The 57671-nt window shown below is 50.0% G+C and carries 50 protein-coding genes and 1 tRNA gene (1 of these 51 cut by a window edge); 24 read left to right on the top strand and 27 right to left on the bottom strand.

The window, feature by feature from the left end; all coding sequences use genetic code 11:
- The first annotated feature begins 554 nt into the window (after positions 1–554).
- The 4 genes from CSR04_RS14835 (at position 555) to CSR04_RS14820 (ending at position 8398) form a co-directional block, all read left to right on the top strand.
- On the top strand, positions 555–3383 hold the full coding sequence (locus tag CSR04_RS14835; protein WP_102797076.1) for a TonB-dependent receptor: 2829 nt from the start codon (positions 555–557) through the stop codon (positions 3381–3383).
- Positions 3384–3678: 295 nt separating this feature from the next.
- Positions 3679–5076 (top strand): MFS transporter, encoded by a 1398-nt coding sequence (locus tag CSR04_RS14830; RefSeq protein WP_102797075.1) that lies wholly within the window; start codon positions 3679–3681, stop codon positions 5074–5076.
- 5 nt (positions 5077–5081) lie between these two features.
- Positions 5082–6026, top strand: coding sequence for a glycoside hydrolase family 43 protein (locus tag CSR04_RS14825; RefSeq protein ID WP_102797074.1), 945 nt, complete (start codon positions 5082–5084; stop codon positions 6024–6026).
- Entirely contained in the window at positions 6023–8398 is a 2376-nt protein-coding gene (locus CSR04_RS14820; protein WP_216362571.1) for a glycoside hydrolase family 127 protein, read from the top strand. The genes CSR04_RS14825 and CSR04_RS14820 overlap by 4 nt, the downstream gene beginning before the upstream one ends.
- A 65-nt stretch (positions 8399–8463) precedes the next feature.
- On the opposite strand, the gene CSR04_RS14815 is transcribed toward CSR04_RS14820, so the two are convergent.
- Complete coding sequence (locus tag CSR04_RS14815; protein ID WP_102797073.1) at positions 8464–9486, bottom strand: arabinan endo-1,5-alpha-L-arabinosidase; 1023 nt, start codon at positions 9484–9486, stop codon at positions 8464–8466.
- Between the two features lie 108 nt (positions 9487–9594).
- On the opposite strand from CSR04_RS14815, the gene CSR04_RS14810 reads away from it, so the two are divergent.
- The gene (locus CSR04_RS14810; protein ID WP_102797072.1) at positions 9595–10617 is read left to right on the top strand and encodes a glycoside hydrolase family 43 protein; all 1023 of its coding nucleotides are present in this window, start codon (positions 9595–9597) and stop codon (positions 10615–10617) included.
- Between the two features lie 216 nt (positions 10618–10833).
- Here CSR04_RS14810 and CSR04_RS14805 read toward each other — a convergent pair whose 3' ends face one another.
- The gene (locus CSR04_RS14805) at positions 10834–12462 is read right to left on the bottom strand and encodes a sodium:solute symporter (protein WP_102797071.1); all 1629 of its coding nucleotides are present in this window, start codon (positions 12460–12462) and stop codon (positions 10834–10836) included.
- A 286-nt stretch (positions 12463–12748) separates the two neighbouring features.
- Here CSR04_RS14805 and CSR04_RS14800 point away from each other — a divergent pair, with 286 nt between their 5' ends.
- The 5 genes from CSR04_RS14800 to CSR04_RS14780 all read left to right on the top strand — a co-directional run bounded on the left by CSR04_RS14800 (position 12749) and on the right by CSR04_RS14780 (position 16260).
- A complete protein-coding gene (locus tag CSR04_RS14800) occupies positions 12749–13462 on the top strand; it encodes a FadR/GntR family transcriptional regulator (RefSeq protein ID WP_102797070.1) in 714 nt (237 codons plus the stop codon).
- 64 nt (positions 13463–13526) lie between these two features.
- Positions 13527–14306 carry an SDR family NAD(P)-dependent oxidoreductase gene (locus CSR04_RS14795; RefSeq protein WP_102797069.1) on the top strand — a complete coding sequence of 260 codons (780 nt, stop codon included), beginning with the start codon at positions 13527–13529 and terminating at the stop codon, positions 14304–14306.
- 95 nt (positions 14307–14401) lie between these two features.
- Positions 14402–15154 carry a sulfite exporter TauE/SafE family protein gene (locus CSR04_RS14790; protein ID WP_245921633.1) on the top strand — a complete coding sequence of 251 codons (753 nt, stop codon included), beginning with the start codon at positions 14402–14404 and terminating at the stop codon, positions 15152–15154.
- 79 nt (positions 15155–15233) lie between these two features.
- Entirely contained in the window at positions 15234–15812 is a 579-nt protein-coding gene (locus tag CSR04_RS14785; RefSeq protein WP_245921629.1) for a DUF3299 domain-containing protein, read from the top strand.
- Complete coding sequence (locus CSR04_RS14780; protein WP_146027179.1) at positions 15802–16260, top strand: hypothetical protein; 459 nt, start codon at positions 15802–15804, stop codon at positions 16258–16260. The genes CSR04_RS14785 and CSR04_RS14780 overlap by 11 nt, the downstream gene beginning before the upstream one ends.
- A gap of 36 nt (positions 16261–16296) precedes the next feature.
- Here the strand turns inward: CSR04_RS14780 and CSR04_RS24970 are convergent, their stop codons facing one another.
- The 9 genes from CSR04_RS24970 to CSR04_RS14735 are packed head-to-tail and all read right to left on the bottom strand — an operon-like array spanning position 16297 to position 24178.
- A complete protein-coding gene (locus tag CSR04_RS24970) occupies positions 16297–17922 on the bottom strand; it encodes an HAD family acid phosphatase (RefSeq protein ID WP_172449368.1) in 1626 nt (541 codons plus the stop codon).
- Positions 17923–17933: 11 nt separating this feature from the next.
- On the bottom strand, positions 17934–18494 hold the full coding sequence (locus CSR04_RS14770) for a DapH/DapD/GlmU-related protein (protein WP_102797066.1): 561 nt from the start codon (positions 18492–18494) through the stop codon (positions 17934–17936).
- Between the two features lie 60 nt (positions 18495–18554).
- A complete protein-coding gene (gene folE2 / locus CSR04_RS14765) occupies positions 18555–19496 on the bottom strand; it encodes a GTP cyclohydrolase FolE2 (RefSeq protein WP_342751394.1) in 942 nt (313 codons plus the stop codon).
- A gap of 16 nt (positions 19497–19512) precedes the next feature.
- Entirely contained in the window at positions 19513–20847 is a 1335-nt protein-coding gene (locus CSR04_RS14760) for a dihydroorotase (RefSeq protein WP_102797065.1), read from the bottom strand.
- A 13-nt stretch (positions 20848–20860) separates the two neighbouring features.
- A complete protein-coding gene (locus CSR04_RS14755; protein ID WP_102797064.1) occupies positions 20861–21538 on the bottom strand; it encodes a DUF1826 domain-containing protein in 678 nt (225 codons plus the stop codon).
- A complete protein-coding gene (gene zigA, locus CSR04_RS14750; protein ID WP_102797063.1) occupies positions 21535–22740 on the bottom strand; it encodes a zinc metallochaperone GTPase ZigA in 1206 nt (401 codons plus the stop codon). Before zigA ends, CSR04_RS14755 begins: the two co-directional genes overlap by 4 nt.
- On the bottom strand, positions 22733–23152 hold the full coding sequence (locus CSR04_RS14745; protein WP_102797062.1) for a MerC domain-containing protein: 420 nt from the start codon (positions 23150–23152) through the stop codon (positions 22733–22735). The genes zigA and CSR04_RS14745 overlap by 8 nt, the downstream gene beginning before the upstream one ends.
- Positions 23153–23165: 13 nt before the next feature.
- Positions 23166–23639: a Fur family transcriptional regulator gene (locus tag CSR04_RS14740; protein ID WP_245921627.1), complete on the bottom strand. Its 474-nt coding sequence runs from the start codon at positions 23637–23639 to the stop codon at positions 23166–23168.
- Complete coding sequence (locus CSR04_RS14735) at positions 23639–24178, bottom strand: ZrgA family zinc uptake protein (protein WP_172449367.1); 540 nt, start codon at positions 24176–24178, stop codon at positions 23639–23641. Before CSR04_RS14735 ends, CSR04_RS14740 begins: the two co-directional genes overlap by 1 nt.
- Before the next feature lie 311 nt (positions 24179–24489).
- Between CSR04_RS14735 and CSR04_RS14730 the strand changes: the two genes are divergently transcribed.
- The 4 genes from CSR04_RS14730 to CSR04_RS14715 are packed head-to-tail and all read left to right on the top strand — an operon-like array spanning position 24490 to position 29749.
- Entirely contained in the window at positions 24490–26706 is a 2217-nt protein-coding gene (locus CSR04_RS14730) for a TonB-dependent receptor (protein WP_102797059.1), read from the top strand.
- Entirely contained in the window at positions 26706–27908 is a 1203-nt protein-coding gene (locus CSR04_RS14725; RefSeq protein WP_102797058.1) for an ABC transporter substrate-binding protein, read from the top strand. The genes CSR04_RS14730 and CSR04_RS14725 overlap by 1 nt, the downstream gene beginning before the upstream one ends.
- The gene (locus CSR04_RS14720) at positions 27905–28966 is read left to right on the top strand and encodes a FecCD family ABC transporter permease (RefSeq protein ID WP_216362570.1); all 1062 of its coding nucleotides are present in this window, start codon (positions 27905–27907) and stop codon (positions 28964–28966) included. Before CSR04_RS14725 ends, CSR04_RS14720 begins: the two co-directional genes overlap by 4 nt.
- A complete protein-coding gene (locus CSR04_RS14715) occupies positions 28967–29749 on the top strand; it encodes an ABC transporter ATP-binding protein (protein WP_102797056.1) in 783 nt (260 codons plus the stop codon).
- A 255-nt stretch (positions 29750–30004) separates the two neighbouring features.
- On the opposite strand, the gene CSR04_RS14710 is transcribed toward CSR04_RS14715, so the two are convergent.
- A tRNA-Val gene (locus CSR04_RS14710) sits at positions 30005–30081 on the bottom strand.
- A gap of 159 nt (positions 30082–30240) precedes the next feature.
- Positions 30241–30459 (bottom strand): tellurium resistance protein TerC, encoded by a 219-nt coding sequence (locus CSR04_RS14705; protein WP_102797055.1) that lies wholly within the window; start codon positions 30457–30459, stop codon positions 30241–30243.
- Positions 30460–30590: 131 nt separating this feature from the next.
- On the opposite strand from CSR04_RS14705, the gene ydiJ reads away from it, so the two are divergent.
- Both ydiJ and CSR04_RS14695 read left to right on the top strand, forming a co-directional pair.
- Positions 30591–33617: a D-2-hydroxyglutarate dehydrogenase YdiJ gene (gene ydiJ / locus CSR04_RS14700; RefSeq protein WP_102797054.1), complete on the top strand. Its 3027-nt coding sequence runs from the start codon at positions 30591–30593 to the stop codon at positions 33615–33617.
- Positions 33618–33619: 2 nt separating this feature from the next.
- Positions 33620–34015 carry a DUF4826 family protein gene (locus CSR04_RS14695; protein ID WP_102797053.1) on the top strand — a complete coding sequence of 132 codons (396 nt, stop codon included), beginning with the start codon at positions 33620–33622 and terminating at the stop codon, positions 34013–34015.
- A 31-nt stretch (positions 34016–34046) separates the two neighbouring features.
- On the opposite strand, the gene CSR04_RS14690 is transcribed toward CSR04_RS14695, so the two are convergent.
- The 7 genes from CSR04_RS14690 to CSR04_RS14660 form a co-directional block, all read right to left on the bottom strand.
- Positions 34047–34505 (bottom strand): GNAT family N-acetyltransferase, encoded by a 459-nt coding sequence (locus tag CSR04_RS14690; protein ID WP_102797052.1) that lies wholly within the window; start codon positions 34503–34505, stop codon positions 34047–34049.
- Positions 34506–34573: 68 nt separating this feature from the next.
- On the bottom strand, positions 34574–35812 hold the full coding sequence (locus CSR04_RS14685) for an adenylate/guanylate cyclase domain-containing protein (RefSeq protein WP_102797051.1): 1239 nt from the start codon (positions 35810–35812) through the stop codon (positions 34574–34576).
- A 114-nt stretch (positions 35813–35926) separates the two neighbouring features.
- Complete coding sequence (gene purB / locus CSR04_RS14680) at positions 35927–37300, bottom strand: adenylosuccinate lyase (protein ID WP_102797050.1); 1374 nt, start codon at positions 37298–37300, stop codon at positions 35927–35929.
- 12 nt (positions 37301–37312) lie between these two features.
- The gene (gene hflD, locus CSR04_RS14675) at positions 37313–37942 is read right to left on the bottom strand and encodes a high frequency lysogenization protein HflD (RefSeq protein WP_102797049.1); all 630 of its coding nucleotides are present in this window, start codon (positions 37940–37942) and stop codon (positions 37313–37315) included.
- 2 nt (positions 37943–37944) lie between these two features.
- Positions 37945–39057 (bottom strand): tRNA 2-thiouridine(34) synthase MnmA, encoded by a 1113-nt coding sequence (mnmA, locus tag CSR04_RS14670; RefSeq protein ID WP_102797048.1) that lies wholly within the window; start codon positions 39055–39057, stop codon positions 37945–37947.
- Positions 39058–39124: 67 nt separating this feature from the next.
- Positions 39125–39598, bottom strand: coding sequence for an NUDIX hydrolase (locus CSR04_RS14665; RefSeq protein WP_102797047.1), 474 nt, complete (start codon positions 39596–39598; stop codon positions 39125–39127).
- A complete protein-coding gene (locus tag CSR04_RS14660; RefSeq protein WP_102797046.1) occupies positions 39599–40135 on the bottom strand; it encodes a pseudouridine synthase in 537 nt (178 codons plus the stop codon).
- Positions 40136–40467: 332 nt separating this feature from the next.
- Here CSR04_RS14660 and CSR04_RS14655 point away from each other — a divergent pair, with 332 nt between their 5' ends.
- Positions 40468–42693, top strand: coding sequence for an NADP-dependent isocitrate dehydrogenase (locus tag CSR04_RS14655; RefSeq protein WP_102797045.1), 2226 nt, complete (start codon positions 40468–40470; stop codon positions 42691–42693).
- 284 nt (positions 42694–42977) lie between these two features.
- On the opposite strand, the gene cspD is transcribed toward CSR04_RS14655, so the two are convergent.
- On the bottom strand, positions 42978–43196 hold the full coding sequence (gene cspD, locus CSR04_RS14650; protein ID WP_102797044.1) for a cold shock domain-containing protein CspD: 219 nt from the start codon (positions 43194–43196) through the stop codon (positions 42978–42980).
- A 205-nt stretch (positions 43197–43401) separates the two neighbouring features.
- Here cspD and clpS point away from each other — a divergent pair, with 205 nt between their 5' ends.
- Positions 43402–43716 (top strand): ATP-dependent Clp protease adapter ClpS, encoded by a 315-nt coding sequence (clpS, locus tag CSR04_RS14645; protein WP_102797043.1) that lies wholly within the window; start codon positions 43402–43404, stop codon positions 43714–43716.
- Positions 43717–43746: 30 nt separating this feature from the next.
- On the top strand, positions 43747–46011 hold the full coding sequence (clpA, locus tag CSR04_RS14640; protein ID WP_102797042.1) for an ATP-dependent Clp protease ATP-binding subunit ClpA: 2265 nt from the start codon (positions 43747–43749) through the stop codon (positions 46009–46011).
- Between the two features lie 51 nt (positions 46012–46062).
- Here clpA and infA read toward each other — a convergent pair whose 3' ends face one another.
- The 5 genes from infA to CSR04_RS14615 form a co-directional block, all read right to left on the bottom strand.
- Complete coding sequence (infA, locus tag CSR04_RS14635; protein WP_006010397.1) at positions 46063–46281, bottom strand: translation initiation factor IF-1; 219 nt, start codon at positions 46279–46281, stop codon at positions 46063–46065.
- A gap of 212 nt (positions 46282–46493) precedes the next feature.
- Positions 46494–47171: an arginyltransferase gene (locus tag CSR04_RS14630; RefSeq protein WP_102797041.1), complete on the bottom strand. Its 678-nt coding sequence runs from the start codon at positions 47169–47171 to the stop codon at positions 46494–46496.
- A 4-nt stretch (positions 47172–47175) separates the two neighbouring features.
- Positions 47176–47883 (bottom strand): leucyl/phenylalanyl-tRNA--protein transferase, encoded by a 708-nt coding sequence (gene aat / locus CSR04_RS14625; protein ID WP_102797040.1) that lies wholly within the window; start codon positions 47881–47883, stop codon positions 47176–47178.
- Between the two features lie 36 nt (positions 47884–47919).
- Positions 47920–48873: a thioredoxin-disulfide reductase gene (trxB, locus tag CSR04_RS14620; RefSeq protein WP_102797039.1), complete on the bottom strand. Its 954-nt coding sequence runs from the start codon at positions 48871–48873 to the stop codon at positions 47920–47922.
- A gap of 59 nt (positions 48874–48932) precedes the next feature.
- Positions 48933–50399, bottom strand: a complete 1467-nt coding sequence (locus tag CSR04_RS14615) for a RimK family protein (RefSeq protein ID WP_102797038.1) — start codon at positions 50397–50399, stop codon at positions 48933–48935.
- Positions 50400–50638: 239 nt separating this feature from the next.
- Between CSR04_RS14615 and rimI the strand changes: the two genes are divergently transcribed.
- Complete coding sequence (gene rimI / locus CSR04_RS14610; protein ID WP_216362569.1) at positions 50639–51739, top strand: ribosomal protein S18-alanine N-acetyltransferase; 1101 nt, start codon at positions 50639–50641, stop codon at positions 51737–51739.
- A gap of 104 nt (positions 51740–51843) precedes the next feature.
- Complete coding sequence (gene yfbV / locus CSR04_RS14605; protein ID WP_102797036.1) at positions 51844–52290, top strand: terminus macrodomain insulation protein YfbV; 447 nt, start codon at positions 51844–51846, stop codon at positions 52288–52290.
- Here the strand turns inward: yfbV and CSR04_RS14600 are convergent.
- Positions 52287–52571 (bottom strand): hypothetical protein, encoded by a 285-nt coding sequence (locus CSR04_RS14600; protein WP_102797035.1) that lies wholly within the window; start codon positions 52569–52571, stop codon positions 52287–52289. The genes yfbV and CSR04_RS14600 overlap by 4 nt on opposite strands.
- Positions 52572–52714: 143 nt before the next feature.
- On the opposite strand from CSR04_RS14600, the gene CSR04_RS14595 reads away from it, so the two are divergent.
- The 3 genes from CSR04_RS14595 to CSR04_RS14585 form a co-directional block, all read left to right on the top strand.
- Positions 52715–54757, top strand: a complete 2043-nt coding sequence (locus CSR04_RS14595; RefSeq protein WP_172449366.1) for a S9 family peptidase — start codon at positions 52715–52717, stop codon at positions 54755–54757.
- The gene (locus CSR04_RS14590; protein WP_102797034.1) at positions 54754–55803 is read left to right on the top strand and encodes a CNNM domain-containing protein; all 1050 of its coding nucleotides are present in this window, start codon (positions 54754–54756) and stop codon (positions 55801–55803) included. Before CSR04_RS14595 ends, CSR04_RS14590 begins: the two co-directional genes overlap by 4 nt.
- Before the next feature lie 87 nt (positions 55804–55890).
- On the top strand, positions 55891–57671 hold the 5' portion of the coding sequence (locus CSR04_RS14585) for a patatin-like phospholipase family protein (RefSeq protein ID WP_102797033.1). Its footprint extends 373 nt past the window's final position; 1781 of the gene's 2154 nt are visible here — the first part of the coding sequence; it begins with the start codon at positions 55891–55893; its stop codon lies off the right edge, out of view.

The following is a 57671-nucleotide window of genomic DNA, read 5'->3' as shown; positions in this document are numbered from 1 at the left end:
CCTGTGTGATCGGTGGGCTGATAATGATAGGTTCAGGCCACGCATGGTAGTCTCCTTATATTCAATTTGATTAGAGAGGGTTAACCATAATTAAATGGTATTATAATACAAATATTAGAGTATCAGCATTCAGGCTTTTGTAAATAGCTTGTTAATCGAGAATTGAGGGTAAAGATCCCATACTAGGCATAGCTTTTATGCCTGACTATTTAGCGCCATCCCTATAAATACAGGCTGTTTGCACAGCTTCTGTGGTTGTGACTTGTTATTTTTTAATCCTGACGAAGTATCTGTCTCATTAAATTTATCTTATATAATTCAATGGTTTATAATCCTTTCTGGACTTTGTGACAGAGATTGAAAATCTTTGCTGTTTTGTTATTGACAGCTAAAATGTCATACAATATGATGATAATCAGATAACATTATTTTAACAGTGCTGGGTGACATGCTGGATTTTGAGTCCTTAGGCATACACTCAGCACGAAAAGCCCTGGTAGTCTAAGCGGTGTAAAGGCTAAAAAGGGATAACTATACAGCGGAGAACTCAACCCATGTTTAACCGAACCCACCTGGCCAGCGCTATTGTACTGGCGCTTTCCAGTCCAGTTTTATCTGCACAGGAATCTGTTGATGACCAAGCCAATAGTGCGCAGGAAGTTGAAATCATTCAGGTTTCTGGTATCCGGGCCAGTCTGAATAAGGCACTAAATACCAAACGATTCAGCAAACAGGTGGTTGACGCCATAGTGGCAGAGGATATAGGTAAACTGCCAGACAACAATGTGGTGGAGTCGCTGCAGCGGGTCGCCGGTGTACAGGTTACCGACCGTGCCGATGGTGAGGTGAACACTGTGACCATTCGTGGTTTAACCGATGTCAGTACCACCCTCAATGGCAGAACCATATTTACTGCTTCCGGCCGTTCACTGGCGTTGGCGGATATTCCTTCTACACTGGTGTCGCAAATTGATGTCATTAAGAACCGTTCGGCCAGCCAGTTCGAAAATGGTATAGCCGGGCAGATTGATGTGCATATGTTCCGCCCCTTTGATTTTGACGGCCAGAAGTTCTCTGTGGCGGCTAAGGGGATCTACCTTGAAGAAGCGGAGGAAACTAATCCGGTACTCAGTGCACTGGTCAGTAATCGCTGGACTTTAGATGGCGGTGGTGAGTTTGGTGCGTTGTTCAATGTATCTTATACCGAAACCAGCTACAGAAGTCAGTCGGTGACACCCGGTGCTCAGGTGGTGTTTATGACAGAGAACCAACCTGATGGTTGGGTGCCGCTGGAGCGTGTGTTTAACGACGACGGCCGGGTAGCAGAGAGCCCTATTTGGACACCCGGGCTGGATCGTGGTTTGCCAACAGCGCCAGGCTCTACCATTGATATAAATGGTGTTCCTGCCGAGTACTATCTGTCACGTGATGCCATGTTTATGTCGGATTTTACCGGCAAGCGCAAGCGCCCGGCGGCCAATCTGTCACTTCAATATGCCCCTGATGACCGTTCAGTTTATACCTTTGAAGCCATGTATAACGGCTATCGCAATGAGAGCTTTAACTCGCTGAATTTTGCCTTTGTGGACTGGTGGGGCTCTTTGGGTGAATTGGGTAATATTGCCGACAGTTTTGAGTTGTATGAAGGTACTAATGTGATTAAAAGCCGCACCATCCGAAACCCATTTACCTTCGGTAGTGGCGATTATTCGGTGGGCGAGACCGATTCCTATATGTATGCTCTGGGCGGTGACTGGAACCTGACAGACAGCTTTAAGCTAAAATCAGAATTGGTTTATCAGAACAGTGAATTCGAATCCTCCTTTATTGCCATGCGTTCCAATGCCGGACGCTATCAATTGACAGCTGATTTCAGCAATAATCCCAGTATTATTTTTGCGGATAATCCGGATACCCCTGATGTGGATGAAAGTGATCTTACCGACCTGACTCAGGCGAGTATGGCCGAAATGTATGATAGCGGTGAGCGTAATGAAGGTTCTGCGCTGACCTTTACCCTGGATGGTGAATATTATACCGATGATGGGGTCTTCCAGAAGTTTGCCTTTGGTCTGCGTTATGATGACCGTGACACAACCGAGTATATGCGCGACCAAAATGCGGCGGCCTGTGATGTGGTTAATACCACTGGCGACCCGGCCAACTGCCTGTTTGCGACCTACCTGAATGACGGGATTGCCCATGTGAATGACAGTTTCCTGGATGGTGAAGCCACAGTGCCACGCACTTGGGCGGTAGCCAGTGGTCCTTACTTGCGCGCCAATCGGGATTACTTTTTGGGACTCTATGGTCTGAACTCATCTGACCCCTTGATGGAAGAGTTTAACATTAACGAGGTCAATGCCGCCCTGTACGCCACGGCAGATTTTGAGACAGAAATTGGCGGTAAAGTACTGGACGGGCAAATTGGTGCACGTTATGTAAGGGTTGAAACCGATACCGAGTTTGTCGACCAGGTGGACCTGACCAGAACCGCAGGCTCAACGACCACAACCGAATTAATGCCGTCGTTGTCACTGCGTTATCATCTGGGGGATGAGTGGATCCTGCGCCTTAACTATGGTGAAACCTTGCGTATGCCTAACTTTGGCGACCTCAACCCGACCATTATCTATAACGATGACATCACAGGTATCGGCTATGGCACAGCCAATGGCGGTAACGTTAATCTGAAGCCCACCACATCGCAAAACCTGGATCTGGCTCTTGAGTGGTATTTTGGTGAAGCGAGTGCAGCGTATCTGACGCTCTTCCAGCGCGACATTGAAGGGCTGGTGATCCCCTATCGCAATCAGATTCAGCGGCAAATCGACGGCTATAATACCGATACCTTTATTCTGTCTCAGCCGGATAATGCCTCGGCCGGTGAGCTAAACGGCGTAGAGCTGGGGATTAATTATTTCCCAGAGAATCTACCGGGTATGCTTGACGGGCTGGGTATTCAGGCGGCGCTTACCCTGTTGGACTCCGAGCAGACTATTCCTGAGCTGGACGGTCGTGGCGAAGTTGTGGGGACGGAGAAAACCGATATCTTTGGTGTATCCGATAAGTCATACAACCTGACCCTGGTGTACGATCGTGAGAAGTTTGATGCAAGGCTGGCCTATGTCTGGCGTTCTGATTTCCTTAATAACAATGAAGCAGCGTCATTCGCCAACCCACTTGGTGTTTACAGGGACGAGCAACAGTCATTGGATTTTCAGCTTAATTACAATATCAGCGAAAATCTGACCTTGTCTTTTGATGCCACCAATCTGACCAACGAGATGTATCAGAGCCGCTATGGTAACAGTGAGCTGCATACCTTTGGAAACTGGCTGATTAGCCGCAGCTTTGGTCTGGGTATTCGCTATTCAATGTAACGCTTGTTCCCATGAAGCTTTTGCCCCGCAAGACGGGGCTTTTTTATATTCAGGAGAAGGATGGCACACCGATGCTACATGGTGCTTTGGCCGGCAACCCCTGTTACTAGGCCTCACTTCAACTTGGCCGTGATGAAACAAGCAATTTGGCTAGAAAAACATTGTTATCAAAATAGTATGATAATATTATCTATTCTGTGGTTTTGTTAATGTCTGGTAAATAGCGATAAGCTTGATTGACCAGACGCTGAGCTTGTCGGTTTATCTGGCTCTATAGTTAAGTGGAAATATCAGTATGTCATATAAATTATCACCTTTTGAGAAGATTGGCTTTGGCGCCGGTGACATGGCCGTCAATGTCGTGATCTCCTCAATGATGTTGATCATCACCTTTTTCTACACCGATGTGTTTGGTCTTAAGCCTGCAGATATGGCATTGCTGTTTATTCTGGTCCGGGTACTGGATGCGGTGACCGACCCATTGATGGGCCTGATTACTGACAAATATACCAGTCGCTGGGGGCGCTATCGGCCTTATCTTTTGTTCCTGTCTGTGCCATTCGGCATTGCGGTGTTTCTGACCTTCAGCACCCCGGATGCCGATTACAGTGCCAAACTGCTGTGGGCCTATTCCACTTACATTTTTATTACCCTGATGTTTACGGCCGTGACCATTCCCTATATTTCCCTTATCGGCGTGCTGACCGACGATCCCAAAGAGCGTTTGTCGGCCAATGGTTATAGACTGTTCTTTGCCAAGATAGCCGCATTTCTGGTGACCATTATTGTTCCTATGTTAGCCGGCGCGGATATCTGGCAGGGCGATAAAGCCGCTGGCTATCAAGCCGCTATGGGGCTGATGGCGGTGCTGGCGGTGCTGTTTTTTTTGTTTTGCTTTTTTGCCACTACAGAGCGTCTGGAACACCAGGTGGAAAGCAAACCACTGTCTCAGCAGTTTTCCCTGCTACTAAAAAATGATCAATGGTTAGTGCTTTGTGGCGTTTGTGTACTGGGTACCGTTGGCTACGTGGTGCGGGGCTCGGTGGCGCTTTATTATGCTAAGTATTTTCTGGGCGGTGATGCCACCACGCAGTCGTTGTTTCTGTCTACCGGTGTAGGCGCGGCCATTTTGGCGATGGTGGCCTCCACCTGGATAACTAAACGCTTTTGTAAAATAAAGCTGTTCCGTTACAGCCAGATGGCGGTGGGGCTGCTAAGTCTGGTCATGTATTTGCTGGTCGAACCCGGCGACATGCTGCTGGCTTTTGCATTGTTTTTCCTGATTTCCTTTGTGGTGGATCTGCATGCACCGGTGTTCTGGTCTGCCATCGCCGAGGCAGTGGATTATGGTGAAAGTAAAACCGGTAAACGGGTCGCCGGCTTGTCCTTTGGTGGGATTTCATTTTGTCAGAAAGCAGGCATGGGCGTAGCCGGGGGCCTGGTTGGGCTGTTACTGGCCTTCTTTGATTATGTCCCTGAACAGCCACAGACCGAGTTTGCCCTGACCGGCATCGCGCTGATGCTGACTATTATTCCCGGCGTATTTCATTATCTGGTAGGGGCGCTGATGAAGCGTTATCGCATCACCGATGAGGAATATCGTCGCTTGTTATCCACGTTAGATGTGGTTCGCCATGAACCTGCTGGCCAGAACACAGATACTGTACAAATCAAAGTTGCCACCGGAGTTTAGTGACAATGCTCAATACCAATATTCCTCTTATACCACAGCGTGCTGATCCCTTTATTTATAAGCATACGGATGGGTATTATTATTTTACTGCCTCAATACCGGCCTATGACGGTATAGAATTGCGCCGGGCCACAACCCTGGCCGGGCTGGCGGATGCCAGTCGCAAAATCGTCTGGCGCAAGCCGGATAGCGGCCCTTATTCTGATTTAGTCTGGGCGCCGGAGATACATTTTAATCAGGGTGCCTGGTACGTGTATTTTGCCGCAGCCCCCAGTCGCGAGATCAAAGACGCTTTGTTTCAGCATCGCATGTATGCCATTAAAACCGAGGCGGCCAATCCCCTTGAAGGGGACTGGCAATTCTGTGGCCAGATTGAGACCGGCATTGACAGTTTCTGTCTGGACGCCACCACCTTTACCCACCATGGCAGGCTGTACTACCTGTGGGCGCAAAAGGGACCGGGGATTCGCGGCAATTCCAATCTGTATATTGCCGAGATGGACACCCCGATCCGAATCAAGGGCAAACCAGTGATGCTGACTAAGCCGGAGCTGGATTGGGAAATCCGTGGATTTTGGGTCAATGAAGGGCCAGCGGTGATCAAAGGCCATGGCCGGGTATTTATCAGCTATTCGGCCAGCGCTACCGATGAGAACTATTGTTTGGGGCTGTTGTGGGCAGATGAAAACGCCGATCTGCTCGACCCTGCTAGTTGGACCAAATCGTCACAACCTGTGTTTCAAACCCATGCAGCGCTGAAGATGTTCGGCCCAGGTCACAACAGTTTCACCCAAGGGGAGAATGGCGAGGATGTGCTGGTCTACCACGCCCGCCAGTACACCGAAATTGAAGGGGACCCATTGTGGAATCCGGATCGTCATACCTTTATCAAAACCATTAAATGGGATAAGGATGGCATGCCGGATTTCGGCCGTCCCGGCCAGCCATGATGATCCCACTCAGACGGGGACTGGTGGCGCTGACCCTGGGGCTGGTGGTGAATTCTGTCAATGCCGTTGAATTATTTGAATTACAACAGGTTCGCCTCACCGACAGTCCTTTCGCCCATGCCCAGCAGGTCAATCTGCAATACCTGCTGGCCATGGACCCTGACCGTTTGCTGGCACCTTACCTTCGTGAAGCTGGCTTGCCCACCGGGGCTGAGCCTTACGGTAACTGGGAAAGCTCTGGCCTGGATGGGCATATCGGCGGTCATTATTTGTCAGCCCTCAGTCTGGCCTACGCCGCCACCGGGGAGCCGAAGCTTAAGTTGCGCCTGGATACCATGATTGATCAGCTTGGCAAGGCCCAGCAGGCCAATGGCAACGGGTATCTGGGGGGGATACCTGATGGTAATGCAGCCTGGCAGCAGATTCGACAAGGCCAGATTAGTGCCGACCTGTTCAGCCTGAACCAGCGCTGGGTACCCTGGTATAACCTGCACAAGATATTTGCCGGACTGGTGGATGCCCATCGTCTGGGCCACAACGCTAAAGCCAAATCCCTGTTGCTGGAATTAGGTAACTGGCTGAAAAACCTTACAGAAACCCTTTCCGATAGCCAGATTCAGAGCATGTTGATTGCCGAACACGGCGGCATGAATGAGGTGCTGGTGGATTTGTATGAAATCAGCGGCGATAAGGCATATCTGGCACTGGCCGAGCGATTTTCCCACCGCCTTATTCTGGATCCTCTGCTGGAAAAACAGGACAGGCTTAACGGTCTGCACGCCAATACCCAAATCCCCAAGGTGATTGGCTACCAGCGGGTAGCACAGGCAACAGGCAAATTGGGCTGGCAGCAGGCGGCTGAATTTTTCTGGCAGCGGGTCACCCAGCAACGCTCAGTGTCCATTGGCGGTAACAGCGTGCGTGAGCATTTTCATGACGAGAAAGACTTCACTCCCATGCTGGAGGATGTGGAGGGACCGGAAACCTGCAACACCTACAATATGCTGAAACTCAGCAAGCTGCTGTTTGCAGAGTCAGAAGACCCGCGCTATCTGGACTATTACGAGCGGGCCACTTACAACCATATTCTTTCCTCCCAGCATCCGGTGCATGGCGGTCTGGTTTATTTCACCCCCATGCGGGCCGGTCATTACCGCATGTATTCGGATGTGCAGGGTTCCATGTGGTGTTGTGTAGGCTCCGGCATTGAGAATCACAGTAAATATGCCGAGCTCATCTACGCGCACGAAGATAACGAGCTGCTGGTGAATCTGTTTATTCCCTCGCATCTTAACTGGGCGGAAAAAGGTCTGGGTCTGACCCTGGAAACCGCTTTTCCAGACGCTGAGGCGGTGCGGTTGCAGATCACTGAAGCGCCTAATCGGCCCATCAGTCTGAGTATTCGTCAGCCTGACTGGTTGCAAGAAAAGCCAATGACGCTCATGGTCAACGGCAAGCCAGTGCAGGCATCCACTGAGCGGGACGGTTATCTGACCCTGACCCGGCAATGGCAAGCAGGCGATGAGATCAGCCTGGCGCTGGATGCCGAACCGTACTTGGAACAGCTACCAGATGGCAGCGATTATTACTCAGTGCTGTACGGCCCGGTGGTGCTGGCCAATAAGGTCGAACCCTTTGCCGGCGAAACTCTGGATTTTGTCGCCGATGACAGCCGCATGGGCCACATTGCCGCTGGCCCCATGTGTCCGCCCGAAGCGTTGCCGATAATGGTGGGCAAGCCGCAGGCCTTTGTGGCGGGACTGAAACGACTCAAGGGGCAGCCACTGACTTTTTTGGCAACCCAGGGGGTCGGCAGGCCTGGTCAGGCAGCGGAGCCGGTCAGGCTGATCCCGTTTTTCCGGCTACATGACAGTCGCTATCAGCTTTACTGGCCGCAGATGTCGGTACAGACTTATCCGGATTTCCTGGCCCGGGCTAAACTGCGAGCCCATGCTGAGGCTGAGCTCACGGCCAAGACCCTGGATCAAATCAACCCCGGCGAACAGCAACCTGAGGCCGAGCATGATTTTAAAGGGCAAGGCAGTCGCGCCGGGGTTAATCAGGGCATGCACTGGCGTGATGCCTCGCACTGGTTCAGCTACCGGCTGAGCGACGCCGATTTACAGGCCAAAGTGCTGCGCCTGACTTATTTTGGCGGAGATGCCAATCGGCAGTTTGAGATCCACTTTAACGGCGAAAAGCTGGCCGATGTGACCCTTAAGCCCAAAGGCGATGGCTTTTACGAAGTGGACTATCCGCTCCCCGAAAACTTGGTTAATCAGGGGCTGGGTGGTCATACCCTGAAGTTTATCGCCCAACCCGGCTCCATTGCTGGCGGCATTTATGGGGTCCGGCTGCTAAAGGATCTGTAAGCCGCTATCCCATAATAAAAAAAGCGCATTGCCTGGCAATGCGCTTTTTTATTACTTGTCATCTGTTACCGGTCAACACTCAGTACCGTACTTAAGCTGTTCAGATCGGCAGGATCCACCTCCGGCCAGCCTTCCAGCCAACTAATAGGCAATATACGCAATTTTTGCAGGGCATTGTCGGCGGTTTCATAGGCATGAAAGACCAGGTAGTCTTTGCCGTCGAAGCTGTAGGCCGAGTTATGTCCCAGGGCGACCCAGTCCTCGTTACCTTTGAGGACCAGCGAGCCGCCGCCCTCCAGCAGGGATTTACCGTTTTTGTCCAGATAGGGGCCGCTGACGGTTTTGCTGCGTCCCACCATAATCTTGTAGTCGCTGTCCATGCCGCGGCAGCATTTGTCGAAGGATACAAACAAATAGTAGTAGTCGCCTTTTTTGAAGATAAAGGGCGCTTCGACGGCCCCTTCACCGGCATCGGTATCCGGCGTCAGCGGATTGCCGGGGCGTTTGGCGATACTGTGCCATTGTTGTGGCTCGGCTAATCTGGTCAGACTGGGGTCAAGCTTAACTAATTTCAGGCCTTCCCAGAACGAACCAAAACTCATCCAGGTATTGCCTTCATCATCCTCGATTATGGCCGGATCGATGGCATTCCAGTGATCGCGGTTAGGCACGGATTGCAGCACAATGCCCTGATCCACCCAGCGGTAATCCGGAGAATCGGGATCCAAGGTGCTATTAACAGTGACCCCGATACCTGAGGTGTTCTTACCAAAGGCAGACACCGAGTAGTAGAGGTAGTACTTACCGTCTTTGTGATAAATATCAGGCGCCCACAGGTGGCCGTTAAACCCCGGTGCGATGCGTCTCGCCCAACTGGGTTCATGTTCAAACACCCGGCCTGTCAGGGTCCAGTGTTTGAGATCCTTGGATTCGTAGTAGGTAATGCCGGGACCTGTGCTGAACACATAGTAAGTGTCGCCTTCTTTGGCCATTACTGGGTCATGCACTTCCACCTGCTTAGCGGTGGCGCAGGCACCCAATCCCCAGGCCAGCAACATTGCGCCGGCCAGTTTAGTACGCTGTTTCATCAGGCTTTTCCTGTATTGCTAGTCAAATTGATGATTGGGACTCTAGCATATATGTAATACAATATTAACAATATATTGATGATCTTAATCAGAACAGGAGACTACCCCATGTTAAAGGAGAACGTCCTGCGCGGCTTTCGCCTGGCTTTGCTACCGTTGGCGCTATGCACAGCTGCTGCACAGGCCCTGGAATCGCTTAATATCGACAATCCCATCGTGCTGCAACGGGCCGACCCCTGGCTGGTCAGGGATGCTACCAGCGGTTGTTATCAGTTTATCGGCACTTCGCCGAAATTTGATCAAATAGAAATCCGTAGTGCCTGTCGGCTCAATGATCTCAAGCTGGCCGAACCCACCGTGATCTGGCAGAAAAAGGCCTCAGGACCCATGAGTGCCAATATCTGGGCACCGGAGCTGCATCGAATTGATGGCATCTGGTATGTGTACTTTGCCGCTGGCGATCTGGCCCAGCCCTTCAGTATCCGCATGTATGTGCTGTCCAACTCCTCTGAAGATCCGGCCACAGGTATCTGGAAGGAGGAGGGACAATTGACCACCCATCTGGATAGTTTTGCACTGGATGCCACCAGCTTTGAACATCAAGGCAAACGCTACCTGGTCTGGGCCCAGCAAAATGCCGAACGCAGCTACAACTCTGCACTATGGATTGCTGAGATGGACAGCCCCACCTCTGTTAAGGCCCCTATTGTTAAAATCAGTGAGCCGACCCTGGATTGGGAAATACAGGGTTATAAGGTGAACGAAGGCGCCGCGGTACTGATTCGACACGGCAAGGTATTTATCACATATTCTGCCAGTGCCACCGACGATCGTTATGCCATGGGCCTGTTATGGGCTGACTCTGCGGCAGATCTGCTCAGTGATGACAGTTGGCATAAATCCCCTGAGCCGGTTTTTACGACTAATCAGCGCCTCAGTCGTTACGGACCTGGTCACAACAGCTTTGTGCTGGCCGAGGACGGCAAGACGGATCTGCTGATCTACCACAGCCGTGACTACCGGGAATTGCAGGGCACACCGCTAACTGATCCTAACCGCCATGCCCGGGCCCGCCCCATTTACTGGAATGCTGAGGGCTTTCCTGTCTTTATGCCGCAGCAAGGGGATTGAAGAGAAAACCACAGAGCCACAGAGGATTAATGGCTTTCTGATCATCCGTCTTTATCTCGCGCAGCGATGAGGGGCCAGAAATAAAAAGGCATCCATCTGGATGCCTTTTCGCAGAGTGCCGGTTGTATTTGCCAATTATGAGCGCTCAGAGCAGGTCTGGACCATTCGACTTTCAACCCTCTGTGTTCTCTGCGATCCTGTGGTTTAACGCCCTTATTACCAGAAGCGGATATAGATAAAGGCGGTAATGGCCAGAATGCCAGCAGTATGGATATAGTCCCATTTATCCAGGCCTGCGATCACTTCACGCATCGTATCCTTACCCAGACTGGAGAAGGTCAGCCCCTGCAGTTTCTCCTGACTGGCCCTGGCGGTAAACAAACTGGTCAGGATCATAATGCCGGCGACCAGTACGAACAGTAAAATGCAGTAATACAGCCAGTTCATTTCCACCACCCAGGCCAGTGCACTGCCCTGCAAAGAGTCTTTAAATGGCAGTAGTACCAGTCGGAACATGCCCATTACAAAGCCGGACACCAGGCCGACAAAGCCAGCGGCAGGGGTAATACGCCGGCTTAAAAGCCCCAGCAGAAATACCGCCGCAATACCTGGCGCAATTAGCGACTGAACACTTTGCAGGTATTCATACAGTACATCGGCGATCAGGCTCATCACCGGGATCCACAAGATACCCAGCAGAACAATCACGACAGTGGCTATGCGTCCCACTCTGAGTAAGTGTTTCTCGCTGGACTCAGGCTTGAACTTTTTATAGAAATCTATGGTGAATAGGGTTGCTGAGGAGTTAAACAACGAGGCCAGAGAACTCATCAGAGCGGCCACCAGTCCACCAATAACAATGCCTTTAACGCCAGATGGCAGGAGTTCGGCCACCAGCGTCGGGAATGCCTGATCAGCACTGTCGTAGCTGATAATGCCTTTGGCGTTCAGCGCATAGGCAATCATGCCAGGTACCAGAAAAATAAATACCGGAAGCAACTTAAGATAACCCGCAAAAATGGTGCCGCGGCGGGCCTCTTTAATACCTTTAGCGGACAGTACCCGCTGCACAATGTACTGGTCGGTACACCAGTACCAAAAGCCAATGATAAAAGAGCCAAAAATAATCCCCGGCCAGGGGAAGTCTGCGTCAGATGCTGAGCGGATCAGGTGCATATTGGCCTCGTTAAGCCTCTCTACTTCTGCCCAGCCGCCCACTTTGTCCAGGCCTACCACCAGAATCACTACAGAGCCGATGATCAGTACAGGTGTTTGTAGCACAGACGTCCACATAATGGCTTTCATACCGCCAAGTACCGTGTAGATGCCGGTGATAATCACCAGGCTCAGGGCTGAAATCCAGAAGAAATCTATCCCCCAGATACTGTCGATACCAAGAATGGTTTTAAATGCGATTCCGCCTGCATAAACGGTAACGGCCACTTTAGTTAGTACATAGCTTACCAGTGAGATTACCGATAGAAAGGTTCGGGATGCTGGGTTATAGCGGCGCTCCAGAAACTCGGGCATGGTGTAGACCTTGCTGCTCCAGTAGAAGGGCACGAAGATCCAACCAAGTAGCAGAATGATCCACGATTGTAATTCCCAGTGGGCTAGTGCCATACCGGATTGCGCGCCGGACCCGGACAGACCCACCAGATGCTCTGAACCAATATTGGAAGCAAAAATGGAGGCGCCGATCACCAGCCAGCTTGCATTACGTCCAGCCAGGAAATAGTCAGCGGTATCTTCTTCTTTTTGTCGCAGCGACATAATTACGACACCAAGCAATAAGACAAAGAAACCAGCCAGAACCAACCAATCCAGAGTGCTTAATTGAACCATATCATGTTATCCATACAGGCTTCACAGAGCAGGAGTGAGGTCTCTATCCATTCTGTGTAACGTAAAAATTTAAAGCATATTATAATACAATATGTGTAATTTAAAGCGGATTGTTAATGGCTGGTTAAGTAAACGCTGGTGTTATTCTGGCAGGCGGTCCGGCATGAAAGTGGTCAGTCGCTCAACTATATGGCTGGAACAGGGCAAAAAGGCAAACAGAACATTGCACTGTTTCGTTAAAAAGTTATGTTAGTATAATAAGATACGTGAAATTAAAGGAAAACGTATGGCGCGAATAGAAAACTTGAACTTATCGCAACAGGTTACGAATGAACTGGGGCGTGCCATTATTGCCGGTGAATTCAATGCTGAATCTGGTTTGCCCACCGAAGCCCAGTTGTGCGATGAGTATGGCATAAGCCGGACCGCCGTGCGCGAAGCGGTGAAGATGCTGGCTGCTAAAGGATTAATCTCCTCGCGACCCCGCCAGGGTATCCGGGTCGAACCTGCCTCAAACTGGAATCTTTATGATACCAGTGTGTTGAAATGGATGTTGGATAGCAGTCCGTCAATGCTGGTACTCAAAGAGTTTTTGCAGATGCGTATGGCCATTGAGCCACAGGCAGCCGCTTTGGCTGCTGAGTACGGGACCGATGAGGATATACAGCATATTGCCGACGCGTTAGACGAGATGAACAAAGCGGCGGCAGATCCAAAGGCCAGTATGCATGAAGCTGATTTAGCGTTTCACACCAGTATTTTGTTTGCCAGTCGCAACAGGTTTTTCTTTCAGTTACGCGACTTTATTCGAACTGCGCTGAGTGTCAGTATCCAGCACACGACTCCGGCAAAAGGTAATGACATGGGGGTGGCTGAAGATCATGCCAAGATTTACACCGCCATTCTGAATCGCCAGCCTGAACGCGCCAAGAACATGATGACTTATCTGATTGATGAGGCCATGACCTTTATAGAGGCAGAAATTAAAGGGGCCAAGTGAGGTGGCTCGCTGATGATCTTTGCCTGGTAAGGTAGAGGACAAACCGAGAAGTTTAAGAGTTATTATGCCAACACTGTTAAAAGGGGAAACCTGTTATCCCAGCCTTAATGGCAAGAGCGTTTTTATTACCGGCGGTGGGACCAGTATTGGTGCTGCTATGGTGGAGCGTTTTTGCCTGCAGGGAGCCAAGGTGGCCTTTGTCGATATTGCCGATGAGCCTAGTCGTGGTCTTTGTTCCCGGCTTGCCGAACAACACCAAGTAACGCCACTTTACCTACATTGTGACATCAAAGACGTTGAAGCATTAAAAGACGCGATCAGCGAAGCTCAGAAGGCACACGGTGATATCAGTGTATTAATCAACAATGCTGCTGACGACACGCGCCACGATATGGATGAGCTTACCGTCGAGTATTGGGACGAGCGACTTGCTATTAACCTCAGACCCTGCTTCTTTTCGGCGCAGGCGGTGGCGCCACAGATGCAGCGGCAGGGAGGAGGCAGCATTATTAACCTTGGTTCAATAAGCTGGCGATTGAAGCAAACCTGCATGCCCGCATACACTACCGCCAAAGCTGGTATAGAAGGGCTGACACGCAGTCTGGCAGGCCAGTATGGCAAGGATCATATTCGTGTGAACACGCTGATTCCTGGCTGGGTTATGACACCGCGCCAGATTTCCCGTTGGGTTAACCCTGATATTGCCAAAGAAATTCAAGCTAACCAATGCATTAAAGAAAACCTTCAACCTGATGATATTGTCAATGCGGCGTTATTCCTGGCTGCCGATGATAGCCGAATGCTAACCGCCCAGACTTTGATTGTGGACGGTGGCTGGGTATAAATCGGCTCCGCACTTGTCAACAACTCTGTAACATGAGAGATTGTCAAACATAGAATAGTATTATAATATGTTTTTATGTCTGAGTGTGTGAGTGAATGACAGAATCCTTACCTGAAATAGCTTTGCAGGTAGTCGAATTGGCAGACTGGATTTGGGTTTATTTGATACTAATCACGGGTGCCTTCCTGCAAAGTGTGATTGGCTTTGGCCTGGGACTATTATGCGCGCCTGTGTTATTTCTTATATCACCCCAGCTCGTGCCGGCACCAATGATCCTAAACGCATTGTTACTTACCTTGCTGATTTCTATTCGCAATCGTGACGCCATTCACCTGAAACAGACGTCCTTTTCGATTCTCGGCGGAACAGCCGGTGTATTGACGGCTGGGGCAGTAATGTTGTTTCTGGAGCCTCACCACTACCGATTGCTGTTTGGCATTTCCATTATCCTTGCTGTGCTGTTGTCCGTTGTTGGTGTTAAGCCCACCATTGGTGTGGCGTCCAATTTAATTGCCAGCTTAATGTCAGGTTTTATGGGCACGACGACCTCTGCTGGCGGAGCGCCCATGGGGCTGCTGTACCAGACGGTTGAACAGCGGCAGATTAAAGCTAATCTGAGTGTTTTCTTCCTTTACATTAATAGTTTGGGAATCATCGTATTGTGGTTTACGGGCTCAGCAGGGGCTCAGGACCTGGTACTTTTTCTTAAATGTATGCCAGCCATTATGCTGGGATGGGTGTTGTCGGGTTTGATCAGTCATCGCATTCACAGTGAGATGCTACGCATATTGATTTTGCTGGTCGCGTTGCTTTCCGGGATATCGTCTATTTTTATGCAGGGTAGTTAAGCCCCCATGCAAGTGTACAAAATGCATGTGCTATGTTATAACATTTTTTTTGCTTGGCTCGCGTATTCCGGTGAAAATTATGGCATTGCGTTTTGTATCTTTATGTTTAACTGTTGCGATGTTGTTGGTATTTGACGCGTCAGCACAAACGTCTAAGTCTCCTGACAGGCAATACCAGGAAGTGGACTGGGTTGCATTGATGCCCAAAGACGATCTGGATACCTTGTTGGATCCCCCTGATTACTTTGCCGATATTGCTGACGGCTCGCAGGAAGACTCCCTGGAGGCCCTGACTCAGCAGGCGCAACAGGATGAAAAAGTGCGTCGCTACCAGGATGCCCTGACATCGACTCGTGTTGTGCAGGACTGGCACAACAAAGCCATAAAAATTCCCGGCTTTATTGTGCCGTTACAAGCCGATGAACAACAGCATGTCACAGAGTTTTTTATTGTGCCCTATTTTGGTGCCTGTCTGCATATGCCGCCCCCGCCACCCAATCAAATTATTTATGCGGTGTTGAAAAAAGGGGTTGAACTGAAAAATCTCTATGATCCCTTCTGGTTTGAAGGGTTACTGGCCATTGAAATCAATGAAAATGAGATGGGAACGGCCGCCTACCGCCTTTGGATAGACTCTGTTGTGCCCTATGAAGACTAAACCTCTGCGATTAGCGTACTGCAGCATTTACACGCTGATGTTGCTGAGCCTGGCACCCGGTTCGGGGCAAAGTTGTGAGTGGCATGACGGGGCGGGGCGTTTTGGCCATTTCCATCCTTTGATGCAACAGCATCGGCTACCCAGCTCCCCGCAGCTTATTCGCGTTAGTCATCAAAAGCAGGTTGCTGTCTCTTCGCAACAGCCAGCCGTGCTGGAAATAGACTATCAGGTGCCTGGCCGTTTTCATCAGGCAACGCTGAATGTTTCAGCCAGCGATAAGATTGTCTTGCAGGAACCAACCAAGATTGCCTTATCTCTGTCTGGTAAACTGCGGCTTTATTATCAGGCCAGCGAACCGGGTGAGCATAATATCACGCTGCACATCCAGGCAGAGGATGGTCGTCAACCTCTGGTAAAACAGCAGCGAATTAACGTAAAAGCAGATTAGTTACACATCCCCTTATCAGGATTAAAATATAAGCACTTATTGCCAGGAGCCATACAAGGGGTTAGGCAGCAAAAACAGTGTTTTTCCTAATTGAGGTAATACGGTCCCAATATCGGCCTGCTGCTGCGTAAGCCCGGAAAAATCCTCAATATTGTCACCAACTTGTAACACTATGTTATGTGGTTCCGACCAGGAGGTTTTTGACTCATGGGGGTGCCCAAAACAAGGGGCATCGCCTTGCACGATTTGCTGGCGACGTAAGTCTTTGTCGTTCCTGATGAGCTTATGGTCCAGCGCGTCCTGGTCTGATGCATGACGACCGATAAGACAGGTATTTGCCGTTGTTATGGGAATGCCCAATGCCTGCAGATTGCGCCAGGTATGAATGTCCAGACGCCGGTTGCGGTTGGTCACCAACGCAAGCTTTCCGCCGCGCTGAAATATCGCTTCTATAAAAGGTTTGACACCGGGCACCAGACTGGCTTGTTCGCTTTGCACCCAGGTATCCCAGGTCGCAGGTGAATAACCGGTCCCTGCTATTTCTGTCTGCTTTTGATAGGCAGTATTGTCCAACACTGTTTCGTCAACATCCATAACCACCACCCAGTTTTGCAAATCAGCAGGCACCTTTGCCAGGGCCTGTTGTGCCTGCTGATAGATTGCCCTGCTAAGAAGCTGATATTCCTTGCTGGTGATTTGCCACAATAATGCAGTGGAAAGTGTGGGGCTGTCAGCTGATAAGGATACTGACACAGCGCAATGGTCACTGAGCATGGCACCTTCATCTGCGTAAGTATGTATCTGTGCAGATTCAGTTATCCGCTCAGTCGGCATGCCGCCTGCCAGTATATGGTCGATCAGGGCCGAATGACGTGGATGACAACTTAGCAGATTGCGTGTGGTAATCTTGGTTGAGCGCTCATCATTCAGCAGTACCCGACTCAGGCGGTTATAGGGTGCTGAAATCCGGTGATTAAAATCGCCTAATACCAGATAGGGTGTAGCCGGTTTTTCCCGCTGTGCAATCCAGTCATTCAACACATCTGCCTGTTTAGCTAAAACCCGGCAGGCTTGTGTGTCGCTTTGCAGGTAATCATCGACAAAACAGCCACTTTTCAGGTGCAGATTTAAAATGTCTATTGGCCCGGTGGGGGCGTCAACCCTGATGGCCAGCCCATAGCGCAAACCGGGTAAGTCCAGGCCGAAATCTTTAATATGGGTGATGCTTAGTAGCGGTACTTCTCTTCTGATTGCAAAAGCTAATTTTTGCTGGGTAGAAAGATCGCCATTTTCCCTGCACTGATAGGGCTGGCTATCGGGTCTGTCGGACAGGATGAGTCGCCAGTGAAGATCCGGAAAGATCAGTCTTAACGCCTGTTTAGAATCAACTTCCTGTAGGGCAATAACATCGGCATCTAAACTTGCCGTATATCGTCGCATGGCTGACAACTGAGCATTGCTTCTGGGTTTGCACCCACCTTCGCCCGGATAGGCCAGATGTTCAGTGTTCCAGGTGGCCACTTTTAGTGCCTTGGGTTGTGGGCTTTGCGCTGTTGTGAAGGCGTCTGCAGGGCTAACTGTGGCTGGCGATGGGGGACTGGCCACGCAACCGCTACAAAGTGAACTGATGGCCATCAGGGCAAAGAATTTAGCGATATTCATCTATGTCAGCCTTAAAGTTCGTTAGCGAGCTTTTTGTATCCTTGCACCAAGTAATGATTGGCAGATACAACGGATTCTGAAAAGCTCGAATACTCAGGGGGCACTTTACTGATGCTGTCTAAATCAAAACCGGGTCCGATGTTAGTCATAGGTGGGACATGAAACTTGTCGGGCAGGTTTAACCCATCAATAACCGAGTTGTGTCTTACTACACAGCCGTTACCAATTCTGGTCCGAAATACCACGGAGTTAAAGCCGATGAACACATCGTCACCCACTTCGCATGGGCCGTGAATTATCGAGCGGTGGGCGATGGAGGTTCGTTCGCCGACGATAACCGCCGCGCCGGACTTGGAATGAATTACCACCCCGTCCTGAATATTGGAGTCTCGTTTGATTACAATGGGCTGCATATCACCGTTGGTGTCTACTTCATCGGCGCGAATGACCGCATAGGGGCCAATAAACACATTGTCCTCGATCACCACTTTCCCACAAATAATGGCGGTAGGGTCGATAAAAGCGCTTTGTGCCACGTCCGGCAGATGACCACTGGGATTTTTGCGTAACATACTGATTTATTTCCACGTTTAAGATGAATAGGCGCCTTTGTCACTATGTCAAGCGGCAGTTTAATAAGCGTTATGGCCGTTATGCAGCCAATCGGTATGGTGTTTTTGGTCGTACACCACGGCATTGTGAGCATGCAGACTTTCCTGATGCTCTACTTTAAACCAGTAATCAGACACCTGAGGCATCAGCTCCAGGGCTTGCTTAATGCGTCTGGCTGCATCCTCACAAAACAGCAGGTTTTGCGCATTCAGCTTGGCAAAGGCCTGCTCGTCCTGGCGCTTGACGGCGGTTTGTACTGGTGTGCCGATAGCCTGCTCAAGATGGAAGATTAGGGATGGCAGATTTGGCAGGTTTTCATCCGTCAGTCTCAGCCTGATATAAGCGTAGGAGCGCTGGCTATGCGGTGTGGCGATGCTGGCCTGCTCAGAGGCGAGCCACTGGATAAGTTCTTCCTTGTCTAACTGCGCAGCGCCGAAGCGCTGGGCGAATGCCTCACTCAGAGCCTGCCTTGACAGGGCCGCAGAGCAAGGGCAGGTGCTGGAATAGGGAATAGTGACACTAAGATCGGTGATGGGGGAGCCGCTGTTCAATTCTCTGGTCAGGGTCACAGTGTAGTTCTGATAACCCGACTCGTTGCTCAGCAGCGCGCTTTTTACCAGCGGCAGGTCAAACTGCAGGTTTATCTTAGCGGCCTGGCTGAGCCCTTGCTGGCTTTGCACCATATCCTTTAGCAGTGCGGATATCCCTGAGCCGCTCAGGCGTTGCTTGCTCAACTGCTGATTAAGTCGCAAATATAAACGCGACATATGTATGCCCTTGGCCTCGGGCTTTTCCAGGCTGACAAACACATCTGCCCTGGCGGTGACTTGGACCGGCTGGTTGCCATCCCCATCTACCAGTATGGGCAGTGCGATGGCCTCCATACCTACCCAGCTCAGGGGCAGAGAATTTAAGTCGGCTTGACCAGCGGCAACATCGGGTAAGGTGATCATCATATTCATACAGCAGGGGTTCCGGTTATCGGTTAAAAACAAGTGGCATGGCCGGCGTTTGAGATTGAGTTAGCTTATCAGCATCAAAAACAGCTTGGCCGTTGACCCAGGTTGTTAATATTCGCGATGAAAAACGGGTACCGTTAAAGGGCGTCCAGCCACAGTGGTAGCGGCAGGTTTTGTGGCTGACCTCTGTACTGTGCTTTGGTGATACCAGCACCAGATCGGCAAAGTAACCCTCGTGGATAAACCCTCTGTCGGCAATGCCATAGCGAATGGCTGGATTATGGGCGGTTTTCTCTGCCACCAGTTCAATGCTGAGTCTGTTGTGGTGCACCTGTTCGCACAGGCTTAGCAGTGCGTGTTCAACCAACGGCAATCCGGCCGGTGCCTGCAGATAGGCTTGCTGTTTTTCACTCCAGGTGTGGGGAGCGTGATCGGTTGCGATGATATCGATAAGGCCGCTTTGCACCGCGTTTAGCAATGCTTCCTGGTCACTTGGGGCCTTGATGGCTGGGTTGCATTTGATTAGGTTGCCAAGCCTGGGATAGTCATCCTGACTAAACCATAAGTGATGCACACAGGCTTCGGCAGTAATATGTTTGTTCCTTATATTGCCGGTGCTGAACAAGCTAAGCTCTTTTTCGCTGGTGATGTGCAGTACATGCAACTGGGCGCGATATTGTTTAGCCAGTGACACTGCATAAGAGGACGATGCATAGCAGGCTTCGGTATCGCGGATTTTGGCATGATCTAAAATACCGGGCGTCAGACCGTTTTGACGGTACATCTGTAGATTGTGATTTATGCGTCGCCCGTCTTCGCAGTGGGTTACGATCAATACCGGACTTTCCCTGAAAATAGCTTCCAGTGCCTGGGGATGCTCCACCAACAAATCGCCTGTCGAAGCGCCCATAAAGACTTTCACCCCACAGATTTGGCTGGGATCCAGTGCTTTAATGTCTTCCAGGTTGTTCTCGGTGGCGCCCAGGTAAAAGGCATAGTTGGCCAGTGAAGCTTGTCGGGCGATGGCATATTTATGTGCCAAGGCGGCCATATTGGTACTGGCAGGGCTGACATTAGGCATTTCCATATAACTGGTGATGCCTCCGGCGACCGCTGCCCGGGACTCACTGGCGATGGAGCCTTTGTGGGTCAGGCCGGGTTCGCGAAAGTGCACCTGGTCGTCAATCATACCTGGTAACAGCCAGGCACCTTTTGCATCGATAACCTGTTCGTTTGCTTTGGCTGGTATGTCAGGGGCAATACGTTCAATTCTGGCCCCGCGGATACGCACGTCAGCCGGCATGCTTAAACCGGCATTGATCACCAGGGCATTTTTGATTAACTGCTGATTCATAACTAGGGGTAACTCAGAAAACAAAGTCCAGGGTCAGTAAAAGGCGTTTTTCAGTCCCGCTGGCTGGCGCAGAGCGGTGGACTAAACCAGCATGCTCATTGCCTTGCCAAAGTTCACCTTTTAACAAGGCGACATCCCCTGGTGCTAATACCTGAATACAATCCGGGCCGCTGTATAAACCTGATTGTTCGTCAGCCAGGCCCTGACTTTTAATGCCGAGTCTGTCGCGGTTAACCAACTGATGGGGTAGCCATTGGGTACCCGCGCCGTAAAAGGTTGTGACTAATCGACAGGGCACCTTGTCCACATGAAAGCGCGGACACATAGCGTGTTCCAGTACTTTTAAGCGCAACCCGGCCCGTTTTAAATCAAACAGGCAGCAAAACATATCGACCAATTCGGCCACCTTTGCCTGTAACAGCTCGTTGCCGGGGAAATCTGGCAGTGTTTCCCGCAGTTGCAGTTCAATAGCATCAGCCTCAATGGTTTTGGTGATACTTAATCTGGGGTTGCTCTGCAGATACTGTTGCAGACTGCCAAGAAGTTCGGTTGGCAGTTTGCGTTGCCAGATCGCAATATTAACCGCGTCCTGATAAATATCCGTCAGGACCATAGGGCTTGCGCCTTTCGAAGCAATGCGTAGCGGTGTCCCGTTTTGTTCTGACGCGATTGCCAAACATGCATTACTCATGCTTCGCTCTCCCAAGCGGGAAAGGGATCGGGCAGGGTCTGCCAATAGCTTTTGCCCTGCAACAGTTCTTGCTCAGACAGCAGACAGCTATCCAGCGCCTCGGTGATTACCTGCTTATCCAGATTCTGGCCAATAAACACCAGTTCCTGACGCATATCGCCAAATGGCTCCTGCCAAAGCTTTTGTATATAAGCCAGAGACTCTGCATCGGTCGGCCATTGGGATTCAGGAACCGCTTTCCAGAACAGGCCCGCAAACCCATACCGGGCGATGCCGCCGGCCTGGTTCCACTGGCCCGCATACTGGGGGCGCGATGCCAGCCAGAAATAGCCTTTCGAGCGCAGCAGCTTGCCCTGTTGGTTGCTGCTGTGCAGAAACTGATAAAATTTTTGCGGGTGGAAGGGGCGACGGGCGCTGTAAGTGAAACTCGAGATGCCATATTCTTCGGTTTCAGGTATATGTTCGCCGCGCAGTTCCTTTAGCCAGCCAGGTGCCTGCTGAGCTTTGTCAAAATCAAACAAGCCGGTACCCAGTATGGCGCTGACCGGCACCTGGCCATGTTGAATGGGGATAATACGGGCGCTGGTATTAAGGGTACCGAGTATGGCTTTTAAACGTTCCAGCTCAGCATCATCCACCAGGTCGGTTTTACTGATTAAAATCACATCGGCAAATTCCACCTGATCGATTAACAGGTCGGCAACGCTGCGTTCATCCTGTTCTCCTAAGTGCTCACCGGTATCTTGCAAATACTTGGCTTCGTCATAATCCCTGACAAAATTAACCGCATCTACCACGGTAACCATGGTGTCCAGTGTGGCCACATCGGACAGGGAAATGCCGTCTTCGTCAGCAAAGGTAAAGGTTTCGGCCACAGGTAAGGGCTCAGAAATGCCAGTTGATTCGATGACCAGGTAGTCGAACTGTGCGGATGAGGCCAGTTTGCTGACTTCTATCAATAAGTCCTCTCTGAGCGTACAGCAGATGCAGCCATTACTCATCTCCACCAGTTTCTCTTCGCTGTGATTGAGCGAAACTTCGTTTTTGACCATGGCCGCGTCAATATTCACTTCACTCATATCGTTGACTATCACCGCGACTTTCTTGCCCTGACGGTTATTCAGAATATGGCTGAGTACCGTGGTTTTTCCTGCGCCAAGAAATCCTGACAGCACGGTGACGGGTAATTTGTTGTTAGTCATGGTTGGTATACTCCTGATGGGCATTGGTGCACTGCTGCTGGCGACCCAATTGATAGTTGCGGACATGGCCAAAGGCAATGATGCAGGAACCCACTACGGTCATGGCGACTTCACCATACTCACCCAGCAGGTCATGACCCATAACTGCTGCAATCACCAAAATGGTTAAGCCTAAGGCACCGATAACAAAGACATGGCGGTTGCGGTGGTGAAAGTACCCCATCAACAATGCAATGCTGCTAATTGGCACTACCGCAAACAGCAGCCAGATGTGAAACAGCTCATCATTTAATGCCAGCACGCCTGACAAGGGCGGGATAAGGATCAAGATAATAGGCATAAATAAACAATGCACGACACAAAGCGCAGAGAGGCCTACGGCTGCTTTATCACTAATGTTTTGAAGCTTCATCTGACATCTTTCCTTAAGACGAAGAGGTGGATTGGCACTGGTTGCACAGCCCATTCATTTCGAGTTGTGAGCCAGCAATAAGAAATCCTGATTTTTTGGTGTTCTGTGTCAGTAGTCTCACCAGATTGGTGGGTACCGACGTCTCCTCCACTTTCTGGCAAAGGGTGCAGATCAGAAATAATGGGAACGGATGGTCACAGTGGCCTGATAGTTGGGTGCAGGCCATATACTTATTGGCAGAGTGGAGTCGATGGATAAGTTTCATCGATTCCAGAAACACCAGGATACGGTAAACCGACATGGCCATAATGGGGGCTGGTGCTATCCGATTGTAAGCGTCTGTCAACTCATAAGCGGACATAGGGCCTTCTGTTTTTAGCAGTATCTCCAGCACTCGCTGACGTTTTTCTGTCAGGCCACGACCACTGTTGCGACAAGTCTGCTTAGCCTGCTGGATAACCTGACCAATTTGCCCCTGGTTCATCATTACCACCCTATATAGGGGTGGCTGCTGGTGAGATTGGCGACACCTTGCCCTTTGTCGGTTAACCACTGCGCTTTTATCAGGCTCAGTGAAGGCATAGATTCAAACAGTGGCAGAGCAAGCTGTGTGACTGCGCTTGCACAGTCATATTGATAGGTCACCTCAATATTGCTATGTCTATGCTCGTGATGCTGTTCATTGTCATCATGATGCTCATGATGTTTGTGGGGGTGATTTTGGTTGTCAACCGCCTGTAGTGAATGCTCTGCGCTGACCAGCGAGCATTGCCCGGTCAGTTTTACAACCCCGGCATTGTGCGTTAGCTTGTGTGCCAGGTGGTGCTGGGCTTTTTTTTGTTCGCTTGTTTTTGCTTCATGCTCAAAGCCCAGCGCGTCGGCTGCCGGCAAAATTAATTGAAGATGCCAGCGCTCGCCATCTTGAGCAATCTGCAGTTCGCCCTGGCCATGGGTGTGCTGCTGGGCAAGAGCTGAGGGGCTTAAGCTCAGTATCAGTGCCAATCTGAGCCAGTGTGATTTGTTCATAGTCCAACCTGTAGAAATTACTGGCGATCCAGGGCAGTTACCCTGCAATACCTGTTCATTTGACTTAAAGCTGCAAACCGACGTATTGTACGTACACTGCATTGATACAATATAACATATCGAAACATAATTGAAATGATATAATGTATCTTTTGTCGTGTAAGATGATTAACGCTTTTTGCTGTTCTGCAGGTTATTTCCGGTAAAAGTGGTGGCAACTCAATAGCAGTTGCATATCAGACCTTGCAGAAAACAGCTTATCAGCCTGAGTAAAACTTGGTTGGACCCTAACTACTAACGAGAAGATAAACATGCGCTATACATCCATGGCGGCCCTTATTGTCGCTTCCTGGGTTGAGCCAGGCATGTCGCCAGCTGTCGCTGGTGAGGTGTTTTCTGGTCAAGCAGAAACTGGCATCGAACGAGTGGTTGTGACGGCAACCCGCTCTGAACAAATGCTGCTTGAGGTTCCAGCAGCGATTTCTGTGCGGGAGCTGGATGACCTGCGCAGCAAGGGCTTCACCTATGGTACCGACGAATTCAGAGGTGTACCTGGTGTATTCTTTAGGCGGGGTGAGGGGGATGGGGAAGAGTTCCCCTTTGTGTCCATACGCGGCGCCACAGGTAATCACGGCAATGATGCCTTTTTAGCCATGCTGGATGGCATCCCTTTTGTTGGCCCCGACGAAGAAGTGTTACTTTATGAGATTCCCTATCCCATAGTGAATCATATCGAAATTGTGCGGGGGCCGGTATCTGCACTCTATGGTCGCGGGGCTATTGGCGGTGCGATAAATTATCAGACCCGCAATCCAGTCAACAACAGCACAGAACTGTCTTTTTCTGCAGGTCAGGACGGCTACTACCGCGGCCAGGTGTTATTAGAAAGACAATTTAGACAGGACATTGGCGTTCTTGCCAGCCTCAGTTATGAAGATTTCGCTGGTTGGAGAGACAACAGCGCGCGTGATGCAACCAGCGCTTTTCTGAAGACCGTCATTCCCCTCAGCAGCAAGAGCGCGTTGACAGCCTGGTTGTCTTATTTTGAACGCAACGCGCAGGTGCCCAGCGTTATACCAACGCTGGCCGACGGCTCAATAGTAAAAGTGGCAGGTGGCGTTGAAGGCTTTCTGGGGCATAAGCCAACCCGCAACAACAACCAGGGCTGGATAGGTGCGCTGCGCTATGAGCAACAAGTAACAGACATCCTGGATATCCAGCTAACTGCCCAGGCGCGCCAGTTCGACAGTGACGTTCGCCTTAATTTTTATGACTACTTAGAGTTTAATCCCGACCAAAACATCATGGGAGTAAACGGTTTTGCTTCAGTCAATGACGCTTCCGTATATTTTGTCGAAGCGTTGGCTAACTGGCGAAGTGGCAGGCACAAACTGGTTGTCGGTGTCAGTGCTGAACGTACCTCATTAGATGAGCAGGACAGGTGGTCAGGAGAGCTTGACCCGTTTTTCAGCGGTGAATGTGGATTTAGGTTCTACGCCATTGTGATTGATTACAGCACAGGTGAAGTGCTGAATGATCAGCCTGGCAATGACTGTTTTGTGCATGAGCAGTTGCGAACTGCAGCAGATACCACCAATCAGTTTTACGGTGCCTTTTTTCAGGACGAAATCAGTCTGAGCGAACGTTTAACGCTGACTGTGGGCGCGCGATATGATGAGTTTAAGCGTAATATCGATTTTTCTGTGATTGCCGCATCACCTGATTTGCAAAATGCAGAGGGACGTTCTGAAGCTGTGTCGCCTAAGGCTGCACTCGCCTATCAATTGGATAGCGGGATAGTCTATGCCAGTTATGGTCGGGGCTTTAATTCCAATTTCGGTCCGGTTTGGCAATGGGAGCCGGATCGCTATGCCCGCGACGAAGCCCCTACCTTTATTGACAGTTATGAATTGGGGTGGAAAGGGCAAACGCAAAACAAACAACTTAGCTGGGAAACCGCGCTGTTTTATTTGGTGCAGACTGACCGTCGGATCTTTATCGACAATCCCGATCCAGAAGGGCCGCCAACTCTGGCAACCACAGGACAAAAATATTCCAGTCGTGGCCTGGAAGCCGCTGTCCGTTACCGCCCTGTGCGCACCACTGAATTGCTGGTCAATTATACCTACCTGGCCCCCGAATGGGACGAGTTAATTCTGGCTGGCTCTTTTGGCGCGCCTGATACCGACTTTTCCGGCAACACTCCGCAAGGCGTGCCTGGGCATATTGTTTATGCTGAAGTATCTCACGAGTTTTCCGGGCAATGGCACGGCAATTTGTCTTATGAATGGTACAGCGACTACTTCGTTGATTTGTCTAACAGTATAAAAACCGGCCAATACAGCCTAATGAATTTGTCTGTTAGCTGGTTTCCCACCAACAATCCAGACCTGGCCTTCGACCTGTCAGTCACCAATGTGCTGGACGAAGACTACTTTTTCTATTTTGCTGGCTCGCGCAGTGCGGTCACCAATGTGTCGCCGGGCGTGCCACGCCAGATTCGCCTGGGTACAAAAGTGAGATTTTAATGAAGGCATTCATCATCTTAATGCTGTTATTTGCGGTTGGGAGTTGTAGCCACCCAAACAAGTCACAAGACAAGGTACAGGGCAAACCAACTTTGAACCTGTCATCCAGTGTCGAGGTGCCTATGCGTTATACCGAGACCTTTATAGTCAGGGAATTGGATGGCTATCAGATTATCGATTTAAAAGCGCCCATGGTGTCCTGGGGCGGCAGTGCGCAGGGAGATGAGCAAACTGCTCGCATTATTCTGGTGCCGCGCGATAAAGCCGAACCTGCCCTTACGGGTGATCTGAAGGGGGCCACTGTGGTTAGAACACCAGTGATGCGTATTGCAACTAATTACGGCTTTCTGGAAGCCATCGTCGCTGAATTGGGCATAAAGGACAGGTTGGTGGCGGTTGGCGGAGTTAAGAGTTACGACGACGAGTTACGCGCCAAAGCGCGCAGTGGTGAACTGGCGCAAATAGGTTATGGCTGGCACACGCCACCGAACATTGATCCATTGCTCGATGCCAGTCCGGATGTGTTGTTAATGGTAATGGGCAGCCTTGAGCATGTGCAACATATGCAGCGCATCAATAAATTGGGGATTCCGGTAGTACCGATTTTTTTCGAAGCAGAAACCCATTATATGGGGCCTGTTGACTATGTGCGCCTGATTGGGCTGATGACAGGCAAAGAACAGCAAGCCCAGAGCTTTGTCAACAACGTGGCAGAACAGGTTGAGCAACTCAAAGCCATTGCGGATACCGCTCCTAAGAAAAAAGTGCTTAGTTCCTGGTATGGCGGTAGTGATCGTTGGATGGTGACGGTCAGAAATGCAGACAATGCGCTGTTGAGGGACGCCGGGGGAATGAATCCGCTTGCCCAGCAAGATGATATTCGCATTGATGATTTTGTTAAGCTCAGTTCTGAAGTGCTGCTTGAACAAGCCAGGGACATTGACTGCTGGGTTATTCGCGACAGCCATTCTCAGCCTTTTACCGATGTTAAGTTTCTGCACAATTTCAAAGCCTGGCGACAAGGCTGCCTATTTGCCGCCGATGGTTCGAGTAAACCTGAAGCCGATGCTTTTGACATTTATGCAACTGGTCAGATACGCCCTGACTTGATTTTGCGTGATCTGGTGCAAATGCTGCACCCGAACCTGATCAACGCCCCTTTCACCTATATTCAACCCGACAGTCAGACGCCAAGGCCATGAACAGCACAATACTCGCTTCAAACCATTTTGCATCGCTACAACGCATGGTTGTTACGGTATTTTTATTGATGTTAGTGGCTGTCATTGTTTTTAGCCTGAGTTACGGGCAGGTCATTTTGGGGGGAGAAAGGCTGTTGGCGGCGGTACTTGACCCCAGTGGGGATCCCGTTGCCAGCCAGATTGTGCGGGATATCCGCCTGCCCAGGGTGCTCACTGGATTAATTGCTGGTGCAGCACTGGGTATTTCAGGGGTGCTGATGCAAGCGTTGTTCAGAAACCCAATGGCAGACGCCTGGTCCTTGGGATTGCTGGCGGGAGGGCAGTTGGGCGTATCACTGATTGTTACTGCTGCAGCCTTTGCCGGGCCTGCCGCATTGGCGTTTTTGACGGCGTTTCAGGGCATTGGCCTAACCAGTGGTGCAATTCTGGGCGTGGCAGTGTTTGCTGTGCTGATGGCCGGACTGTCAAGACGGGTCAGCAATATTACTCTGTTGGTGGTGGGTTTGATGCTTGGTTTTACCGTTCAGGGGCTGGTCAGTATCGTGATGCATTTTGCCAGTCGCGTAGGTGGCAGGGTGTATTCGGGCTGGAACGACGGCACCTTTGCCAGCACAGAGATAAGCGACGTTGCTGTTATGCTACTGCCTATCGGGCTTGGGCTGGTGTTGGCGATTGTCAGTGCCAAAGGACTGAGCGCTATGCTGCTGGGAGAGACTTATGCACGGAGCATGGGGACGGATGTTAAACGGTTGCGCTGGCTGACCTTAAGTGCCGTGGTGCTTTTGGTGGCACCAGTAACGGCGTACTGCGGCCCGGTGACCTTTATTGGTCTGATCGTACCGCATTTTGCCCGTGCCATGGTCAGAACGTCGCAAATTCTGCCCTTGCTACCCATTGCAGCCCTTTGCGGCGCATTGCTGGCTTTGAGTGCCGATGCCATTGTGCATTTGCCATGGGAACAACACTTTTTGCATTTGAATGCTATTTTGGCTTTAGTGGGAGCACCGGTGGTTATTGCGATATTGTTGGCCAGTCCATCCTTACGGGGGCGCATTTAGATGTTGGAAGTGATGAATGTAGCGGCCGGTTACCCCGGGCCTCGCGGTGCGGTGTTGGCCAATCTGAACTTAACGTTAAGACCTGGCGCATTTATCTGTGTCATCGGCCGAAACGGTGCGGGTAAATCAACTCTGCTGCGCACTATCAGCGGCCTGCAGAAGCCACTTGGTGGAAGGGTTTGCCTGCACAATGTCAATATTCATGAGATGACGGCACAATTGCGGGCACAGCGTATTTCTGTGGTAACTACCGAGAGAGTTTCCAGTCCGGGGCTCAGAGTACGAGATGTTATCAACCTCGGCCGTCAGCCCTATACCAACTGGCGAGGCCACTTGAGTGGCACAGATTATGAGGTTATCGCAGATGCCATGCGTACCGTAGATGTCTTGAAATTTGCCAATCAGCCGTTTGACAGCCTTTCTGATGGAGAACGCCAACGGGTGATGATTGCCAGAGCGCTGGCTCAGGATACTGATGTGATGGTGTTAGACGAAATTACTGCGTTTCTGGACCTGCCCGGAAGAGTAGAGGTAATGAGTTTGCTCAGAACTCATGCTCACACTATGGGTAAAATAGTATTGCTGTCCAGCCACGATCTTGAACTGAGCCTGGAATTGGCAGATCGGCTGTGGATTGTCGACGAAGGTAAGGTAAAAGCGGGTATTGCCGAAGATGGTGTTATTTTACAGGCAATTGCTAATGCCTTTGATACTAAGAATGTCAGGTTTGAGCCTGCAATAAGACAATTTAGGTTACGGGACCAACCCCTTGAAGCTTTATAAGCATAGCTCGGTTACTGCACTGTGCATGTATGGCTTATATTGCTGTAAAGCTAGTTCTTGAAAAGCCTTTAGCGGATTTTTTGCTTGTGACCCTATAGAGAGCGGTGGTGCTTGCACCAACTTTTAGTCATCGGGAAATTAAATAGGTAAAGTGGTGCGTCCGAGTAGACTCGAACTACCGACCATCGGACCGGGCCATAGAGAGCGGTGGTGCTTGCACCAGCTTTTAGTGTTCGGGAGATTAAATAGTAAAATTGGTGCGTCCGAGTAGACTCGAACTACCGACCCCCACCATGTCAAGGTGGTGCTCTAACCAACTGAGCTACGGACGCACATATCAGACAGTGATTGTCTTGAGGTTATGTTTCAGATTTAAGACTCATCTGAGAACGGCGCGTATAATAACGATGCACTTTAAGCGGCGCAACTGCTTTTTCGGCTTTTTGCTTTGAACGCTGGTTTTGTATCCAGCCCGGCCGGAAAATAGTCGCCTAGCGGCTGAGTTTTCTGCTCAGCAGATAGTTATCAAGCTTCACTGCACCACGGCGCATTGAACGTTGGCAGTGATTCAGCCAGTTTCTTACCACGGGGAAGTCGATACTGAGCAGCATCAGGCCGGCCAGCAAAAACAGAACAGAGCCCGGCAAAATAAATAACAAGGTGCCTATCAGTGTGCAAATGATGCCCAGGGCAATGCGCAGGCTTTTCATCTTGAATTCCTCAATATGCCATCAGAGATAAAGTATAGGGATTCGCACTACAGAATCACCTGTCAAGTTGTTACAGGAGGTTGCGCCCTTGTGTATACTAGCGGCACTTTTTTTCAGCTAAGTCTGTGTGGATGTTACCTCTAGTTGATCCCAAAGCCAGTATTGAACAGGATTACCCTGACTATTTGCAGGCCCTGCAAGATGCCCACTTCAAAGGTGAGATAGAAACCAGCTATGCCAGTCGCTTGGCTGTGGCGACCGATAATTCGGTTTATCAGCGTTTACCACAGGCGGTGGTATTTCCCACCGATCTTGACGACCTGCAACTACTTGGCCGTCTGACTCAGACCTACAGCGGGGTGAGATTTTCTGCCCGTGGTGGTGGCACCGGCACTAACGGGCAATCCCTGACCGATGGTCTGGTGGTGGACTTGTCCCGTCATATGCATCAGATTCTGGAATTTAATCCTGAAGAACGCTGGGTGCGGGTGCAGGCTGGGGTGGTGAAAGACCAGTTAAATGATTTTTTGCGCCCCTATGGTTTTTTCTTTGCACCGGATCTGTCCACCAGTAACAGAGCAACAATCGGCGGCATGATAAACACCGATGCATCAGGGCAGGGGTCGCTGGTGTACGGTAAAACTAGTGATCATGTGCTGGCGCTTCGCTCGGTCTTAGCGGATGGCACCTTGCTGGATACGGCGCCACTGAGCTTAGAACAGGCCAGAGAACGGGCCAATCAGCCTGATGCAATTGGGCGGGTGGTGGCCCAGGTATTATCCAGCTGTGAGCAAAAGCGTGAGCAGATTCTGGCTAAGTTTCCACGTTTGAATCGCTTTTTAACCGGTTATGATCTGGAGCACGTGTTTGACACGGCTATGCAGCAATTTGACTTAAGCCGGGTGATTACCGGCTCTGAAGGCTCATTGGCCTTTGTGGCCGAAGCTAAGCTGAATGTCACACCTATCGCCCGATTTAAGACCCTGATCAATGTCAAATACGATTCCTTTGAATCTGCCCTGCGTCATGCGCCAGCCATGGTGGCAGCCGAGGCCACATCGGTGGAAACAGTGGACAGCAAAGTGCTGAACCTGGCCCGTGAGGACATTATCTGGCATTCAGTAAAAAGCCTGATAGAGGACGTGCCGGGTAAAGATTTGCAGGGCCTGAATATGGTGGAATACAACGCCGAAGCCGAACAGGACATGCATGACAAGATTACCGGCTTAGTGGCGATGTTGGATGACTGTATTGCTACAGGTCAATCCGGGGTGATTGGCTATCAACTGACCTCGGACAATGGCGATATTGGTAAAATATATGCCATGCGCAAAAAGGCGGTGGGTTTGCTGGGCAAAACCAAAGGCAGTAAAAAGCCTATTGCCTTCGCCGAAGATACCGCTGTGCCACCGGAAAAACTGGCCGATTTTATTATGGAGTTCCGTGCACTGCTGGATGCTAAAGGCTTGCAGTACGGCATGTTCGGGCATGTGGATGCCGGGGTATTGCATGTGCGCCCGGCATTGGATTTGTGTGATCCCCTGCAGGAAATGCTGATGGCGGAGATCTCGGATCAGGTCGTGGCACTGGTGGCCAAATATGGCGGCCTGATGTGGGGTGAACATGGCAAGGGCTATCGTAGTGAGTACGGCCCGGCGTTTTTTGGTGAAGAACTTTTCACTGAACTGCGCAAAATCAAATCCGCCTTTGATCCCCACAACCGCATGAATCCCGGCAAAATCTGTACGCCTTATGATTCCAAGGAAGTCTTGGTTAAAGTATCTGATACCAAGCGGGCAAGTTATGACAGGCAAATCCCACTTAAAGTGCGGGAAGCCTTTGAGCCAGCCATGAGTTGCAACGGTAACGGACTGTGTTTTAACTATGACACCACGTCACCCATGTGTCCTTCCAGCAAGATTACCCGCGATCGTCGTCACAGTCCGAAAGGCCGGGCGGGGCTGATGCGCGAATGGCTGCGGCTGCTGAGCAAGCAGGGTAGCGATGCGCACAAACTGGAAAGCAAGGGGCAGCGCTACAGTTTCACCAGACGCTTGTACAACAGTTGGCAAAAAGACAATGAACAGGACTTCTCGCATCAGGTGATGGAAGCAATGGACGGTTGCCTTGCCTGTAAGGCCTGTGCCAGCCAATGTCCGGTCAACGTAGATGTGCCTGGCTTCAGGGCCAGATTTCTGAACCTGTATTACGGACGCTACGCCAGGCCCTTTAAAGATTATCTGGTCGCTAATGTGGAAAAAATGGCCCCGCAACTGGCTAAAGCTCCCAGGTTGGTCAACGGCCTGATGACGCTGGGCGAGTGGCCGCTGCGCAAGTGGGTGGGCTACGTGGATGCCCCTAAACTGTCCTTTCCGACACTGGCCTGGCGGCTGGACAAAGAAGTACAGGCCTTTGATTTACAGGTATTGAAATCCCTAAACCCGGCGCAACTGGCTAAGCGGGTGCTGATTGTACAAGACCCTTTCACCAGTTTTTATGAGGCTGAGCTGATTGAAGATTTGGTACGCCTGGTACGAAAACTGGGCTTGCATCCGGTATTGTTACCCTTTAAACCCAATGGCAAACCTCAGCATGTTAAGGGTTTTTTGAAGGAGTTCGCTGCCACAGCCGCAAATTCGGCCGCATTTTTTAATCAGTTAACTGAACTGAATATTCCTTTGATTGGTGTCGATCCATCCCTGGTGCTTTGCTACCGGGATGAATACCAAAAAGCGCTGGGGGCAACCAGAGGGGATTTTAGGGTGCAATTAGTGCATGAGTGGTTAGCAGACGTGGCGCTGCCTGACGTGCCCGCCAACGCTTCGCCGTCTTTCGCCTTATTTGGCCACTGTACGGAGAAAACCGCATTACCTGCATCTGAAAAGCAGTGGCAGCAGATTTTTACCCGACTGGGTGCCAGTCTTACCCCCGTTTCGGTTGGGTGTTGTGGCATGGCTGGTACTTACGGCCATGAGGTGAGCCATTTGGAGGATTCAAAGGGCATTTTTAATTTAAGCTGGCAACAGGCGCTGGCGCGCTATGATGCCAATCAGGTACTGGCTACCGGTTATTCGTGCCGCAGTCAAACGGCCAGGTTACAAGGTTATAAACCCAGACACCCATTGCAGGCGGTGCTGAGCTTACTTGAGGAAAAATAATAATGACAGAACAACAATCATCCAACTGGGTTAGGGAACAATACCAGAAAGTAGCGCAATTCCTGGCCGAAAAAGGCGTGATAATAGATGCCGTGATCCTGGAACAAAGTCGGGTGATGGAGCCGGTACTGACAGTGTGGAAAGTCAAAGCCACCGATGGCAAGCAATATTGGGCTATAGGCGGGGATTTGCCCAGTGATGTGGCACCCGTGTCAGTGGCAGCGGATGCCAGAGCGGTACTGAAACATTTTTCTCTGCACTGGCAATTAAAAGCGGAAAATCTGTTGAAACTGGAAAATCCTGACCAAACCCAGCAGGATTTTGCCAAGTTATTAATAGGTCGTGCCGAAGGGTTATATGCTATGGCTGAGCAGGACGATCTCTGGAAAACCAGCTAAAAACACACCCCAGGGTGCCCGGATGGGCACCCTAGTGGGTAAACTCTACCCTTGGTAGAGAAAACTGTTTGATGTCGCAGGCCATTCTCTGACGAGGTATACCTGCATCCATATACACAGCTCCGACAGGACGAAATCCCTGTTGTTGGTAGTAACTGACACCTTCCAACTCGCACTGCACTGAGACCGTTTGCATACCTTGTTGCTCGGCAATTGCCAGCAGGGCCGCAAACAACTGTTGATATACCTCAGGTTTACGGCAGCTGTTGATAACCGCTATGCGGCCGATTTCACCCTCTGGGGTAATGCGGCCGGTAGCGATTTCGGCACCCGCTTCGTCAAACAGCAAAACGTGGCAGGCGGCGCTGTCCTGGCGGTCGAATTCCACATCTTTGGGGATCCGCCATTCGTAAACAAATACCTTTTCTCTTAGCTTTGTGAGCTTGTCTTTGGCGCTCATCCAGTCGACGTTTTTCACAATTAACGTCATCTGACTCGCCTCCCAAAGCGGCGCATCATTGCGCCGGTCTTTTAGTCTATTTTGTGTTCAAAAAATAATCAATCCCCGTTTTCATCTTCCTTGCTGGACAACAGCCAATAGGTCTGGCATTGACCCATGCCTTTTACATCCAGTCGGCACCTTGGCTTAAAGCGAAACTGATGGCGACATAATCTGTAAGTGTGCTCAGAAACCTGGATTTTGCCGCTTTGCCCCTGACTTTCCATGCGCGAAGCCAGATTGACACTGTCACCCCACAAGTCATAACTGTATTTGTCTCTGCCTATCACACCAGCTATCAGTTGGCCGCTGTTTAAACCGATGCGTAATCCGTTGCTGATATGATGCCGCTCACTGACGGTAGTAAAAATAGCCTGCATCTTCAGCGCACAAATACAGGCACGCCGGGCATGGTCTTCGACACTGACAGGTACCCCGGAGACGGCCATATACTCATCCCCATTGGTTTTAATTTTTTCCATTCCCAACGGTTTAAGGAGCTGATCAAATTCGCTGTACAGATCGTTAAGGTATTTCACCACGTCTTTTGGATCGCGGTTGTTCACAATGTCACTAAATCCTTCAATATCGGTGAACACCACAGTGGCACTGGCAAAGTGATCAGCGACCGGCTTGTTGCTGTGCTTCAGGCGCTCCGCAATAGGATCCGGTAATACATTCAGTAGCAGGTTCTCCGAGCGACGCTGCTCAGCAGCGATATGCTGCCAACTTTTGGCATGATCATAGAAAATATGCAGAGTACAGAGCAGGCAAATAATGGGAAAACTGAAATTTGTCAGCTGTTTTACAAAGCCCTGGTAGCCAGGAGCAACGGACAATAAGGGTGGCAAGCTGAGCTGTTCGAGCACCACAAAACAGGCAACAAAAATAACACCGGCACAGGCCAGTAATTTGACTTCATTGTGTTTGAATAAGAACGGCGAAATAAAAAATCCCAACATCAGGAACCAATGGCTGGCACTGGCATAGCCAAGATAAAGACTGGTAAAACTGATAAAGCTGGCATACCCGCCGATCAACAGGCGCCGGGCAAGCTTAGGGTAGCCGAGGCTGCTGCATACCGGAACAAGCGGGCAAAGCAGGGCGTGGAATAGCAGAATAAGGGTTTGAACATGGCCGCCCTGGGACCAAAAGTAAAGATGTATGGGTAAATGCATCAGCATCACACAGAACAGCAGTAGGGAAATAAGGTTGGTGAGTCGGACTGGGCTGATGTTAATGCACCCGTCACGACAAATACCGGCCCAAACCCAGGTTTTGAATAGTGCGGTGATCATGCCATGCTCCTTGCGGCTAATAATCCCTAAATCTGTGCTACAGGGTGCTCCTTGGTTTGCAAATAAAAACGCCCGCTAAAGGCGGGCGTATAAGTATAGTCTGGATTTTGCTGGTTAGCCGACCAGTGCGTCAACCAATTCCACAGCACGGCCTATATAGCCCGCCGGTGTCCATTGTTTAAGCTCTGTTTTAACTTCGTCGGGCAGGGCCAGACCATCGATGAAATCTGCCATCATCTGCTGATTAACCCGCTTGCCCCGTGTCAGCTCTTTGAGCTTTTCATAAGGTTTTTCGATACCGTAGCGACGCATCACGGTTTGAATCGGCTCTGCCAACAACTCCCAGTTTGCATCCAGCTCATTTAATAGACTCTGGGCATTCACTTCCAGTTTGCTGATCCCTTTCAGACTGGCCTGGTAGGCAATCAGGCTATAGCCAACTCCCACGCCCAAGTTGCGCAATACGGTCGAGTCGGTCAGATCGCGCTGCCAGCGTGATACAGGAAGCTTGGCCGCCAGGTGATCGAAAATCGCATTGGCCAATCCCAGGTTACCCTCAGAATTTTCGAAATCGATGGGGTTAACCTTATGTGGCATGGTAGACGAACCAATCTCGCCCGCTACGGTCTTTTGCTTGAAATGACCCAGAGCAATATAGCCCCATACATCACGGTCAAAATCGATCAGGATCGTATTAAAACGGGCTACTGCATCAAACAGCTCGGCAATGTAGTCATGGGGTTCAATCTGGGTGGTATAGGCATTCCAGACAATCCCCAGGGATTGTACAAATTCGCGCGAAATGGTTGGCCAATCCAGGTTCGGGTAGGCAGATAAATGGGCGTTGTAGTTGCCAACCGCACCATTTAACTTACCCAGCAGTTCCACTCCGGCAATTTGCTGGCGCTGACGCTCAAGACGCACCATCACATTGGCCATTTCTTTACCCATTGTGGTAGGGGAGGCAGGCTGGCCGTGGGTACGGGCCATCATCGGAATGGTTTTGTATTCGATGGCCAGGCGACGCAATTCACTGATAAGCTGGTCACAGTAAGGCAGAATGACCTTGTCCCTGGCTTCGCTCAGCATCAGGGCGTGGGACAGATTGTTAATGTCCTCAGAAGTACAGGCAAAGTGAATAAATTCACTGACTGCATTAAGTTCAGCATTGCCTGCCACTTTTTCTTTCAGAAAATACTCTACGGCTTTTACGTCGTGGTTAGTGGTCCGCTCGATTTCTTTGACTCTGGCGGCGTCGGCTTCGCTAAAGTCTGTGACGATGGCATCCAGCACGGCATGAGCTTCGGCACTAAATGCCGGTACTTCGGCAAGGGCTTCGATGCTGGATAGTTTCTGCAACCAGCGTACTTCTACCTGAACCCGGTATTTGATCAGGCCGAACTCGCTGAAAATTCCGCGAAGTTCTTGGGTTTTGCTGCCATAACGCCCGTCTACCGGGGAAATAGCTGACAATGCAGAGAGTTCCATGTTGGCTCCTGATTAGTGATTAATGCGTTTTAGCGCCTTCTCGGCGTTTTCCAGTACCGTGCGTCGGCTCAGTAAAATCTGGCGGCGCTTACCCCCCAACTGACGCCATAGCACTGCAGCACGAATTCCGGCCAGCAGCAGGGCACGTACCCTATGCTGAATCGCGGTTTGTTTTAACAGGTTAGGGTCACCGGCCACCTGGATACGTGGGCCAATGGGGCTGATGATATCAGAGTAAATGCGGGCCATATTCGCCAGCATCGGCTCATCGGTCAGGGCGTACAGGCTTTGTTGACGTTTGATGTGCTCAATGCGTTCACCTAACTCTGCCAACTTGCTGGGCTGTCTGGCCAGTTTGCGTTCCAGTCCGAGCAGGCTGGCTATATAACGGGTAATTTCCGCGTCTTTGGCGGCAGGCTTGCTGGATAGTTGCGCTTCGAGGGTCACAAAACCCTGGCGCAGGCTGGTCAGATTGCCAAAGATATCCTCAATATTTTCCGGATTGGTGGCCAACAGACTTTGAATACTGGCCACAAAGGCAGCATCATCGGCTTTACCTTTGCGGGCAAATTGTTGGACCAGTGCCGCACTCTGGCAGACACCTGCCAGTGCCAGGCTTTTGTCGAATTCTTTGTCGCTCATAATTAACGAATGTAACTCTCAATAATACCGCCACCCAGACAAACGTCATCAAGATAGAAGACGGCAGATTGACCCGGCGTAACGGCTTTTTGCGGCCGATCAAACATCACTTGTATTTGACCATTATCTTTTGGAGTGACGGTGCAGGGGATATCCTGCTGGCGGTAGCGGGTTTTTACCGTGCAGCGTATGGCGGTTTGTGGCCCTTGCCTGTCTACCCAATCCAGTTGTTTGGCCAGCAGACCGTTGGAATAAAGCCTGGGGTGATCGTCACCCTGACCCACTATCAGAACGTTGCGCGCCACGTCTTTGTCCACCACGTACCAGGGCTGGTCGCCATGGTCCTTTAAGCCACCGATATGTAAGCCTTTACGCTGACCCAAGGTGTGGTACATCAAGCCTTCATGGTCACCAATGACCTCGCCGTCTGCTGTTTCAATTTTGCCGGGCTGGGCTGGCAGATAACGGCCGAGAAAGTCGCGAAACTTACGCTCGCCGATAAAACAGATACCGGTGCTGTCTTTTTTGTCGTGGGTGATCAGCCCTTGCTCGGCAGCAATTTCACGGACCCTGGGTTTGGCCATGTCGCCAATGGGAAACAGGGTATGACCAACCTGCTGCTCATTTAGAGTATACAGAAAGTAGCTTTGATCTTTATTGTCATCCTGGCCGCGCAGTAATTGCCAGTGACCTTGATGCTGACGGCGACGCACGTAGTGACCGGTGGCAATATAATCCGCCCCCAGATCTTCCAGGGCAAATTCAAGGAAAGCCTTAAACTTGATTTCCTTGTTACACATTATGTCCGGGTTGGGCGTGCGTCCGGCCTTGTATTCGGCCAGAAAGTATTCAAACACATTGTCCCAGTACTCGGCAGCAAAATTAATCGTGCGTAGTTTAATTCCCAACTTGTCGGCAACAGCTTGGGCGTCTTTGAGATCTTCCGCCGCTGCGCAGTATTCGGCGTCATCGTCTTCTTCCCAGTTTTTCATAAACAAGCCTTCCACCTGATAGCCCTGCTCCTTTAACAAATAGGCTGAAACAGAGGAATCAACACCACCGGACATACCGACAATGACTTTTATCTGGCTTTTGCTTTGCACGTTTTCTCGCATGGGTAAGAACAGCTCAGGGTAATTAGAGACTGATGACTAAATTCAGGGAGCGCGAATTCTAGCAGAGTTACATCCCTGGCGCACCTGCTATGGACCGCTCAGGCAGATAATGGAATTGCCCAAGGTCATACTGTTGACCCCGCCGGAAATCTTTAATACAACGCAGCACCATAGGGGATCTCAGTTGCGCCTGGCGCTGGATGATGTCTTCCAGAGTAAACCAATGACAGGCTTTAATTTGCGTATCTACAGGGGGAGCTGTGATGGCTTCGGTAAGGCGTAAGCCAAAGCAAAGGCGCAGGAAGGTCAGATTTTCTCTGGCTACAGGGTACAAATAGGTGCCAACTAAAAACTGTGGCGTCAGGTTTAGCCCGGTCTCCTCAAAAAGCTCTCTTTGTGCGGCGTCGATAATGGATTCATTTTTTTCGAGATGCCCCGCGGGTTGATTAAACACAGATTCCCCGAGAATCTCTTCCTCGACCAATAGAAAACGGTTTTGCGCTTCCACCACACAGGCAACGGTGACATTTGGTTTAAACATTCAAATCTCCAGATACTGGCCGCAGGCCAGCCCGTCCAGCGTCCAGTTGCCGACCCGGTAACGAATTAAGCGCAACGTCGGGAAACCGATATGTGCTGTCATACGCCGTACTTGCCGGTTCCGCCCTTCAATGATACTGATAGACAGCCAACTGGTCGGAATCGACTGGCGAAAGCGCACGGGGGGATGGCGCGGCCATACTTGTGGCTCGGCCATAAGCTTGACCTTTGCAGGCAGCGTCATACCATCTTTAAGCTGCACGCCATCACGCAGTGCCTGCAGATCGTTGTCGCTGGGAATGCCTTCTACCTGTACCCAATAAGTTTTACTGGTCTTACTTTTAGGGTTGGCCAGCTTGTGTTGCAATTTACCATCACCGGTCAGCACCAGCAGGCCTTCGCTGTCCATATCCAACCGTCCAGCCGCATAAACATTGGGTACTGGAATATAGTCTTTGAGTGTCTGACGGCCCTCCTGGTCGGTAAACTGGCATAAAACGCCGAAGGGCTTGTTAAATAGCAGAGTTTGGCTTTGCATAACCTATAAGGAAAGAATTCTTCAGCTTGGCAGAATTGTCTTTATTATCCGGGTGCCCGACGGCCAGTCAACTCGCTCTAACTTGATAAAAATCAAACAGCAGCAGAACCCGGGCAGGCAGTATATACCCAAGTAGCACTTGTACTTAGCGGTTTTGGCCATATATGATTCAAACACTTTTAGTGCGGGACAATGATTTTTCCCGCTGCCATGGTGGGGTTGTGGTCCGGATTTGTTGGAGCCGGATCTTGTTTGCAGGAGATTGAGAGTGGCACCTGCCGCCCCAGACTATTCCAACCGGCCGCATCCAGCCGTAACAACAGAGGTATCAAATGACAAGCAAGTCAAAAATTATCTACACCAAGACTGACGAAGCGCCGGCCCTGGCAACCTATTCATTGCTTCCCATCATCAAGGCCTTCGCTTCCACCGCTGATATCGAGGTAGAGTTAAGCGATATTTCCCTGGCCGGACGTATTCTGGCTAGTTTCCCTGAGTCTTTGAGCGACGCGCAGAAAGTGCCGGATGCCTTGGCTGAATTGGGTGAACTGACCCAGCATCCTGAAACCAATATCATCAAATTGCCCAATATCAGCGCATCTATTCCGCAGTTAAAGGCAGCGATTAAGGAACTGCGCAGCAAAGGCTTTATGGTGCCGGAATACCCCGAAGAGCCGAAAAATGATCAGGAAAAAGATGTAAAAGCCCGTTATGGCAAAATTTTAGGTAGTGCGGTTAATCCGGTTCTGCGTGAAGGTAACTCTGATCGCCGCGCCCCGGCAGCGGTGAAAAACTATGCAAAAAGCCATCCTCATTCCATGGGCGCCTGGAGCCAGGCTTCGCGCACGCACGTAGCCCATATGCGAGGCGGCGATTTTTACTCACGGGAAAAGTCTGTCACGGTGGACAAAGCTGGCTATGTGCGAATCGAACATACCGATAAACAAGGTAAGGTGAGCGTACTCAAGCCGCGCGTGGATTTGCTGAAAAGTGAAGTCATTGACGGCATGTTTATGAGCAAGAAAGCTCTGTGTAAGTTCTTCGAAGAGCAAATTGAAGATGCCAAGCAAACCGGCGTATTGTTCTCCTTGCACGTGAAGGCCACCATGATGAAGGTATCGCACCCCATCGTATTTGGTCATTGCGTTAAGGTGTTCTACAAAGAACTTTTTGAGAAGTATGCAGATCTGTTTGCCGAACTTGGTGTTAACGCCAATGATGGTCTGGGTAGTGTCTATGACAAAATTTCGGCCTTGCCAGAATCACAGCGCAGTGAAATTCAGCGTGATATCAATGCCTGTTACGCCGACCGTCCGCCTATTGCTATGGTGAACTCAGATAAAGGTATTTCCAATCTGCATGTACCCAGCGATGTAATTGTTGATGCATCTATGCCTGCCATGATCCGCAGCTCGGGGCAAATGTGGGGACCCGATGGTAAGCCATATGATACCAAGGCCGTTATTCCGGAAAGTACGTATGCCACAATCTATCAGGAAGTGATCAACTTCTGTAAGACTCATGGTGCGTTTGACCCGGCAACCATGGGAACAGTACCCAATGTTGGCTTGATGGCGCAAAAAGCCGAAGAGTACGGTTCGCACGACAAAACCTTTGAAATCAAAGCAGACGGTACAGTGCGTATTATCGATCAGGACGACAAGGTGCTGATTGAACATGATGTCGAAGAGGGCGATATCTGGCGCATGTGCCAGACCAAAGACGAGCCGATTCGTGACTGGGTTAAATTAGCGGTTACCCGTGCCCGTCAGTCTGGTATGCCTGCCGTATTCTGGCTGGATGATGAGCGTGCTCACGATATCCAACTGATCAAGAAAGTCAATGAGTACCTCAAAGATCACGATACCAATGGTCTGGATATTCAGATTATGTCACCGGTGCGAGCCATTCGATACAGTATGGAACGTTGCATTCGTGGTCTGGATACCATTTCTGTGACTGGCAACGTGTTGCGTGACTATCTGACCGACTTGTTCCCGATTCTTGAGCTGGGTACCAGTGCCAAGATGCTGTCTATCGTGCCCTTAATGGCCGGTGGTGGCCTGTTTGAAACCGGTGCCGGCGGTTCAGCGCCTAAGCATGTTCAGCAGTTCGTTGAAGAGGGGCACTTGCGGTGGGATTCACTGGGTGAGTTTCTGGCACTGGCGGTCTCGCTTGAAGATCTGGCGATCAAACAATCCAATGGCAAAGCCGAGTTGTTAGCCAAGGCATTGGACAAGGCCACTGAGAAACTACTTAATGAAAACAAATCGCCGCTGCGCCGCGCTGGTGAACTGGACAACCGTGGTAGTCACTTCTATTTGGCTATGTACTGGGCCGAAGAACTGGCAAATCAGAGTAAGGATGCCGAACTGGCAGCGCGTTTCAAGCCCTTGTTTGCAAGTCTTCAGGCCAATGAAGCTAAGATCCTGGCGGATATAGACGCAACACAGGGCAATGCGTTGGACATTGGTGGTTATTACTATCCTGATGAAGCCAAAGTGAGTAAGGCCATGTTCCCGAGTGACACATTCCAGGCGGCTCTGGCTGCACTTTAATTAAACGTTAACAAGCGAAGCCCGGCGCAGTCCGGGCTTTTTTTATGCAGGAAGCATGCTGAAGGACAAACTATTCCCTCTACATGGTAATTCAGGAATAAATTACCTTTTTGCGAGCGAAAAATATAACCTGCTGAAACTAAAAATTATTTAGCAAGTTTCAACGCATTAGATGCAGCAGCTATAATTCAGATTTTTTAAATCTAAAATAACTAACGCAAAAATGTGCAACAAATAAAAAAGCAGATACTTGTATCTGCTTTTTTTATCTTCCGGAACCGGATTTATCTTTCCGGCTCACTGGCCAACTCAATATTTTCTGCATGCAGTCCCTTTGGACCTTGCTGCACCTCAAATTTCACTTCTTGCCCAGCTTTAAGAGAGCGATAACCCTCCATCTGGATAGTGGAATAATGAGCGAAAACATCTTCACCGCCGTCTTCCGGCACGATAAAACCGAAACCTTTAGCGTTGTTGAACCATTTAACCTTGCCAACTGCCATACTTCTGCTTCCTCTTGAGCCCTTGAACTGTCCTGAATTAATCCCCACAATGCAGTTAAGGGATTAAGGTTCCCTACAGCAAAATTTTCGGGAACCTAAAAAATGTAGATTTTTTAACCTGAATATGTCAAGGGTAAATTTAACATTTCACTAAAAAGTCAAAAATCCCATTAACCATTTTAATTGAGCAGCTATTATTTGAAGTATGAGCAAAGACAGCATCATAAGTCATGACAAGCAGTTGGAGGCGGTCAAGCGAAAGCTGCAGCCACCCCCCATGTACAAGGTTCTGCTGAACAATGACGACTACACGCCAATGGACTTTGTGGTTGAAGTATTGATGCGTTTTTTCAATATGTCGGCGGACAAGGCCAATCAGTTGATGTTAACCGTACATTATCAGGGCAGGGCGGTTTGCGGTGTGTTTACCGCAGAAATTGCTGAAACCAAGGTCATGCAGGTTAACCAGTATTCCAGAAAGCATCAGCATCCATTGATGTGCTCTATGGAGCAAGCTTAATTAGTCGGGCGTAGCAGTAAGGGGTCGCGTATGTTGAATAAAGATCTAGAGCAAACACTGAATCAAGCGTTTATTTTCGCTCGCGAACACCGTCACGAGTTTATGACGGTGGAGCATTTGTTGCTGGCATTGCTCGACAACAAAGCGGCCCGTGAAGCATTAAAGGCTTGTGGGGCAAACATTGACACAATCAAGGCAGAGTTAACTGACTTTGTTAAAGACACCACACCACTTATCCTTGATGGCCCTGAGTCTGACCGCGAAACTCAGCCTACTTTGGGCTTTCAGCGCGTATTACAGCGTGCGGTGTTTCATGTGCAGTCGTCTGGGAAAGACGAAGTCACGGGCGCCAACGTATTGGTGGCCATTTTCAGTGAGCAGGAGTCTCAGGCTGTTTATATTCTTAAGAAAGCCGATGTGACTCGTTTGGATGTGGTGAATTTCATTTCTCACGGTGTGTCCAAGTCGGACGAGGAAAGACCGCCTCAGACTGAAAGGGAAGAAGAAAGCGGAGAAGTGGAAGAAGGAACATCCACGCTGGAGAAATACTCCACCAACCTGAATGTACAGGTCAAAGACGGCAAAGTGGATCCCCTTATTGGTCGGGATTTGGAACTGGAGCGTACCATTCAGATCCTATGCCGTCGTCGCAAGAATAATCCTTTATTGGTCGGTGAGGCGGGGGTCGGTAAAACCGCCATAGCTGAAGGGCTGGCGTACCGTATTGTCAACAAGGAAGTACCAGAGGTGATTGCTCAGGCCACCGTGTATTCCCTGGATTTAGGTGGATTGCTGGCTGGTACTAAGTATCGCGGTGACTTTGAGAAGCGGCTTAAGTCTATATTACGTGAGCTGGAGCGCGACGAGCACGCTATTCTGTTTATCGATGAAATCCATACCATTATTGGTGCAGGCGCTGCATCTGGTGGTGTGATGGATGCGTCCAACCTGCTCAAACCTAAGCTTTCCAGCGGTGAATTGCGCTGTATTGGCTCAACCACGTACCAGGAATATCAGGGGATTTTTGAGAAAGACCGTGCCCTGGCCAGACGTTTCCAGAAAATAGACATCATTGAACCCAGTGTGGAAGACACCACCAAAATTCTGATGGGGCTTAAATCCCGTTACGAAGAACACCATGGGGTGCGTTTTACCCACAAGGCGGTACGAGCGGCGGCGGAATTGTCGGCCAAGTATATAAACGAACGCCATCTGCCCGACAAGGCTATTGACGTGATTGACGAAGCCGGCGCCAGTCAAAGGCTATTACCTGTGTCACGTCGCAAGAAAACGATTGGTGTGGCAGAGATTGAACACATTATTGCCAAGATGGCGCGAATTCCTGAGAAATCGGTGTCAGCATCGGATAAGGAAACCCTCAAAAATCTGGACCGCAACCTGAAAATGGTGGTATTCGGCCAGGACGATGCCATCGAAACATTAACCAACGCCATTCGCCTGTCGCGCAGTGGCCTGGGTAATGAAAGTAAGCCTATAGGTAATTTCCTGTTTGCTGGCCCAACCGGCGTGGGTAAAACCGAAGTTACTCAGCAACTGGCGAAGATCATGGGTGTTGAGCTGGTGCGCTTTGATATGTCCGAATATATGGAACGGCATGCGGTTAGTCGTTTAATCGGCGCGCCTCCTGGCTATGTCGGCTTTGATCAGGGTGGTTTACTCACAGATGCCGTTATCAAGCATCCTTACTCAGTGGTGCTGCTGGACGAGATAGAAAAAGCTCACAGTGATATTTACAACATTCTGCTACAGGTCATGGACCATGGTACCTTGACCGACAACAATGGCCGCAAAGTAGATTTTCGCAATGTGGTGCTGGTGATGACCACCAATGCCGGGGTGCAGGAGACGGTGCGCAAGTCGATTGGCTTCAAACAGCAGGATCACAGCCATGATGCGTTAGCCGAGATAAACCGTATCTTCAGTCCGGAATTCAGAAACCGTCTTGATGGCATCATCTGGTTTAACCATCTTGAGCCAGATGTAATTCTGCAAGTGGTAGACAAGTTTATTGTTGAGTTACAGGTTCAACTTGATGCCAAAGGCGTGTCTTTGGAAATCACCTCATCAGCCAGAGCCTGGTTAGCTGAGAAAGGCTACGACAAGGCCATGGGCGCCAGGCCAATGGCCAGAGTGCTGCAAGAGCATGTGAAGAAGGAACTGGCTAATCAACTGTTGTTTGGTGAGTTGTCTGAGGGCGGTAGTGTTAAGATTGATCTTAAAGATGACAAGCTGATCTTTGATTACAGCACCAGTGATTCCAAGGCTGAAGCCTGATAAACGAAAAAAGGCCCGTTAGCGGGCCTTTTTACTGTCTGAGTTTTTAAATTAACGAGCGCGGTAAATAATGCGGCCTTTGCTCAGATCATAAGGGGTCATCTCGACTGTGACTTTGTCGCCGGTGAGAATACGGATGTAGTTCTTACGCATTTTACCGGAGATATGCGCGGTGACCACATGACCATTTTCAAGCTCTACACGAAACATAGTATTTGGAAGGGTGTCCAATACCGTGCCTTCCATTTCAATACAGTCTTCTTTCGCCATCTAAAAAAATTACCTTTGTTTTAACACTGCTTATAGCCGCCTGACTTAATGTGGCGGTGATGAAAATCTGTTTCCTCCGCGTGGACAACATGCTGTTGTGGCGGGCGCTGATTCAGTGACAGACATCTGTCGACCCGATACCCGGAGAAATGCCGCGCAGATTTTGCCCAAATATGCCGCCAGTGTAAAGCACAGTCTGCAATTTTTTTCTGTTAGTACCACACACCCTGAATATATTTCTCATTGGGGGTGAAGCTGGCTTTGTAACGCATTTTTTCGCACTGATCGATTTGGTAACCCAAATAGAGGTATTGCTTGTTAAGTTCACGGGCCAGTTCAATTTGTCTGAGAATAGCCAGGGTGCCCAATGACAGCTTGGCGAGTTCAGGGGAAAAGAAGGTATACAGTGCCGATAATGCGTGATTGGTGACATCTGTTACCGCCACTGCAATTAGCTCACCTTCTAGTCTGAGCTCCAGAAACATAGGGTTGCCCCATGGAGCGCGAATAAATTGCTGATATTGCTCCTGGCTTGGCGGATACATACTGCCATCCTGATGCCGGGCGCTGATATAACGGGCATAAAGTGCGTAATATTCTTGATGGTCAGTATCGGCAAGGTGGTGTTTGACCGCTTGTCCTGCCTTTGCCACCCGTCGTTGATTGCGATTGGCCCTGAATGCCTGAACGGGTATCCGCAAGGACTGGCAGGCAGCGCATTGTGGGCAGTGCGGTCGATAAACATGGTCGCCGCTGCGCCTGAAGCCTGCGTTTAACAGGGCTTCATATTCGTTTGGTGTGATATCCGCATTGCCAGCTAATACAATTAGTTGCTCATACTGATGGGGCAGATAACTGCAGGCAAAAGGATGAGTCAGGGCAAATTTCATCGGTTCAGCTTAAAGACAAATCACCAGCCTGCCAGCAATGTTGTGGGGCAGGGCAGCTAACCGCCTGTTGTAGTTTGCTCAAAAAGCGACGCCTGGGTATTTCTTGTATACCCAGGGTGGCAAGGTGCGGGTTTTGCAACTGACAATCAATAAAGTGAAATTCCATGGTTTTTAGATAGCGGACCAGATGGAAAAACGCCAGTTTTGAGGTGTTACTGCGCAGATGAAACATTGATTCACCGCAGAATACCCTGCCAATGCTTACACCATATAAACCACCGACCAATTCTGCGCCCTCCCATATTTCTATGGAATGCGCATAACCTGCGTGATGTAAGTCCGTGTAAGCTTGTATCATTGGCTTAGTGATCCAGGTGCCGTTGATATCTCTGGGGACCTTGGCGCAGTGCTCTATGACCGCCGCAAAGGCTTTGTTCAAACTGACCTGGTAACGACCACTGCGGGCCAGTTTGGCCAGGCTGCCTGAACAAATAAAGCCATCCAGTTCCAACACCCCACGAGGGTCGGGTGACCACCACAGAATTGGCTCGCCTTCACTAAACCAGGGAAAGATGCCACTTTGGTAGGCCAGTAACAGTCGTTCTACGCTAAGGTCTCCACCAAGGGCGAGCAGGCCATTAGGATCGATGAGTGCATCTTCGGCATGAGGGAACTGTAGCTTGTGATCAAGCTTAATAAATTGTTTGCTCATAGGCAGGAGAGGCGGGCTGTTGCCCGCCTGCTAATACTATTCCAGGGCGTCCAGATATTTTTCGGCATCCAGGGCGGCCATGCAGCCAGTCCCGGCAGAGGTGATAGCCTGGCGATACACGTGATCGCAAACATCCCCTGCGGCAAATACGCCTGGTACACTGGTGGCAGTGGCATTACCATTAAGACCGCTATGGATCTTAATGTAACCGTCATTCATGTCTAACTGACCGACAAACATATCTGTGTTGGGTTTGTGGCCGATAGCCACGAACAGGCCCATGACATCCAGCTCTTCTGTGCCGTCGTTCTGGGTATCGCGAATACGGATTTTTGTTACACCCATCTCATCTCCCAGCACTTCATCCAGGGTCTTGTTGAGATGCAGCACCACATTACCGTTTTTGGCTTTGTCCATCAGACGATCGGCCAGAATCTTTTCGCTGCGGAAGCTGTCGCGGCGGTGAATAACATGTACCTCAGAGGCAATGTTGGACAGGTACAGGGCTTCCTCAACCGCAGTGTTGCCTCCACCGATCACCGCAACTTTCTGGTTACGATAGAAAAAGCCGTCACAGGTGGCACAAGCTGATACGCCTTTACCCATAAAGGCTTGCTCTGACGGTAGTCCAAGGTATTTAGCCGAAGCGCCGGTGGCAATAATCAGTGCGTCACAGGTATAGCTGCCGCTGTCGCCTTTGAGCGTATAAGGGTGCTTAGAGAAATCCACTGCATTGATATGATCAAAGATAATTTCGGTATCAAACTTTTCTGCATGTTTTTGCATGCGCACCATTAGATCCGGTCCAGTCAGGCCTTCCGGATCGCCCGGCCAGTTTTCCACTTCCGTGGTGGTGGTTAACTGACCACCTTGCTGGATACCGGTAATCAGCACAGGGTTGAGATTAGCACGGGCCGCGTATACAGCGGCTGTGTAGCCTGCAGGGCCTGAACCCAGAATCATCAGGCGGCTATGTCTTGCTTCAGCCATAATTTCTCCAGCTAAAAAAGGTTACTACATTAATTCAGTACAAAGGACCGGTGCCTCTGCTATTGCGACTCAAGTCTGCGCAAAAACTCTGCCATCACTTCATAATACAAGGCCTGGCCCAAAAATTTGTCTTCCACAGACGAATCGATACTGGGGTTGTCGTTGACCTCAATGACCGCCACCCGGCCGTCTTTGGTTTGTTTGACATCGACCCCATAAAAACCATCACCAATCAGGCGGCAGGCTTTTAACGATGCTTCCAGCACCGCTTGCGGTACTTCATAGGTTGGCATGGTTTCAAACCCACCCGTGGCGGCCTTTTTACCGTCATCATGACGATAAATCTGCCAATGGCCTTTGACCATAAAGTACCGGCACGCATATAAGGGTTTGTTATTAAGCACCCCAATACGCCAGTCGTATTCGGTATATAGGAACTCTTGCGCCAAAACCAAGGCCGAGGTCTTGCTTAATTTTTTCATCGCGTCCACCAACTCTTCCATATTGTTGGCTTTATACATTCCCCGCGAGAAAGCACCGTCCGGGATTTTCAGCACCATAGGTAAACCCAGATAGTCAATGGCGTCCTGCAGGCTTTCTCTGTCGGTGCGGCTGAGCAGCAAGGTTTTCGGCGTAGGTACTTTGTTGGCACGCAGCAAGTCAGCTAAATAGACTTTGTTGGTGCAGCGCAGGATGGATGTCGGGTCATCTATCACCACCATGCCTTCAGCTTCTGCCTTTTTGGCAAAACGATAGGTATGATGATCAATGGAGGTGGTTTCGCGAATAAATAAACCATCGTATTCAGCCAGGCGCACATAGTCCTTTTTGCCGATCAGCTCCAGGTTAATACCGAGCTTGTCCGCTGCCTTGATAAAATTGCTCAGCGCTTTCTTATCGCTGGGCGGCATGCTTTCTTCAGCATTGACCAACATGGCAACATCATAACGATAATGCTTGCGGGTTTTGGGTTTGCGCCACAGCCTGTTGCTGAATTTCTCCAGGGTGTTGGCTAAAAACTCCTGCTCGGCCTCGTCGGTAATTTCTTTGAGTGACAACGTGTGTACTTTATCCAACGTCCACTGGCCGTCTTTTTCCAACGTCACTTCCAGCACTGGCGCTGCAAAGCGCTCAAAAATACTCTTGGCTAAATCGGCCAGCTCGGGCTGCAGGCATTCGCCCAAAAATACCCGGAAGGTAATCTGACTGGCATCACCGGCAGGTTTCAGCTTGGCGATGGATTTGGCGACATCTTCGAGCTTAAGGGTGTAAAGCTTCTTACGACGTAGGTCGTTTAATACGCTGATGTTGGGAATAACCTTATGCCCGCGAGCTTCGGCCAGAAGGGAGCAGTAGTAGCCCCGGCCCAGCGCTCTTTTATTTCGGCAAAAGTTAAGTATTCTGACCGTTTGTTCGGCCGGAATGTCGGTTTTTGCCAGGTATTGATCAAAAGAAATGACTTCACGGCTTGGAAAATAGGGAGCCCAATCATCCAGGTCATCCACGACCACAAAATATCCAGACATAGAATCAAATGCCTTAGACGCCAGCCAGCGCCAAAAAAGAAGTAAACCAAGAGTCTATATTCTGCCACATTCTTGGCAACAGAATATCGATGGCTAACCTACTCCAGGGACTGTTTATCTTTCAAGTATAGATTTTGTTGAAACCCAGCCCCTGGCTGAATAATAGTTTTAAACGTCTGGCTTATTGCAGTTTCTTTGATTACGCCTAAACTATCGCCACGCATCAGTTTGAGTCCACGTTGTTGAGCAATCTTGAAATCAGACCTGCACAGGTCGCCGATATCCCAGATTTAATGACCCTGGAAAAAGCCAGTTTCACGACCGACAGAATATCCCGTCGCAGTTTTGGTTACTTCATCCGTAAGGGGCATTGCTCTTTAGTTGTTGCCTATGAAAACGGGCAACTGGCTGGTTATGCTCTGGTGCTTTACCGCAATGGCACTCAGCTTGCCAGACTTTACTCTATTGCGGTATCTGATGCCTTTCGGGGGCGTGGCGTAGCCCAGCAACTTCTCACAGAAATGGAGCAACTGGCGACACAGGAACTTTGCCTGTTTATGCGCCTGGAGGTTCGGGTGGATAATCAGGCTGCCATCAATTTGTACCAGAAGCTTAAATTCCGCCCTATCGGCCGTGTGGAAGGCTACTACGAAGACGGTGGTGATGCCTTGCAGATGGAAAGGACGCTAAGACCGACCAAACTGGGCAAAATCCCAAACCTGCGCTATCAGCAAAATACGGATTTCACCTGTGGGCCGGCCAGTCTGATGATGGCCATGCACAAGCTTGATGCCGGTTACAACATGTCCATGGAGGAAGAGATACAGATTTGGCGCGAAGCCACCACTATTTTCATGACATCAGGACACGGCGGTTGCAGCGGCTTTGGTCTGGCCTTAAGTGCCTGGCGGCGCGGCTTTAAAGTGCATTTGTATGTCAACCAGACGTCTGTGCCCTTTATCAACAGTGTCCGTGACCCTCAGAAGAAAGTGGTGATAGAACAAGTGCATAAACACTTTGTCAGTCAGTTGCAGGACACCGATGTCGATGTGCATTACCAGCCTTTAACACTGAGTAAACTGGATGATTATCTTGGTCAGGGTGCAGTGTTGGTGAGTCTGATCAGTATGTGGCGGCTAACCAGGGACAAAGCACCACATTGGGTGTTGGTGGCCGGTGCTGATCAAAATTGTGTTTCTATTACCGATCCTGAACGGGATTATGAAAGCTGGCAAACCGAAATGGATTTTACCAATGTGCCGGTAAGTCGTGAGGAATTTATCAAAATGGCGTCGTTTGGCCGCGACCGCCTGACCAGCACGCTGGTTCTGTATCGTTAATACTTGTGTATCTGTGCGGCCATCAGACCTGTACAAATCTTTGCCACGCAAAGCTGGATTTGCTGGTATAGTTAACTCAACGGCTTTAGTTTAGCGAGGCAGTTATGGCCCAATCCATTTCCGGTATGTTCAAAGATGGTCAGGCATATATGCAGCTATGGCCAATGCAGCCTGAGCTCTATGGGTTGTTTCCCGAATGCCGGGTGATTGCGGCGACCCGCTTTTCATTGCGTTTTATGCCACCGCTAGCCGTATTGGTTGCCTTTATTCATGTGAATACTTTTGGAAATGACGCATTACCCCAGGCCATTGCGCTGGCGGCATTCTTTTTGAGTTTGCCTATGCAGGGCTTATTGTGGCTGGGTCATCGGGCCAATCAATCGCTGCCACCGGCTATGCAGGGATGGTATCGTGAGATTCATCAAAAAATGCGCCAGCAAGGTTGCCAGTTGCAAGAAATCAAGAATAAGCCTAGGTACATGGAGCTGGCAGCACTGCTACGTAAAGCGTTTGATGAACTGGACAGAGTGTTTACCCGGCAGTGGTTTTAAACCTGCGTATCCAATAACTTTCCAGGCATCTCGGCTTGTTGGTATTTGTAATACTTGAGTTCGGTTTCAAGTATATAGTTTTCCATCTGCCGTTCTATCTTCAGTTTGATTCTGTAGTCTTTATCCATGGCATTCAACGTCTGTGTGGCCGGCGCGCTTTGCTCTTGCGCAGCGTCGGGCCGAGCGTTTTTCGGTTGCCATTGTACAGGTCTGGCAGTTGAGCCGTTCATGACTTGAACGGAGCGGAGCTGATCTGTTGTATAAGCGATGGACATGTTCATAACATCCTCCTGCTGTTTATATCGGCCAGGCAGCTCAATAAATGAGCAGAATGACGTTTCTAATGCGACAAACGGCGGATGACAGCCCGTGCATAGGGTGTAACAATCAGCGCTCTAATAATGACAATATTCAGGGAAGCAAAATGAATCCTTTGAAATGCCTGGTATTTTTTCTAGCTGTAGGCAGCCTGCCGAGTATGGCTGCTTCGTCAGACACCTTTACTGCTCAAGATATTTTTAATCTGGAATATGCGTCAGATCTGGTGATTCGGAACAATGGTGAAGAGGTGCTATTTGTTCGCCAGTTTATGGATATCTATCAGGATAAAAAGCTGGGTAATATCTGGCAGGTCAATGACCAAGGTGATTTGCTGCCGCTCACCAGTGGTAATCATCAGGATTTTGGACTGGCTCTATCGCCAGATGGTAACCGGCTTGCATATATTTCGACTCGTTCTGGTAAGCCACAAGTGCATATGCAGTGGCTGGATAAGGGTAAAAGTGCGCAATTGACACACCTTACGTCGGCGCCCAGCGGGTTAACCTGGTCGCCGGACGGTAAGTCACTGGCTTTTAGAATGTTTGTAAAAGGAAAGGCCAAAAGTCCGGTTTCGCTGGCAGGCAAGCCCGAAGGGGCCAAGTGGGCAGACCCCGCAATATTTATCGACGATCTTTATTATCGGGCTGATGGCGGCGGGTATGCTGAACCTGGCTTTATGCAACTCTTTGTTATGGATTCCGAGGGGGGAAGTGCCCGGCAACTGACCTTCGGTGATTATCATCACAATGGTGCGATGAGTTGGAGTGCGGATGGTAAGTTCCTGTATTTTTCTGCCAATTTGCACGACAACTATCAGCTTGCGCCATTGAATAGCGAGATTTACCGCCTGGACATCGCCAGCGGCGAGATTAACGCGTTAACTGACAGAGATGGACCGGATCAACAACCAAGCGTGTCGCCGGATGGCAAGACACTGGCCTATCTTGGCTACGATGACAAGCGTACCAACTACGAGAACCGACGTTTATATGTGCTGGATTTGTCCAGTGGTAAATCCACACTGCTGAGTGGAACCTTAGATCGCAGTATCGATGCTTTTAAATGGGATCCCAAAGGTAAGGGCTTGTTTATTCAGTATGATGACAAAGGCCAAACCTTGTTAGCATCGATTACGCTGGATGGAAAACTCAAGGTACTGACAGATTCGTTAGGTGGGCAGTCATATGGTCGGCCCTACACAGGTGCAGAGTTCGATGTTGCTGCAAATGGTACGCTGGCTTTTACTTATTCAGATGCTTTGCGTCCTGCAGATGTGGCGGTATGGCGAAAAGGTCAGGCGCGCCAGCTGACTCATTTAAACGACGATGCCCTGGCTCATAAACGCCTGGGCAAAGTGCAAGAGATTTGGTATCAATCCAGTGCTGATAAATTGGATATTCAGGGCTGGGTGGTGTACCCACCTGGATTCGATGCAGGCAAAAAATACCCGTTGCTATTGGAGATTCATGGCGGGCCTACTACCGCATATGGGCCACATTTTTCGGCGGAAGTACAGTTATATGCCGCCGCGGGTTATGTGGTGCTGTATACCAACCCGAGGGGCAGTTCCAGTTATGGCGAGGCCTTTGCGCAGAAGATTCATCACAATTACCCGAGTCAGGACTATGACGATTTAATGAGTGGCGTGGATACCCTGATAGACAAAGGCTTTATTGATGAAACCCAGTTGTTTGTCACTGGTGGTTCTGGTGGCGGTGTGCTGACGGCCTGGATAGTTGGTCATACCGACAGATTTAAAGCGGCAGTGGTGGCAAAGCCTGTTATCAACTGGTATAGCTTTGTGCTTACTTCTGATTTTTATCCGTTTTTCAGTCAATACTGGTTTGCCAAAAAGCCTTGGGAAGATCCTGAGCATTATCTGCAGCGCTCACCCATCAGCTATGTGGGCAATGTTAAAACCCCTACCATGCTGCTGACCGGTGAAGCGGATTATCGTACCCCAATCTCTGAAACCGAGCAGTATTATCAGGCTCTTAAACTTCAGGGCGTTGACACGGCCATGGTCAGGATTCCTGATGCACCACATGGGATTTATAAGCGCCCCAGCAATCTGATGAGCAAAGTACAATATATTCTCTGGTGGTTTGACAAGCACAAGGAAAACAAGGAGCACAGTACACAATGATACTGTTGATTATTTATATCCTGGTGGCGCTGGGCTTCTCTTTTCTTTGCTCTGTGGCTGAGGCGGTTATTCTTAGTGTTTCTTCAGCCTATATCTCGGTATTGGAAGGCGAGGGGCGTCACAGTGGCGTTTTGTTGCGAAGCCAGACAGAGGACATCAATCGACCTTTGTCGGCCATCCTGACCTTGAATACGTTCGCTCATACCTTTGGTGCCGCAGGGGCCGGAGCCCAGGCCGCAATTGTGTTTGGTGATGCTTATCTTGGTCTGGCATCTGCGGTGTTGACCCTGTTGATTTTGATATTTTCTGAGATTATCCCCAAAACGATTGGCGCAACCTTCTGGCGCCAACTGGCACCTCTGACTGCTTATTTACTTAAGTACCTGATTTGGGCCATGTATCCTTTTGTTAAAATGTCCAATTGGCTCACTAGCTTTATTGCTCCGGAAGGCGCGATAAAAGGCCTTAACCGGGCGGAGCTGGCAGCCATGGCGGAGCTGGCCAGAGACGAGGGGCAATTGGCCAAGCGCGAGGCTCATATTCTGCAGAATCTGTTGACCTTGCATCAGATGAATATCAAGGAGGCTATGACACACCGCACCGTGGTGTTTTCATTGCCGGAGTTAATGACGGTAGAAACATTTTTCCACAAGCATGACGATGTCAGTTTTTCCCGTATCCCTGTCTATGAAAATGAACCAGAGCAGATTACCGGTTTTGTACTTAAAGCGGATTTGCTACTGGCACAGGCGCGGGGAAATGGCCAACGGCACTTAAAGGAATATCGTAAAGACATGGTAACCATGCTTAGTAGTATGCCGCTGGTGCAAACCTTTGATCATTTCCTTAATAACCGCGCTCATATGTTGTTGGTGGTGGATGAATATGGCGGGCTGGAAGGCATACTAACGCTGGAAGATCTGTTGGAAGCCATGCTGGGCATGGAGATTGTGGATGAAAAGGACAAAACCATCAGCATGAAAAAACTAGCCCACATTATGAGCCGCAGGCGTGGTGTGGGGCTGAATATCAGAAAATCTGAATGAAGTTATATTGGGTTATTTATTATAAGCTTCTGAATATTTAAGCCTTTATTCTATACTCTAGGTCCTGTCCTTAGTTCGGATTAACGCATGCAGTTGGATACTGATCGCAGTGAGCTGCTGGAAGAGCTGGCGTCTCGTCATGGCCTGATGGTCAATTGTGAGAAAGGCCATTTGCTGTTTGCTCAGGGCGATCTGAATACCGCCTTGTTTCGGTTAGTGCAAGGAACGGCAATTGTTCAGCTGCAGCATCAGGACATCAGTGTTTGCGCACTGGAACTGAAACCCGGTCAGTGGATTGGCCAGTCCATGATTGCTGACGAAGACAGCTTTGGCTTTGGGGTAAAGTGCTTATCCTCGTGCTTATTTGAGGAACTGGATTGGGACCTGGTCGGCAAGGACAGCCTGGATGAGCTGTCCATCTTGTTTGACCCTTTACATCATCGCCTGCACACCACCAGGCTGCTGCTACAAACTTTTGTTCGCTCTTACCCAAATGTGTCTGCGCAGTTTCTGCAGGAGCTTATTCAAAGCGCACATTTTACTTACCTGAAAGAAAATGAAACCTTGTTTGAGGCGGGGGATAGCGCCCAGGTCATGCACTTTTTATTGAGCGGTAAAATTGATGTCTATGTCGGGGGTAAAGACAATCTTAAACGCGTAGGCGAGATATTTCATGGTGAGGCATTCGGCGAAATGTCTTTGTTCAGTAATCAGGTACGCACTGCAACGTTAGTGGCGACCCGCTCAAGTTCGCTGATTAGTTTAGACCGACAGCAATTTGATCGACTGTCGGTGGTGTTTCCCTGGTTAAGTACTTATGTGGTCAGCAGCCTGATTGACAGAATCAAGAAGCAGAATGAAAAAGTCCGGCGCACAACGCAGCCCATTAACCGCCTGGTGTTAGTTTGTACTAAAGATGAAGCCCGTCGGACGGTGACCAGGCTAATGGAAAGCCTTGAGGAGAGTCCCTTTGCCGGCTTTACCGAGCAGGACATCAGCCGTCGTTTCAACTATCGTCCATTGCTGGACATCAGCCACTCGGCATTGATTGATCATCTTGATGAAAGAGAGCAAAGCAGTGCCATTAATTTGTATTTTTCCAATCTGGAATCCGACGACTGGACAAAGATTTGTCTGGAACGGGCCGATGAGGTCTGGTTGGTAGCCGATGCAGACCATTCTCCAAAACAAGTGGCAAACTGGCTGGAAAAATATAGCGCGATGTTTTCCTGGCAGAAGCAAAAAAAATTCCTCGTTCTGATTCAACCCGATGTGGCGCGTATTAGGGCCACTAATGAATGGCTGGCACAGCTACAAGTCAAACAACACTTCCACTTGCAAGCGGCCAGTGGCCAATGTACCGAACGTTTCCGCCGTTATCTTACGGACCAATCCGTTGGTTTGGTGTTAGGTGGGGGCGGGGCCAGAGGTTTTGCCCAGATTGGCATCTTCAAGGCCATGGAAGAAGCAGGCATTAAGGTAGACTGGGTAGGGGGGACCAGTATGGGCTCCATTATGGGGGGCTGGATTGCCATGGGGTGGGAAAGCGAGCGCATTATTGAGGCTATCAGACGGTTCTTTGTGTCGGTAAATCCGCTGGGTGATTACACCTTACCAATGATTTCCCTGTCTAAAAGCCAACGGCTTGATACGCTGCTGCATCAGGGCTTTGGTGATGCGTTGATTGAAGATATGGCGATACCTTATTTTTGCGTATCCTCTGATATGAGCACCGCGCAAGAGCGGGATCACGAGATGGGATTGCTGTGGCGAGCGATTCGCGCCAGTGTATCGATACCGGGAGTTATCGCCCCTGTTATTGATGGCGGTCATTATCTGGTGGATGGGGGGCTGTTTAATAATTTGCC

This window comes from Bowmanella denitrificans, assembly GCF_002887595.1.
GTDB lineage: Bacteria > Pseudomonadota > Gammaproteobacteria > Enterobacterales > Alteromonadaceae > Bowmanella > Bowmanella denitrificans.
This window is presented reverse-complemented; position numbering and strand designations above follow the sequence as displayed.

Coding starts and splice junctions, on each gene's coding strand:
- CSR04_RS14835 (WP_102797076.1), top strand. CDS start 555: ATGTTTAACCGAACCCACCTGGCCAGCGCTATTGTACTGGCGCTTTCC.
- CSR04_RS14830 (WP_102797075.1), top strand. CDS start 3,679: ATGTCATATAAATTATCACCTTTTGAGAAGATTGGCTTTGGCGCCGGT.
- CSR04_RS14825 (WP_102797074.1), top strand. CDS start 5,082: ATGCTCAATACCAATATTCCTCTTATACCACAGCGTGCTGATCCCTTT.
- CSR04_RS14820 (WP_216362571.1), top strand. CDS start 6,023: ATGATGATCCCACTCAGACGGGGACTGGTGGCGCTGACCCTGGGGCTG.
- CSR04_RS14815 (WP_102797073.1), bottom strand. CDS start 9,486: ATGAAACAGCGTACTAAACTGGCCGGCGCAATGTTGCTGGCCTGGGGA.
- CSR04_RS14810 (WP_102797072.1), top strand. CDS start 9,595: ATGTTAAAGGAGAACGTCCTGCGCGGCTTTCGCCTGGCTTTGCTACCG.
- CSR04_RS14805 (WP_102797071.1), bottom strand. CDS start 12,462: ATGGTTCAATTAAGCACTCTGGATTGGTTGGTTCTGGCTGGTTTCTTT.
- CSR04_RS14800 (WP_102797070.1), top strand. CDS start 12,749: ATGGCGCGAATAGAAAACTTGAACTTATCGCAACAGGTTACGAATGAA.
- CSR04_RS14795 (WP_102797069.1), top strand. CDS start 13,527: ATGCCAACACTGTTAAAAGGGGAAACCTGTTATCCCAGCCTTAATGGC.
- CSR04_RS14790 (WP_245921633.1), top strand. CDS start 14,402: ATGACAGAATCCTTACCTGAAATAGCTTTGCAGGTAGTCGAATTGGCA.
- CSR04_RS14785 (WP_245921629.1), top strand. CDS start 15,234: ATGGCATTGCGTTTTGTATCTTTATGTTTAACTGTTGCGATGTTGTTG.
- CSR04_RS14780 (WP_146027179.1), top strand. CDS start 15,802: ATGAAGACTAAACCTCTGCGATTAGCGTACTGCAGCATTTACACGCTG.
- CSR04_RS24970 (WP_172449368.1), bottom strand. CDS start 17,922: ATGAATATCGCTAAATTCTTTGCCCTGATGGCCATCAGTTCACTTTGT.
- CSR04_RS14770 (WP_102797066.1), bottom strand. CDS start 18,494: ATGTTACGCAAAAATCCCAGTGGTCATCTGCCGGACGTGGCACAAAGC.
- folE2 (WP_342751394.1), bottom strand. CDS start 19,496: ATGAATATGATGATCACCTTACCCGATGTTGCCGCTGGTCAAGCCGAC.
- CSR04_RS14760 (WP_102797065.1), bottom strand. CDS start 20,847: ATGAATCAGCAGTTAATCAAAAATGCCCTGGTGATCAATGCCGGTTTA.
- CSR04_RS14755 (WP_102797064.1), bottom strand. CDS start 21,538: ATGAGTAATGCATGTTTGGCAATCGCGTCAGAACAAAACGGGACACCG.
- zigA (WP_102797063.1), bottom strand. CDS start 22,740: ATGACTAACAACAAATTACCCGTCACCGTGCTGTCAGGATTTCTTGGC.
- CSR04_RS14745 (WP_102797062.1), bottom strand. CDS start 23,152: ATGAAGCTTCAAAACATTAGTGATAAAGCAGCCGTAGGCCTCTCTGCG.
- CSR04_RS14740 (WP_245921627.1), bottom strand. CDS start 23,639: ATGATGAACCAGGGGCAAATTGGTCAGGTTATCCAGCAGGCTAAGCAG.
- CSR04_RS14735 (WP_172449367.1), bottom strand. CDS start 24,178: ATGAACAAATCACACTGGCTCAGATTGGCACTGATACTGAGCTTAAGC.
- CSR04_RS14730 (WP_102797059.1), top strand. CDS start 24,490: ATGCGCTATACATCCATGGCGGCCCTTATTGTCGCTTCCTGGGTTGAG.
- CSR04_RS14725 (WP_102797058.1), top strand. CDS start 26,706: ATGAAGGCATTCATCATCTTAATGCTGTTATTTGCGGTTGGGAGTTGT.
- CSR04_RS14720 (WP_216362570.1), top strand. CDS start 27,905: ATGAACAGCACAATACTCGCTTCAAACCATTTTGCATCGCTACAACGC.
- CSR04_RS14715 (WP_102797056.1), top strand. CDS start 28,967: ATGTTGGAAGTGATGAATGTAGCGGCCGGTTACCCCGGGCCTCGCGGT.
- CSR04_RS14705 (WP_102797055.1), bottom strand. CDS start 30,459: ATGAAAAGCCTGCGCATTGCCCTGGGCATCATTTGCACACTGATAGGC.
- ydiJ (WP_102797054.1), top strand. CDS start 30,591: ATGTTACCTCTAGTTGATCCCAAAGCCAGTATTGAACAGGATTACCCT.
- CSR04_RS14695 (WP_102797053.1), top strand. CDS start 33,620: ATGACAGAACAACAATCATCCAACTGGGTTAGGGAACAATACCAGAAA.
- CSR04_RS14690 (WP_102797052.1), bottom strand. CDS start 34,505: ATGACGTTAATTGTGAAAAACGTCGACTGGATGAGCGCCAAAGACAAG.
- CSR04_RS14685 (WP_102797051.1), bottom strand. CDS start 35,812: ATGATCACCGCACTATTCAAAACCTGGGTTTGGGCCGGTATTTGTCGT.
- purB (WP_102797050.1), bottom strand. CDS start 37,300: ATGGAACTCTCTGCATTGTCAGCTATTTCCCCGGTAGACGGGCGTTAT.
- hflD (WP_102797049.1), bottom strand. CDS start 37,942: ATGAGCGACAAAGAATTCGACAAAAGCCTGGCACTGGCAGGTGTCTGC.
- mnmA (WP_102797048.1), bottom strand. CDS start 39,057: ATGCGAGAAAACGTGCAAAGCAAAAGCCAGATAAAAGTCATTGTCGGT.
- CSR04_RS14665 (WP_102797047.1), bottom strand. CDS start 39,598: ATGTTTAAACCAAATGTCACCGTTGCCTGTGTGGTGGAAGCGCAAAAC.
- CSR04_RS14660 (WP_102797046.1), bottom strand. CDS start 40,135: ATGCAAAGCCAAACTCTGCTATTTAACAAGCCCTTCGGCGTTTTATGC.
- CSR04_RS14655 (WP_102797045.1), top strand. CDS start 40,468: ATGACAAGCAAGTCAAAAATTATCTACACCAAGACTGACGAAGCGCCG.
- cspD (WP_102797044.1), bottom strand. CDS start 43,196: ATGGCAGTTGGCAAGGTTAAATGGTTCAACAACGCTAAAGGTTTCGGT.
- clpS (WP_102797043.1), top strand. CDS start 43,402: ATGAGCAAAGACAGCATCATAAGTCATGACAAGCAGTTGGAGGCGGTC.
- clpA (WP_102797042.1), top strand. CDS start 43,747: ATGTTGAATAAAGATCTAGAGCAAACACTGAATCAAGCGTTTATTTTC.
- infA (WP_006010397.1), bottom strand. CDS start 46,281: ATGGCGAAAGAAGACTGTATTGAAATGGAAGGCACGGTATTGGACACC.
- CSR04_RS14630 (WP_102797041.1), bottom strand. CDS start 47,171: ATGAAATTTGCCCTGACTCATCCTTTTGCCTGCAGTTATCTGCCCCAT.
- aat (WP_102797040.1), bottom strand. CDS start 47,883: ATGAGCAAACAATTTATTAAGCTTGATCACAAGCTACAGTTCCCTCAT.
- trxB (WP_102797039.1), bottom strand. CDS start 48,873: ATGGCTGAAGCAAGACATAGCCGCCTGATGATTCTGGGTTCAGGCCCT.
- CSR04_RS14615 (WP_102797038.1), bottom strand. CDS start 50,399: ATGTCTGGATATTTTGTGGTCGTGGATGACCTGGATGATTGGGCTCCC.
- yfbV (WP_102797036.1), top strand. CDS start 51,844: ATGGCCCAATCCATTTCCGGTATGTTCAAAGATGGTCAGGCATATATG.
- CSR04_RS14600 (WP_102797035.1), bottom strand. CDS start 52,571: ATGAACATGTCCATCGCTTATACAACAGATCAGCTCCGCTCCGTTCAA.
- CSR04_RS14595 (WP_172449366.1), top strand. CDS start 52,715: ATGAATCCTTTGAAATGCCTGGTATTTTTTCTAGCTGTAGGCAGCCTG.
- CSR04_RS14590 (WP_102797034.1), top strand. CDS start 54,754: ATGATACTGTTGATTATTTATATCCTGGTGGCGCTGGGCTTCTCTTTT.